General features: G+C 68.2%; 57 protein-coding genes and 2 pseudogenes (1 of these 59 running past the window's edge). 27 read left to right on the top strand and 32 right to left on the bottom strand.

Translation table 11 applies throughout. From position 1 onward, the window contains the following. Positions 1-429, top strand: the 3' end of a protein-coding gene (acnB, locus tag KUG41_RS01735; RefSeq protein ID WP_216900452.1) for a bifunctional aconitate hydratase 2/2-methylisocitrate dehydratase. The gene continues 2,214 nt to the left of window position 1, outside the view; only the last 429 of its 2,643 coding nucleotides appear in the window; the start codon falls outside the window, past its left edge; its stop codon occupies positions 427-429. Between the two features lie 92 nt (positions 430-521). Here the strand turns inward: acnB and KUG41_RS01730 are convergent, their stop codons facing one another. The 13 genes and pseudogenes from KUG41_RS01730 to KUG41_RS01675 form a co-directional block, all read right to left on the bottom strand. Beyond that, positions 522-842: a hypothetical protein gene (locus tag KUG41_RS01730; protein WP_216900450.1), complete on the bottom strand. Its 321-nt coding sequence runs from the start codon at positions 840-842 to the stop codon at positions 522-524. Positions 843-941: 99 nt separating this feature from the next. Then, a complete protein-coding gene (locus KUG41_RS01725) occupies positions 942-1,277 on the bottom strand; it encodes a type II toxin-antitoxin system HicB family antitoxin (protein ID WP_254216735.1) in 336 nt (111 codons plus the stop codon). Positions 1,278-1,282: 5 nt separating this feature from the next. Continuing rightward, positions 1,283-1,537 (bottom strand): type II toxin-antitoxin system HicA family toxin, encoded by a 255-nt coding sequence (locus tag KUG41_RS01720; protein WP_216900446.1) that lies wholly within the window; start codon positions 1,535-1,537, stop codon positions 1,283-1,285. Between the two features lie 144 nt (positions 1,538-1,681). After that, complete coding sequence (locus tag KUG41_RS01715) at positions 1,682-1,990, bottom strand: addiction module antidote protein (protein ID WP_216900444.1); 309 nt, start codon at positions 1,988-1,990, stop codon at positions 1,682-1,684. Positions 1,991-1,999: 9 nt separating this feature from the next. Continuing rightward, on the bottom strand, positions 2,000-2,290 hold the full coding sequence (locus tag KUG41_RS01710) for a type II toxin-antitoxin system RelE/ParE family toxin (RefSeq protein WP_216900442.1): 291 nt from the start codon (positions 2,288-2,290) through the stop codon (positions 2,000-2,002). A 119-nt stretch (positions 2,291-2,409) separates the two neighbouring features. After that, entirely contained in the window at positions 2,410-3,021 is a 612-nt protein-coding gene (locus tag KUG41_RS01705; RefSeq protein ID WP_216900440.1) for a glutathione S-transferase family protein, read from the bottom strand. 144 nt (positions 3,022-3,165) lie between these two features. Beyond that, the gene (locus KUG41_RS16035) at positions 3,166-3,390 is read right to left on the bottom strand and encodes a type II toxin-antitoxin system HicA family toxin (RefSeq protein WP_216900438.1); all 225 of its coding nucleotides are present in this window, start codon (positions 3,388-3,390) and stop codon (positions 3,166-3,168) included. After that, positions 3,387-3,602: a type II toxin-antitoxin system HicB family antitoxin gene (locus tag KUG41_RS16030; RefSeq protein WP_216900436.1), complete on the bottom strand. Its 216-nt coding sequence runs from the start codon at positions 3,600-3,602 to the stop codon at positions 3,387-3,389. Before KUG41_RS16030 ends, KUG41_RS16035 begins: the two co-directional genes overlap by 4 nt. A gap of 246 nt (positions 3,603-3,848) precedes the next feature. Continuing rightward, complete coding sequence (locus tag KUG41_RS01690) at positions 3,849-4,148, bottom strand: tyrosine-type recombinase/integrase (RefSeq protein WP_256438881.1); 300 nt, start codon at positions 4,146-4,148, stop codon at positions 3,849-3,851. Positions 4,149-4,419: 271 nt separating this feature from the next. Continuing rightward, positions 4,420-4,623 (bottom strand): annotated as a pseudogene (locus KUG41_RS01685) (HEPN domain-containing protein); the annotation flags it as partial. Next, positions 4,610-4,879 carry a nucleotidyltransferase domain-containing protein gene (locus KUG41_RS15505; RefSeq protein WP_254216734.1) on the bottom strand — a complete coding sequence of 90 codons (270 nt, stop codon included), beginning with the start codon at positions 4,877-4,879 and terminating at the stop codon, positions 4,610-4,612. The gene KUG41_RS15505 and the pseudogene KUG41_RS01685, both read right to left, overlap by 14 nt. Then, positions 4,879-5,028: a hypothetical protein gene (locus tag KUG41_RS15500; RefSeq protein WP_254216733.1), complete on the bottom strand. Its 150-nt coding sequence runs from the start codon at positions 5,026-5,028 to the stop codon at positions 4,879-4,881. The genes KUG41_RS15505 and KUG41_RS15500 overlap by 1 nt, the downstream gene beginning before the upstream one ends. 53 nt (positions 5,029-5,081) lie before the next feature. Further along, a complete protein-coding gene (locus KUG41_RS01675) occupies positions 5,082-6,173 on the bottom strand; it encodes a calcium/sodium antiporter (protein WP_216900431.1) in 1,092 nt (363 codons plus the stop codon). A 187-nt stretch (positions 6,174-6,360) separates the two neighbouring features. Here KUG41_RS01675 and KUG41_RS01670 point away from each other — a divergent pair, with 187 nt between their 5' ends. Then, the gene (locus tag KUG41_RS01670; protein ID WP_371733996.1) at positions 6,361-7,974 is read left to right on the top strand and encodes a radical SAM protein; all 1,614 of its coding nucleotides are present in this window, start codon (positions 6,361-6,363) and stop codon (positions 7,972-7,974) included. Here KUG41_RS01670 and KUG41_RS01665 read toward each other — a convergent pair. Both KUG41_RS01665 and purU read right to left on the bottom strand, forming a co-directional pair. After that, the gene (locus KUG41_RS01665) at positions 7,901-9,181 is read right to left on the bottom strand and encodes an O-antigen ligase (RefSeq protein WP_216900429.1); all 1,281 of its coding nucleotides are present in this window, start codon (positions 9,179-9,181) and stop codon (positions 7,901-7,903) included. The two genes, KUG41_RS01670 and KUG41_RS01665, sit on opposite strands and share 74 nt — an antisense overlap. Positions 9,182-9,224: 43 nt before the next feature. Then, complete coding sequence (gene purU / locus KUG41_RS01660; RefSeq protein WP_216900427.1) at positions 9,225-10,079, bottom strand: formyltetrahydrofolate deformylase; 855 nt, start codon at positions 10,077-10,079, stop codon at positions 9,225-9,227. 123 nt (positions 10,080-10,202) lie between these two features. Between purU and psbQ the strand changes: the two are divergent. From psbQ to pstS, 3 genes and pseudogenes are all read left to right on the top strand, one after another. Then, positions 10,203-10,658: pseudogene (gene psbQ / locus KUG41_RS01655) on the top strand (photosystem II protein PsbQ); the annotation flags it as partial. Between the two features lie 168 nt (positions 10,659-10,826). Beyond that, a complete protein-coding gene (locus KUG41_RS01650) occupies positions 10,827-11,969 on the top strand; it encodes an FAD-binding oxidoreductase (protein ID WP_216900423.1) in 1,143 nt (380 codons plus the stop codon). A 55-nt stretch (positions 11,970-12,024) separates the two neighbouring features. Continuing rightward, on the top strand, positions 12,025-13,020 hold the full coding sequence (gene pstS, locus KUG41_RS01645) for a phosphate ABC transporter substrate-binding protein PstS (RefSeq protein WP_216900421.1): 996 nt from the start codon (positions 12,025-12,027) through the stop codon (positions 13,018-13,020). 66 nt (positions 13,021-13,086) lie between these two features. On the opposite strand, the gene dnaK is transcribed toward pstS, so the two are convergent. Then, a complete protein-coding gene (dnaK, locus tag KUG41_RS01640) occupies positions 13,087-14,991 on the bottom strand; it encodes a molecular chaperone DnaK (protein WP_216900418.1) in 1,905 nt (634 codons plus the stop codon). Between the two features lie 176 nt (positions 14,992-15,167). Between dnaK and KUG41_RS01635 the strand changes: the two genes are divergently transcribed. The 4 genes from KUG41_RS01635 (at position 15,168) to KUG41_RS01620 (ending at position 17,796) form a co-directional block, all read left to right on the top strand. After that, complete coding sequence (locus KUG41_RS01635; protein ID WP_216900416.1) at positions 15,168-16,112, top strand: shikimate dehydrogenase; 945 nt, start codon at positions 15,168-15,170, stop codon at positions 16,110-16,112. Positions 16,113-16,136: 24 nt separating this feature from the next. Next, entirely contained in the window at positions 16,137-16,604 is a 468-nt protein-coding gene (locus tag KUG41_RS01630) for a Tic20 family protein (RefSeq protein WP_216900414.1), read from the top strand. A 91-nt stretch (positions 16,605-16,695) separates the two neighbouring features. Beyond that, positions 16,696-17,058 (top strand): 30S ribosomal protein S6, encoded by a 363-nt coding sequence (gene rpsF, locus KUG41_RS01625; protein WP_216900412.1) that lies wholly within the window; start codon positions 16,696-16,698, stop codon positions 17,056-17,058. A gap of 57 nt (positions 17,059-17,115) precedes the next feature. Next, positions 17,116-17,796 carry a hypothetical protein gene (locus tag KUG41_RS01620; protein WP_216900410.1) on the top strand — a complete coding sequence of 227 codons (681 nt, stop codon included), beginning with the start codon at positions 17,116-17,118 and terminating at the stop codon, positions 17,794-17,796. Here KUG41_RS01620 and KUG41_RS01615 read toward each other — a convergent pair. Beyond that, positions 17,759-18,991 carry an argininosuccinate synthase gene (locus KUG41_RS01615; protein WP_216900866.1) on the bottom strand — a complete coding sequence of 411 codons (1,233 nt, stop codon included), beginning with the start codon at positions 18,989-18,991 and terminating at the stop codon, positions 17,759-17,761. The genes KUG41_RS01620 and KUG41_RS01615 overlap by 38 nt on opposite strands. An 8-nt stretch (positions 18,992-18,999) precedes the next feature. Further along, on the bottom strand, positions 19,000-19,239 hold the full coding sequence (locus KUG41_RS01610; RefSeq protein WP_216900408.1) for a hypothetical protein: 240 nt from the start codon (positions 19,237-19,239) through the stop codon (positions 19,000-19,002). 67 nt (positions 19,240-19,306) lie between these two features. On the opposite strand from KUG41_RS01610, the gene KUG41_RS01605 reads away from it, so the two are divergent. The 3 genes from KUG41_RS01605 to KUG41_RS01595 are packed head-to-tail and all read left to right on the top strand — an operon-like array spanning position 19,307 to position 20,965. Beyond that, on the top strand, positions 19,307-19,558 hold the full coding sequence (locus KUG41_RS01605) for a DUF3134 domain-containing protein (RefSeq protein WP_216900864.1): 252 nt from the start codon (positions 19,307-19,309) through the stop codon (positions 19,556-19,558). Positions 19,559-19,596: 38 nt separating this feature from the next. Beyond that, complete coding sequence (mraY, locus tag KUG41_RS01600; protein WP_216900406.1) at positions 19,597-20,673, top strand: phospho-N-acetylmuramoyl-pentapeptide-transferase; 1,077 nt, start codon at positions 19,597-19,599, stop codon at positions 20,671-20,673. A 43-nt stretch (positions 20,674-20,716) separates the two neighbouring features. After that, positions 20,717-20,965 (top strand): hypothetical protein, encoded by a 249-nt coding sequence (locus tag KUG41_RS01595; protein ID WP_216900404.1) that lies wholly within the window; start codon positions 20,717-20,719, stop codon positions 20,963-20,965. A gap of 31 nt (positions 20,966-20,996) precedes the next feature. Here the strand turns inward: KUG41_RS01595 and KUG41_RS01590 are convergent, their stop codons facing one another. After that, a complete protein-coding gene (locus KUG41_RS01590) occupies positions 20,997-21,203 on the bottom strand; it encodes a 5'-phosphoribosylglycinamide transformylase (RefSeq protein WP_216900402.1) in 207 nt (68 codons plus the stop codon). Between the two features lie 62 nt (positions 21,204-21,265). On the opposite strand from KUG41_RS01590, the gene purT reads away from it, so the two are divergent. After that, complete coding sequence (purT, locus tag KUG41_RS01585) at positions 21,266-22,495, top strand: formate-dependent phosphoribosylglycinamide formyltransferase (protein WP_216900400.1); 1,230 nt, start codon at positions 21,266-21,268, stop codon at positions 22,493-22,495. Positions 22,496-22,621: 126 nt separating this feature from the next. Then, a complete protein-coding gene (locus KUG41_RS01580) occupies positions 22,622-23,560 on the top strand; it encodes an LCP family protein (protein ID WP_254216732.1) in 939 nt (312 codons plus the stop codon). A 24-nt stretch (positions 23,561-23,584) separates the two neighbouring features. Here KUG41_RS01580 and KUG41_RS01575 read toward each other — a convergent pair whose 3' ends face one another. From KUG41_RS01575 to budA, 7 genes are all read right to left on the bottom strand, one after another. Further along, positions 23,585-24,094 carry a TerB family tellurite resistance protein gene (locus tag KUG41_RS01575; RefSeq protein WP_216900395.1) on the bottom strand — a complete coding sequence of 170 codons (510 nt, stop codon included), beginning with the start codon at positions 24,092-24,094 and terminating at the stop codon, positions 23,585-23,587. Between the two features lie 2 nt (positions 24,095-24,096). Next, positions 24,097-27,123 carry an excinuclease ABC subunit UvrA gene (gene uvrA, locus KUG41_RS01570; protein ID WP_254216731.1) on the bottom strand — a complete coding sequence of 1,009 codons (3,027 nt, stop codon included), beginning with the start codon at positions 27,121-27,123 and terminating at the stop codon, positions 24,097-24,099. Positions 27,124-27,174: 51 nt separating this feature from the next. Further along, positions 27,175-28,110, bottom strand: a complete 936-nt coding sequence (locus KUG41_RS01565; protein WP_216900860.1) for an oxidoreductase — start codon at positions 28,108-28,110, stop codon at positions 27,175-27,177. Between the two features lie 21 nt (positions 28,111-28,131). After that, positions 28,132-28,710, bottom strand: a complete 579-nt coding sequence (locus KUG41_RS01560) for a DUF4334 domain-containing protein (protein WP_216900393.1) — start codon at positions 28,708-28,710, stop codon at positions 28,132-28,134. Between the two features lie 198 nt (positions 28,711-28,908). Next, positions 28,909-29,361: a hypothetical protein gene (locus KUG41_RS01555; protein ID WP_216900391.1), complete on the bottom strand. Its 453-nt coding sequence runs from the start codon at positions 29,359-29,361 to the stop codon at positions 28,909-28,911. A 10-nt stretch (positions 29,362-29,371) separates the two neighbouring features. Then, positions 29,372-29,704 carry a lipopolysaccharide assembly LapA domain-containing protein gene (locus KUG41_RS01550; RefSeq protein ID WP_216900389.1) on the bottom strand — a complete coding sequence of 111 codons (333 nt, stop codon included), beginning with the start codon at positions 29,702-29,704 and terminating at the stop codon, positions 29,372-29,374. Between the two features lie 62 nt (positions 29,705-29,766). Further along, the gene (budA, locus tag KUG41_RS01545; RefSeq protein WP_216900387.1) at positions 29,767-30,606 is read right to left on the bottom strand and encodes an acetolactate decarboxylase; all 840 of its coding nucleotides are present in this window, start codon (positions 30,604-30,606) and stop codon (positions 29,767-29,769) included. A gap of 76 nt (positions 30,607-30,682) precedes the next feature. Between budA and KUG41_RS01540 the strand changes: the two genes are divergently transcribed. Beyond that, entirely contained in the window at positions 30,683-32,080 is a 1,398-nt protein-coding gene (locus KUG41_RS01540) for a glutamate decarboxylase (protein WP_216900385.1), read from the top strand. Here KUG41_RS01540 and KUG41_RS01535 read toward each other — a convergent pair. Then, positions 32,046-34,064 (bottom strand): amylo-alpha-1,6-glucosidase, encoded by a 2,019-nt coding sequence (locus KUG41_RS01535; RefSeq protein WP_216900383.1) that lies wholly within the window; start codon positions 34,062-34,064, stop codon positions 32,046-32,048. The two genes, KUG41_RS01540 and KUG41_RS01535, sit on opposite strands and share 35 nt — an antisense overlap. Before the next feature lie 60 nt (positions 34,065-34,124). Here KUG41_RS01535 and KUG41_RS01530 point away from each other — a divergent pair, with 60 nt between their 5' ends. Then, a complete protein-coding gene (locus tag KUG41_RS01530; protein ID WP_216900381.1) occupies positions 34,125-36,479 on the top strand; it encodes an HAD-IC family P-type ATPase in 2,355 nt (784 codons plus the stop codon). Between the two features lie 33 nt (positions 36,480-36,512). Here the strand turns inward: KUG41_RS01530 and KUG41_RS01525 are convergent, their stop codons facing one another. From KUG41_RS01525 to recN, 3 genes are all read right to left on the bottom strand, one after another. Continuing rightward, complete coding sequence (locus KUG41_RS01525) at positions 36,513-37,544, bottom strand: magnesium transporter CorA family protein (protein ID WP_216900379.1); 1,032 nt, start codon at positions 37,542-37,544, stop codon at positions 36,513-36,515. A gap of 116 nt (positions 37,545-37,660) precedes the next feature. Next, positions 37,661-37,888 carry a hypothetical protein gene (locus KUG41_RS01520; RefSeq protein WP_216900377.1) on the bottom strand — a complete coding sequence of 76 codons (228 nt, stop codon included), beginning with the start codon at positions 37,886-37,888 and terminating at the stop codon, positions 37,661-37,663. A 137-nt stretch (positions 37,889-38,025) separates the two neighbouring features. Continuing rightward, a complete protein-coding gene (gene recN / locus KUG41_RS01515) occupies positions 38,026-39,744 on the bottom strand; it encodes a DNA repair protein RecN (protein ID WP_216900375.1) in 1,719 nt (572 codons plus the stop codon). A 104-nt stretch (positions 39,745-39,848) separates the two neighbouring features. On the opposite strand from recN, the gene KUG41_RS01510 reads away from it, so the two are divergent. From KUG41_RS01510 to KUG41_RS01475, 8 genes are all read left to right on the top strand, one after another. After that, positions 39,849-41,789 carry an AarF/ABC1/UbiB kinase family protein gene (locus KUG41_RS01510; protein ID WP_216900373.1) on the top strand — a complete coding sequence of 647 codons (1,941 nt, stop codon included), beginning with the start codon at positions 39,849-39,851 and terminating at the stop codon, positions 41,787-41,789. Positions 41,790-41,824: 35 nt separating this feature from the next. Continuing rightward, positions 41,825-42,433, top strand: coding sequence for an alpha/beta hydrolase (locus KUG41_RS01505; RefSeq protein WP_216900371.1), 609 nt, complete (start codon positions 41,825-41,827; stop codon positions 42,431-42,433). 94 nt (positions 42,434-42,527) lie between these two features. Further along, entirely contained in the window at positions 42,528-43,586 is a 1,059-nt protein-coding gene (gene thrC / locus KUG41_RS01500; protein WP_216900858.1) for a threonine synthase, read from the top strand. Positions 43,587-43,952: 366 nt separating this feature from the next. Continuing rightward, a complete protein-coding gene (gene dnaN / locus KUG41_RS01495; RefSeq protein ID WP_216900369.1) occupies positions 43,953-45,134 on the top strand; it encodes a DNA polymerase III subunit beta in 1,182 nt (393 codons plus the stop codon). Positions 45,135-45,138: 4 nt separating this feature from the next. Then, the gene (locus KUG41_RS01490) at positions 45,139-45,978 is read left to right on the top strand and encodes an RNA methyltransferase (protein WP_216900367.1); all 840 of its coding nucleotides are present in this window, start codon (positions 45,139-45,141) and stop codon (positions 45,976-45,978) included. 28 nt (positions 45,979-46,006) lie between these two features. Beyond that, a complete protein-coding gene (gene purL, locus KUG41_RS01485; protein WP_216900365.1) occupies positions 46,007-48,382 on the top strand; it encodes a phosphoribosylformylglycinamidine synthase subunit PurL in 2,376 nt (791 codons plus the stop codon). Between the two features lie 37 nt (positions 48,383-48,419). Beyond that, positions 48,420-49,925 (top strand): amidophosphoribosyltransferase, encoded by a 1,506-nt coding sequence (gene purF, locus KUG41_RS01480; RefSeq protein WP_216900363.1) that lies wholly within the window; start codon positions 48,420-48,422, stop codon positions 49,923-49,925. A 16-nt stretch (positions 49,926-49,941) separates the two neighbouring features. Beyond that, a complete protein-coding gene (locus KUG41_RS01475; RefSeq protein WP_216900361.1) occupies positions 49,942-51,024 on the top strand; it encodes a glycosyltransferase family 4 protein in 1,083 nt (360 codons plus the stop codon). Here the strand turns inward: KUG41_RS01475 and KUG41_RS01470 are convergent. Continuing rightward, positions 50,957-51,709 carry a phytochelatin synthase family protein gene (locus KUG41_RS01470; protein ID WP_371734001.1) on the bottom strand — a complete coding sequence of 251 codons (753 nt, stop codon included), beginning with the start codon at positions 51,707-51,709 and terminating at the stop codon, positions 50,957-50,959. The genes KUG41_RS01475 and KUG41_RS01470 overlap by 68 nt on opposite strands. A 165-nt stretch (positions 51,710-51,874) precedes the next feature. Between KUG41_RS01470 and KUG41_RS01465 the strand changes: the two genes are divergently transcribed. After that, a complete protein-coding gene (locus KUG41_RS01465) occupies positions 51,875-52,399 on the top strand; it encodes a type IV pilin-like G/H family protein (RefSeq protein ID WP_216900357.1) in 525 nt (174 codons plus the stop codon). 31 nt (positions 52,400-52,430) lie between these two features. Here the strand turns inward: KUG41_RS01465 and KUG41_RS01460 are convergent, their stop codons facing one another. After that, the gene (locus tag KUG41_RS01460) at positions 52,431-53,324 is read right to left on the bottom strand and encodes a GNAT family N-acetyltransferase (protein WP_216900355.1); all 894 of its coding nucleotides are present in this window, start codon (positions 53,322-53,324) and stop codon (positions 52,431-52,433) included. 85 nt (positions 53,325-53,409) lie between these two features. Here KUG41_RS01460 and KUG41_RS01455 point away from each other — a divergent pair, with 85 nt between their 5' ends. Beyond that, positions 53,410-54,381: an integron integrase gene (locus KUG41_RS01455; RefSeq protein ID WP_216900353.1), complete on the top strand. Its 972-nt coding sequence runs from the start codon at positions 53,410-53,412 to the stop codon at positions 54,379-54,381. Positions 54,382-54,594: 213 nt separating this feature from the next. Beyond that, positions 54,595-55,392, top strand: coding sequence for a hypothetical protein (locus KUG41_RS01450; RefSeq protein WP_216900351.1), 798 nt, complete (start codon positions 54,595-54,597; stop codon positions 55,390-55,392). The last annotated feature ends 260 nt before the right edge of the window (positions 55,393-55,652 follow it).

The raw sequence follows: 55,652 nt of genomic DNA, 5'->3' as shown, positions 1-55,652 counted from the left end.
AGTGCCGCCCGGCTGTGGGTCTGCCCGCCCACCCGCATGGACGACGAGATGCTGCGCTCCGAGGGCTACACCGCCAAGTTCGAGACCGCTGGCGCCCGCATGGAGCTGCCGGGCTGCTCCCTGTGCATGGGCAACCAGGCCCGGGTGGAGGACAACACCACCGTGTTCTCCACCAGCACCCGCAACTTCAACAACCGCCTGGGTAACGGCGCCCAGGTGTACCTGGGCAGCGCCGAACTGGCGGCGGTGTGCGCCCTGCTGGGACGCATTCCAGATCCGGCCGAGTACCTCGAAATCGCAGCGTCGAAGATCGATCCCCTCTCCGATCAGCTCTACCGCTACCTCAACTTCGACCAGATCGATGGCTTCGAGGATGCCGGCCGCGTCGTGAGCGTGGCGGAGGAGCAGAAGGTGCTGGCGGAGGTGTAGGGGGCGTGACTAACGCGGAAATAAGCGGCGCCCTGAAAAGGGCGTCCGGTGGAGGCCGAAGGCCCGAACGAACCTGATTAACTGGTCAGCGTTCAGGGCTGATAGTTTGCAGCTGGCCATATCTCATTAATTTCATCAGCTTGATGTTGAGCCGTAAATCGTTCCCAGACAACTCCGTTCACATCAGTATCCTGCGAGAACTCAGAAGCCACAGGGTCTTCCCAACCCAAGTGTCTTAGAGAGCCCGGCTCACAGGCAGGGTCCTGACGTACGGACATGTTTAAGAACTCCGTTCGCCACAGAGCATATTCGCCGGGAATGAAAGAACAGGGCTGTGCTCCCAGACGAACAGAGTAGTCCGCAATGGTTTGCTCTATATTGGCTGTAGAGATCGCCAAGTGAAGCTTCTTCATTGTTTTCCTTCTGAACTTGACCGCTGCCCCAGAGTGGCAGGCAAGAAGTGTAGAGCGTAAGCGGGGTGTTGGAGACGGCATGTCCACTCAAGGGGCTCGTCAGCCGTTCCTCCATGCCGTGACACTTCTTTGGAGTGCTTCCTGGGCAAGCGTATTGAGACTCTTCCCCTGTGCTTCCGCAGTCATCGCCAATGTCTCGTGCAGCTCAGGCGGGATCCGAAGATTGAACTTGCCTGAGAATTGCTTACGTGGAGTGATTCCTTGCTGCTTGCAGACCTCAAGAAAAACGTCCAATGACTTTTTGAACTCCCGTCGAAGCTCATCAGGGTTTGATCCATAGAAGTCCGCTCCTCCAGAAAGCCCAAGAATTTCCCCGCGGAACTGATCCGTTTCCTCGTCGTACTCAATTTTGGCGTGGTAGCCATCCACATTCATGAGAGTCATGGTGTCACTCCGTGTTCTTCAAGCCATTTGCGGATTGAAGCAACCGCACCCTTGTCGGTATCGGGCGATGGGTGAGGCCTTTGGAAGACCCTGACTTCGCCAACCAGAACGACCGCGACTCGGCTGCCCGCCCTCTCAGTGACATCCCCACCAAGCTCCAGAAACTGGGCTTCAATGTCCCTCCACGGCGAGCTGCCGCTGACGGGTCGGGAGACGATCAGCTCAAGGGTGCGCTGGTGCTTCCGCTTCATCCATGCATGGTACTGCCTCTCGGTACCAGGCGCCACTTCCGGTCAACGCCTTGCTGGATACGGATAACGCTTGCCATCACCTGGCCACGAGGATTTCATGCGATGAAAAGAATCATTTGGAGGTGGCCCAGGTGTATGGCATTGTTAAACAGCCGTCTCCGCCTCAACAGCAGGAGTAGCATGCAGTTGAAGTCCGAGCGCAGAGATAACCTTCAACACGGTTGCCAGTTCAGGATTCCCGCTTGAGGAGAGAGCCTTATAGAGGCTTTCCCGACCCAGTCCAGCTTCACGTGCTATCTGCGACATGCCCTTGGCACGAGCAATATCTCCCAAGGCAGCAGCCACCAGCCTTGGATCTCCATCCTCCAGAGCGGCTTCAAGATAGGCTGCCATGTCTTCACTGTTTGTGAAATGATTGGCTGGGTCCCAGACAGTTGTTTCGGTTTTGGTCATTTGCTCTCCCTAAAGGTTACGGGCAAGATCTTGGGCATGCTGGATGTCTTTCGCTTGAGAGCCTTTGTCGCCACCAGCGAGAAGAACAATAAGCATGTTGCCTTGGCTTATGAAATAGATCCGGTAGCCAGGGCCATAACGAATACGAAGCTCAGAGACACCTTCTCCGACTGGACGGACATCACCTGGATTCCCCAGGGATAAACGCCTGATTCGAATATCGATGCGGGCTTTTGCCGCGCGATCGCGCAGCCCACTGAACCATGCGGCATAGGCAGGAGTCTCCCGAATCTCCAGCATGCCACCATTGTATCCCCAGGGATACGGAGACGCAACCGGTACTCGGCCTGTCCAACGCGCCGATGAGCGGCGCCGAAGCGCGCAGCGCGGAGGCGTCAGCTCCATTGGCTGGCTAGGCGTCACTTCCATTCATCTATTTTTACGTGATTTAATGCAGCGGCAATACGCCTTAGCCAGCTCCTGATCGCTGGATATACTTCGAGGCTAAAGCCCCCCTCGTCGGCTACGTGGGTGTACGCATAGAGAGCTATATCTGCTACTGAGTATTGGCCACCCACAAGATAATCATTACTTTTGAGATGATTTTCAATGACGTTCAGGGCAGCGTAGCCCTGCGATGTCTTGGATTCCAGCTGAGCGTATTCTGGGTCATTCGGCCCAATCTTCCTTATCGAACGCCAGAATCGGACAGTTGCGATATTGGGTTCGTGGCTATATTGCTCGAAGAACATCCACTGAAGTGCCTTTGCCTGGTCAATTGTTTTCTTGGGCCATAATTCACTTCCCTGCGCCAGGAAAAAGAGAATAGCGTTCGACTCTGCAAGATATGTTTGGTCCTGCAATTGGAGTAACGGTATTCGTCCATTGGCGTTCTTGGCAAGAAACTCCGACGTTCTAGTTTCGCTGGCCAAGATATCAACGGGGATGTATTCATACGAGATTCCGAGATTCGCGAGAGCCAGTCGAACTTTGTAGCCGTTGCCAGATGGTGGGTAATCGTAGAGTTTCATCGCGGAAAATCGCTTTGCTGGTTCGCCGCTGGGCTTGGGTGACGCCTAACGCTCAAGATCAGCGGCGGGAAGTAGCCCAATGCTTTAAACAGGTATCTTTGGCCCCGCCCGCTGAATCTTGATGTTGGACAGCCGTTGAGTTCGTCACAGAAGGTCTTGCAATCCAGCTTTTGTAAGCTTGACATCACGAAGGATGCTTGCCAAAAGGCCAGGCCCCAAAGTTTCATTCGAGTGAACGGGAACAACTGTTGTTCTTCCGTCTGAGTGCTTCAGGAAGCGATGGCTACCTTTAACCCTGATTTCCTCAAATCCAATGCGCCTCAGAGCAGCGATCAGGTTCTTTCCTGAAATCGCAGAATATCTCGTCACACTTCTACCGTAACTCTCTGTACTCCTATAAAGTCAAGTGACTCAGGGTCAGTGCCTGCAACCTCAAGGCAAAGCTCAATGGCTTCCTTGATTCGCTCCATCAATTGATCAAGCGATTTGGCTTGAGTATGGCAACCGGGTAGAGCAGGGACTGTCGCCACGAAGAACCCTTCTGAATCCTTCTCGACTACTACATCAAACTGTCTAGACATCTAAGTCACCTCCTCAAGCACTGTAGCTGCTTAGCCACGGATTGGTACAGGAGCACCGCATACAGGTCGGTCCAACTTGTTATTCGGTGGTTTCTGTGAACCACGGGAGGGAGTGCTCGCTTTCCGTGAACCACAATTAAAACCAAGGGGCCAGGAGGAGATGAACCTGTTGTCGCAATGGAGTTTAGCGCCAGCGCCGAAGACTTGGCCATGGTTCACGGGTCCGATAACCACTTGTTGGGTCTGCTACATAATGTCCGCTGGGCTGCAAACTCCAAGCGGTCCTCGGTTGAGCACATGGGTATAGATCATGGTGGTGCTCAGGTCCTGATGGCCCAGGAGTTCCTGAATCGTGCGGATGTCCTGCCCCCGCTCCAGCAGGTGAGTCGCAAAGGAGTGCCGAAATGTATGGCAGCTGGCCGACTTCGTGACGCGCGCCTCGGCCACGGCCCGTTTCACGGCCTTCTGCACCAGGCTCAGATCGAGGTGGTGGCGGCCCTGAGTTCCTGAGGCCCGGTCTTGCCAGCGGTTCTGTTGGGGAAACAACCATTGCCAGCCCCACTCCACTGGTGATTGGGGGACTTACTCCCCAAGGCTTGGGGAAGGCGCACCCTCCATAGCCTCCGCAAGATCCTGGCGATGAAGACGCCGTACCTCCTCCAGATGGGACTGGAGCTTTTCGCCCACTCGCGAAGGCAACACTCTGCTGCCGTCGCCCAACCTGGCCATCGGTCTTGGGGCCGGTTCGGACCGAAAAACTTGGACACGAAGCTCCAGCCAGCGCCGCCAGCCGGGGCTCCAGGGGCTGACCTGCCACAGAGGCCAGGTCGCTCAGTTCGTGCACCCGTGGTGGCCGGCGATCGCTCAGCACGATCCAGGCCTTGAGCAGCTTCTCCACCACCTGCTGGGCGGTGAAGCCCCAGTCCTCCTCCGGATACTCAGGATTGAGCCCGATGCGCAGGGTGCGCAGGTGGCGACGCACGATCGCCAGCAGCAGGGCCGCGTCCTCAGCCGGCGACATAGAGCACCTTCCCCTCGCGGGCCACATCGCCGAACACGTGCCAGCGAGAGCCGCTCAATCGTTCGGCGTCAGCGGCCCCGGCCACCACGAGGTCCACCCTGACGCCGAGGGGCCCGAGAGTCTGGCGAAAGCGTTGCCAGCAGGCGGCTTTCTCGGCGGGGGTGAGCTGGGGCTGGCGCACGATCACCGGCAGATCGAAGTCGGAATCAGCCCGTGCCTCGCCCCGGGCCCGCGAGCCGAACGCCAGCACAGCCATCACATCGGTGTCGGCGCAAAGCCGTGACAGGGCCAGACGACAGGCCCCAGGTCCAGGCCGGGGCCGAGATCCAGCAGCGGCTGCAGCGCCCGTGGCGCGTGCCAGGGGATCGCCGGCGCCTGGAAGGGTGGAGCGGAGGCGGAGGCCATTGTCCAACGCTACCGCTCGTCTCGGTGGGGCGATGAACGGTGGGACCCAAGTCCTACTCGCCGCCGGGGACAGCCAGAAGCCGGCGCTGCTGCCGCCAGCGCAGCACCTGCCAGACCAGGAACACCAGCAGCAGGGGCAGCACCGCCACCAGCACCACGAAGCGGTAGCCGTCCGCGAGGGCGCCGGCTCCGGAGGCGGCCAGCACCTGCTCGGCCAGGTAGAGGCCGTAGAGCCCCATCAGCAGCCAGCCCTCCAGGCGGGTGATCACCCCGTTGGACCAGAAGATCGGCAGGCAGGCCAGGGTGGTGGCCACCATGATCGGCAGGTCGCGGCTGATCATCACCGGATCCACCAGCAGCCCCCGGCCCCCGGAGACCACGCCGCACAGGCCCAGGATCACCACCTGGTTGAGCAGGTTGCTGCCCACCACGTTGCCGATCGCCAGATCGGCCCTGCCCCGGTAGGCGGCCACCAGCGACGTGACCAGCTCGGGCATGGAGGTGCCGGCGGCCACGATCGTCAGGCCGATCACCGTCTGGCTCACGCCCAGGGCCACGGCGGCCGTGGTGGCCCCCTTCACCAGCAGCTGGGAGCCAAGCACCAGCAGCACCAGACCCGCCGCCAGCTTGATACCGGCCACCAGCGGGGTGGCCCGGTCGTCCCCATCCAGTTCATCGTCTTCGGAGGAATCTTCCGAGGCGGTGCGGATCTCCCAGACCAGATTCGCCACCATGGCGAACAGCAGGGCCAGGCCCGCCTGCCAGGTGATCCGCCCGGCGGAGGCCATCCCCCACACGGCCATGGAGATGCCCAGCAGCAGGGGCACGTCGCGGCGCACCAGCCGGCTCTTCACCCGCAGGGGCATGATCGCGGCGCTGGCGCCGAGCACCACCAGGATGTTGAAGATGTTGCTGCCCACCACGTTGCTGACGGCCAGGTCGGCGTCGCCCTGCAGGGTGGAGATCAGGCTCACGAACAGTTCCGGGGCACTGGTGCCCAGGGAAACGACCGTCAGGCCGATCACCAGCTGGGGGATGCCCAGCAGCAGGGAGAGGGCGACGGAGCCGGCCACGAACAGCTCGCCGCCGCCGAACAGCACCAGGATGCCGAGGATGATCTCAACGGAACTCGGCAGCGAGGGCATGGGGCGCCGTGGGAAAGCGCCCGACTCTAGGGATGGATGACGGTTCCACCCAGGGGCCGGCAGGGGCGGCATCGGCGGGCGCCCCGCCTGAGGTGACACGCTGGAACCTTCCGCCCAGCCCCCACCCCTGAACCAGGAAACCCTGCTGTTCCAGCCGGCCCGCCCGGCCGCCGGTGCCCTGCGCACCGTGCTGGCCTTTCCGAGCAGCTACTCGGTGGGCATCACCAGCCTGGGCTTTCAGGTGGTCTGGGCCTCCCTGGCGCGGCGCGACGACCTGGACGTGCGCCGGCTGTTCACCGACCAGGGGGATCCCCCGCACCGCCACTGCGACCTGTTCGGACTCTCGCTCAGCTGGGAGCTGGACGGACCGGTGCTGCTGGACCTGCTGGAGCGCCAGGGGATCCCCCTGTGGAGCCACCAGCGGGGGGAGGACGATCCGATCGTCTTCGGCGGCGGGCCGGTGCTGACCGCCAACCCCGAGCCCCTGGCGCCCTTCTTCGATGTGGTGCTGCTGGGGGACGGCGAGCTGCTGCTGCCCGCCTTCCTCGACGCGCTGGTGGCCGGCCGCGCCCTGCCCCGGGCCGAGCGTCTGCGGGCCCTGGCGCAGGTGCCGGGGGTCTACGTGCCCGGGCTGTACGCCCCCCGCTACGACGCCGATGGGGAGCTGCTGGCGATCGAGCCGATCGAAGCCGGACTGCCACCCACCATCGCCAAGCAGACCTGGCGCGGCCACACCCTGAGCCACTCCACGGTGATCACCCCGGAGGCGGCCTGGCCCTCCATCCACATGGTGGAGGTGGCCCGCAGCTGCCCGGAGCTGTGCCGCTTCTGCCTGGCCAGCTACCTCACCCTGCCCTTCCGCACCGCCTCCCTCGACGACGGCCTGATCCCGGCGGTGGAGACGGGGCTGGCGGTGACCCAGCGGCTGGGCCTGCTGGGGGCCTCGGTGACCCAGCACCCCCAGTTCGCCGACCTGCTGACCTGGCTGGATGCGGACCGCTTCGAGGGCACCCGGGTGAGTGTCAGTTCGGTGCGGGCCGCCACGGTGACCCCCCAGCTGGGGCGGATCCTGGCCCGGCGCGGCAGCAAATCCCTCACGATCGCGATTGAGAGCGGCAGCGAGCGCATGCGCCGGGTGGTGAACAAGAAGCTGGCCGGCGAGGAGATCTTCGCGGCGGCCCGCTACGCGAAGGAGGGCGGCCTCAGCGGCCTGAAGCTCTACGGCATGGCCGGCCTGCCCACGGAGGAGGAGGCCGACATCGAGGCCACCGCCGACCTGCTGGAAGCCCTCAAGAAAGCCACGCCTGGGCTGCGGCTCAGCCTGGGGGTGAGCACCTTCGTGCCCAAGGCCCACACCCCCTTCCAGTGGCAGGGGGTGCGGCCGGAGGCGGAGAAACGCCTGCAGCGGCTGGCCCGGCGGCTCAAACCGAAGGGCATCGAGCTGCGGCCCGAAAGCTACGGCTGGAGCGTGATCCAGGCCCTGCTCTCCCGCAGCGACCGGCGGCTGGCCCCGGTGATCGCCGCGGCCCGCGGCAGCCACGACAGCCAGGGGGGCTGGAAGAAGGCCTACCGGGCCGCGCGGGCCGGCGAGGTGGAGCTCCCCGCCGGCCTGCCCGTCGCCCTGCCGTCACCGCCCCCCTGGGAGGAGGTGGTCCACGCCACCTGGAGCGAGGATCGGGTGCTGCCCTGGGCCCACCTGGAGGGGCCCCTGCCGGCGGCCACCCTGCTCAGGCATCGGCAGGAGGCCCTGGAGGGCGATAGCAGCGCAGACCCGCCAGCAGCACCCAGCCCGCCACATTGATGCGGCTGTCATAGAAGGGAATGTCGGTGGCATGCAGGGCCACCAGCACCAGGGCGGCGGCCCACCAGGCCCGATCGAACAGGGCGCCGCCCGCCATGCCCAGCCGGGCGGCCCGAATCAGAAGCCAGAGCACCAGGCCCACCACCAGCACGGCGACCGGGACGCCGTGGCTCACCGCCAGATCGATCGGCAGGTTGTGGGGATGGCCATGCCAGTGGCCGGTGCGCATCGGGTAGATGACGCTGAAGGCGGCGGCCCCCCAGCCCAGCCAGGGCCGCTCGGCGATCAGGCCCAGGGCCACCTGCCACTGGGCCAGGCGGGTGATGGCCAGGGGGCGTTCGCCGGCGTACTCCAGGTCGATCAGCCGGCCCCAGATCGCCTGGGGCACCAGGGCACGGGCCGGCTCCTGCAGGGCCGCCGGCACCCAGGGCAGGGTGGCCAGGCCGATCACCGCGAGCAACAGCAGCAGCACCGGCAGCAGCCACACCCAGCTGGTGGGACCGGCCACCAGCGGCACGGCCAGCATCAGGGCGCCCCAGGCATTGCGGGAATCGGTCAGGAACACAGCCGTCACCAGGCCGGCGGCGATCACCAGCACCACCCCGCGACGCCGGCGGCCCAGGCCAGCCTCCAGCAGGGCGGCCAGGGTGAGGGGCCAGGCCAGAGCCAGCCAGGCCCCGGCGATGTTGGCGTAGTCGAACAGGCCCGCCAGCCGCTCCGACGGATTGCCCCCGGCCTTGATGTGCCAGATGATCAGCCCTCCCAGCAGCTGGAAGGGTCCGCTCCAGCCCCACCAGAGCTGGCCCAGACCGGTGAGGATCACCGGCACCGTGCCCGCCACCAGGGCCAGGGCCACCCGGCGACGGGCCGCCGGGGTGCTGAGGTAGGGCTGGAAGCCCCAGAAGCCCCAGAAAAAGGGCAGCCAGTTGCCCAGCCCCAGCCAGGCCAGGCTGCCGCTGGAGGCCTGGAAGCAGCCCAGCAGCATCAGCGCCGCCGCAGCCAGCAGCACCCCGTTGGCCCGGTCCGCCAGGGGCGGCCTGCGGCCGCGGCTGCCCAGGATCAGGGCCACCAGCAGGCACAGTCCGGCCAGGAAGGCGCTGCTGGCCAGCAGGAAGGTCCCCACCTGAAAACAGCGCCAGCCAAGGGGCGACGCTTCGGCCGGCCGCTGGGCCCGCAGGCGGTCGTCAAGGGCGGAAAGACGGATCAACGGAGCGGCAGCGGGGGACCGGCGGCAGGTCCCGTTCGACGGGTCAATCAAACACGGCGGTACGCCCGCGGTAGACCATCACCTGACGGCGCAGAAACAGCCGCACCGCCCGGGCCAGGGCCAGCCGTTCGGTGTCGCGGCCCTTGCGGATCAGGTCCTCCACCTCATCGCGGTGGCCCACGTGCACCGTGGCCTGGTCGATGATCGGGCCGCCGTCGAGTTCCTCGGTGACGAAGTGGGCGGTGGCGCCGATCAGCTTGACCCCCCGCTCCCAGGCCCGGTGGTAGGGCTGAGCCCCCTGGAAGGCCGGCAGGAAGGAGTGGTGGATGTTGATCACGGTGGGGAAACGGTCCAGGAAGGCGGGGCTGAGCACCTGCATGTATTTGGCCAGCACCACCAGCTCGATCCCCTCCTCCTCCAGCAGGGCCAGCTGGCCCTCCTCCACCTCCGCTCGGGTGGCCGGCGTGATCGGCAGATGCAGGAACCGGGCACCGAAATCGCTGGCCACCGGAGCCAGATCGGGGTGGTTGGAGACCACCAGGGGCACCTGCATGGGCAGTTCGCCCGAGCGGGTGCGCCAGAGCAGGTCCACCAGGCAGTGGTCCTGACGGCTGACGAAGATCGCCACCCGCGGCACCGCATCGGAGAAATGCACCTGGCCCTCACCGCCGAGGCGCCCCGCCAACGCAGCCACCGCCGGAACGATCGCCTCCCGGGGCAGACCGAAACCGGGGAGCGCCCACTCGATGCGGCTCAGGAAGAGGCCGGCGCCGGCATCGGTGTGGTGATCGGCGTGGAGGATGTTGCCGCCGTTGGCTGCCACCCAGCCCGACAGTTCGCTCACCAACCCGGGCCGATCGGGGCAGATCAGCTGCAGGATGGCGGTGGCTGAACGCATCGGCGGTCCCGGAACGGGTGGGCGGGGTGGCCATGCTGGCGCAGGGGGGCCGGTAAAGTCACGGCGCCAGCCTCGATACAGCACCGTCCCATGGCCGTCGCGTCGATCCCCACCCCCCTCTCCCTGTTGGGTGGCCTGCGCCGCCTCGGCCTGCTCGCCGTGGCGCTGCTGCTGAGCGTTTCCCTGGTGGCCTGCTCCGGTGGCCAGAGCCGCAAGCCGCCCACGATCAGCCCGGAGGACATGACCCTGATCGCCCGGCAGACCGAGGGGTTCCTGGCGGCGAAGGATCGGCTGCCGGAACTGGCGGATCTGGTCAACGAGCGCGACTGGGTCTTCACCCGCAATCTGATCCACGGCCCCATGCAGGATCTGGGCCGCGAGATGCTCTACATCAACCAGCGGCTGCTGCCGGCCGACCGGGCCGAGGCCGCCAAGCGTGCCACCCGACTGAAGACCTCCCTGGCCGACCTCGACGAGGCCGCCCGCCTTCAGGACGGTGACAACCTGCGCAAGACCTACATCAAAGTGGCTACTGGCTTCAGTGCCTACGCGGAGGTGATTCCGGCCGAGGCCGTCGCCATGGCCGAGGCCTTCGCCGCCGAAGCGAAGGTGACCAACCGCGTTCCGCCCGCTCCCTCCACCACCACGCCGGCCCCCCAGCCCCTGGCCACCGCCGAGAGCAGCGACGCCAGCGAATCCCCCGCGTCCTGAGCTGATCCTCACGGTCGCCGCCGGGCGGCTCCACCTTTGAGCAGCCCATCGTCACCCACCCGCTCCGAGACGGTGATCGTGGTGGGGGCAGGCATCGTGGGCCTGGCCTGTGCCTGGTGGCTTCAGCGCCGGGGCCATCAGGTGCTGCTGGTGGATCCGGCGGTGGGCGGCGCCCCGGAGCCGGAGGCCGGGGGACGCAGCGGCAGCCGGTCGGCCCTCGGTGTGCTGATGGCCGACCTGTTCCACCGGGACCGCGGCCGGGCCTGGGAGCTGCGTCAACGCAGCCTGCGGCTCTGGCACCTCTGGCGCACCGAACTGGGCCGGCGGGGGCACGACGTTCCCCATCGCGCCGGGGTGCTGGTGCTGGCGGCGGAGCCCGCCGAGACGGAGCGCCTGGCCCGGCTGGCAGCAGCCAAGCGGGATCTGGGGCTGCCGCTCAGGCTGTGGGACCGGCAACGTCTCGAGCCCCTGCTGCCCAGCCTGCCCCGGCCCTGCCTGGCCGGGCTCCATTCCCCCCGCGACGGCCAGCTCGATCCCGGAGCCGCCCTGGCCGCCCTGGCGGCAGATGGACAGGCGCTCGGGATGGCGATCCGGGCCCAGGCCGCCGCAGCCCTGGAACCCCATCGAACCGGCTGGCGGGTGGCCCTGGCCGGCGGTGGCCACGAGGAGGCGGCCTGGGTAGTGCTGGCGGCGGGCGGCGCCAGCGTCACCCTGCTTGAGAACCTCCAGGGGGCCGGAACCACCGGCGGGCCGCTGGAGCCGGTGCTGGGCCAGGCCCTGGAGCTGGAACTGGCGGCTCCCCTGCCGGCCGCGTGGCCAGGGACGGTGGTGTGGCGGGGCATCAACCTGGTGCCCCGGCCGGACCTGGAGGGAGGGAGGCGACTCTGGCTCGGGGCGACCCTGGAGCCGGGCCTCGGCGCCGATCCCGCCCGACTCGCCGATCTCCGCCACCTGATGGGCGCGGCCCCCGACTGGCTGAGCGGGGCCCGGGTGCTGCAGCGGTGGCAGGGCCTGCGGTTCCGACCGGTCGGCCGGCCGGCCCCCCTGCTGGAGCAGCCGGCGCCGGGGCTCCTGCTGGCCGGCGGCCATTACCGCAACGGCGTGCTGCTGGCGCCGGCCAGCGCCGCCTGGGTGGCCGACAGGATCGAGGCCGGCGGCGACCTGCCGTCCCAGCCTTAACCAGGCCTTTGGAGTCTCGGGTTACCTTCCCGGAGCTGCCCTGTTTCCAGTAGCGATGCCTTCCCAGACCACCCTGATCCGCCGATCCATGGCTGCCGCGATGGCCGTCGGCACCACCGGAGCCCTGTTGGCCGGCTGCGGTGGAGGCGGCAGCGTCACCCTCAACGGCGCCGGCGCCTCCTTCCCGGCGGCCATCTACCAGCGCTGGTTCCAGGATCTCGCCTCCCAGGGCGCCCAGGTCAACTATCAGTCGGTGGGATCGGGCGCCGGCGTGCGCCAGTTTCTGGCCGCCACGGTCGATTTCGGTGCCTCCGACGTGCCGATGAAGGACGACGAGAAGGCCCAGGTGAGCCGCGGAGTGGTTCAGATCCCCATGACCGCCGGCGCCATCGCCGTGGCCTACAACAACCCGGGCTGCGAGCTCAGGCTGAGCCAGACCCAGCTGGCTGACATTTTCTTCGGCAAGATCAGGAATTTCAGTGAGGTCGGCTGCGCTGCCAAACCGATCAAGGTGGTGCACCGCTCCGACGGTTCCGGCACCACCGCCAACTTCACCGCCCACCTGGCCGCCATCAGTCCGGCATGGAAGGCGGGCCCCGGGTCCGGCAAGACGGTGACCTGGCCCACCGGCATCGGTGCCAAGGGCAACGAAGGCGTCGCCGCCCAGCTGGGCCAGCTGGATGGGGGCATCGGCTATGCGGAAGTGGCCTATGTGAAGGGCGACCTCCAGGCCGCCGCGCTCACCAACGGCTCCGGCGAGCTCGTTGCACCGAGCACGGAGAGCGAGACGACGGCGCTGGCGGCGATCGATCTGGGACCGGAACTGACCGGCAGCAACCCCAATCCCACCAAGGGCTACCCGATTGTCACCTTCACCTGGATCCTGCTCTACAAGACGGGCAACGGCGAGAAGCTCGACGGCCTCAAGAAGGTGTTCGACTACACCCTGTCGGACAAGGCCCAGGCCATGGCTCCCGAGCTGGGCTACGTGCCTCTGCCCCCGTCGGTGATGGCGAAGGGTCGGGAGAAGCTGGCCAGCCTGGAGAAGTGATCCCGGCTCCACCCACGCGGCCATAAAAAAAGCCCCCCTTGCGGGGGGCCTGCCTCTGGCAGAGGCTCACTTGCTCTCGGTGAACTCGGCGTCGATGACATCATCGGCGGCCGCGGAGGTGCCGTTGCCATTGCCGCCGGGGGCGGCACCGGCGGGAGCACCTTCAGCACCTGCCTGCTGGTACACGGAGGCACCGGCGGCGTAGAGGGCCTGCTGGAGCTGTTCAAGGCTGGCCTTGATGGCCGGGGTGTCGTCCTTCTCGACGGCCTCCTTGAGGTCCTTCGTGAAGCCCTCCACCTTGGCCTTGTCCTCGGCGCCCACCTTGTCACCCAGTTCGCCGAGCTGTTTCTCGGCCTGGTAGACGAGCGTTTCGGCCTGGTTCTTCAGGTCGATCTTCTCGCGCTTCTCCTTGTCGGCGCTGGCGTTGGCCTCGGCGTCCTTGACCATCTTGTCCACCTCGTTGTCGCTGAGGGTGGAGGCCCCGGTGATGGAGATGCTCTGCTCCTTGCCGCTGCCCTTGTCCTTGGCGGTGACGCTGAGGATGCCGTTGGCGTCGATGTCGAAGGTGACCTCGATCTGGGGCACCCCCCGGGGGGCAGGGGGAATGCCGTCGAGGCGGAAGGTACCCAGCGACTTGTTGTCGGAGGCCATCTCGCGCTCACCCTGGAGCACGTGGATCTCCACGTTGGTCTGGCCGTCTACGGCGGTGGAATACACCTCCGCCTTCTTGGTCGGGATGGTGGTGTTGCGGGTGATCATCTTGGTCATCACGCCGCCGAGGGTTTCCACGCCCAGCGAGAGAGGGGTCACATCCAGCAGCAGGATGTCCTTCACCTCGCCGGCGAGCACACCGCCCTGGATGGCGGCACCCACGGCCACCACTTCGTCGGGGTTGACCGTCTGGTTGGGGGACTTGCCGGTGATCCGCTTGACCAGCTCCAGCACCGCGGGGATGCGGGTGGAGCCACCCACCATGACGATCTCGTCGAGTTCGCTGGTGGAGAGCTTGGCGTCCTTGAGGGCCTGCTCCACCGGCACCCGGCAGCGGTCGATCAGCTTGGAGGCCAGCTCCTCGAACTTCGCCCGGGTGAGGGTGAGGTCGAGGTGCTTGGGGCCTTCGGGTGTGGCCGTGATGAAGGGGAGATTGATCTCCGCCTGGGTGGCACTGGAGAGCTCGATCTTGGCCTTCTCGGCCGCCTCGGTGAGGCGCTGCAGGGCCTGCTTGTCCTGGCGCAGGTCGATGCCCTCATTCGCCTTGAAGCTGTCGGCCAGGTGGTCGACGATCACCTTGTCGAAGTCGTCGCCGCCCAGGTGGGTGTCACCGCTTGTGGAGAGCACCTCGAAGACGCCGTCGCCCACCTCGAGCACGGAGACGTCGAAGGTGCCGCCGCCGAGGTCGAAGACGAGGATGCGCTCGTTGCTCTTGCGATCCAGGCCGTAGGCCAGCGCCGCGGCGGTGGGCTCGTTGATGATCCGCAGCACCTCAAGACCGGCGATCTTGCCGGCATCCTTGGTGGCCTGGCGCTGGGAGTCGTTGAAGTAGGCGGGAACGGTGATCACCGCCTGGGTCACGGTTTCACCCAGATACTTGCCGGCGTCTTCGGCCAGCTTGCGCAGCACCTCGGCCGAGATCTCCTCGGGGGCGAACTGCTTGCTCAGAACCGGGCACTTCACCTTGACGTTCGCGCCGGCCTTCTCGACGCCGTAGCTCACTTCCTTCGATTCCTCGTTGACCTCATCGACCCGGCGGCCGATGAAGCGCTTGACGGAATAGAACGTGTTCTCGGGATTCATGACCGCCTGGCGCTTGGCGATCTGCCCGACCAGCTTGTCCTGGTTCTTCGTGTAGGCGACCACGGAGGGCGTCGTGCGGAAGCCCTCGGCGTTGGCGATCACCGTGGGCTTGCCGCCCTCCATCACGGCGACGCAGCTGTTCGTGGTGCCGAGGTCAATACCGACGACCTTGCCCATGGATAACCACCTCCTTGAGTGGATGAGATGCGGACTGAGGCCATCTTCCGCATCCGGGGCTGACCAGGGCGAGGGGTGGTTCCCGAACAGCTGCCGTACCGGGCAGCCGTCGCAGGCCAGTCGGAGCCTGGGATCCGGGGGGTCTACGGTCGGGCGGCAGCCGCCTCCGCAAGCCCATGGCGACCCCCCCGACAGCGACGGCGATCGGTGGCGGCACCGCCCTGGCCGGGGTGCTGGGGGATCCGGTGCGCCACTCCCTCTCGCCGGCGATGCACAACGCCGCCATCGCCGCCCTGGGTCTCGACTGGGCCTACCTGGCCCTGCCGGTGAAGGCGGCGGACCTGGCCGGGGTGCTGCTGGCCCTCGAGGCCCTCGACTGCCGCGGCCTCAACGTGACCCTGCCCCACAAGCAGGCGGCGGCGGAACTGGCAGGGGAGCTGACGCCCCTGGCGCGCCGTCTGGGGGCAGTGAACACCCTGGTGCGGCGGGAAGGGGGCGGCTGGCTGGGCACCAACACGGACGTGGAGGGGTTCCTGGCGCCGCTGCGCCCAGCAGGCGCGGTCGGCCACAAGGGGCGCCCCTGGAGCGCCCGCGAAGCTCTGGTGCTGGGCTGCGGCGGCAGCGCCCGGGCGGTGGTGGCGGGCCTGGTGGAGCTGGGGCTGGGCCGGATCCGGGTGGCGGGCCGGAACCGGACGACCCTGGCCCACTTCCTGGACATCTGCACCGCCTGGGCCCCCGGCCTGGAGCCCCTGCCCTGGGGACAGGAGCCGGTCGCTGAACCCGGGCCCCTGGCAGCGGCCCTGGCCCGCACCGATCTGGTGGTGAACACCACGCCGGTGGGCATGGCCTCCGGCTCCGACCCCGGGGCTGCCTCCCGTTCCCCCCTGCGGCCCGACCAGCTGGCGGCCCTGCCGCCGGGGGCAACGGTCTACGACCTCATCTACACGCCGAGGCCCACGGCCCTGCTGCGCCTGGCCCGCGAGCGGGGCTGCACCGCCATCGACGGGCTGGAGATGCTGGTGCAGCAGGGGGCCGCCGCCCTGCGGCTCTGGAGCGGGCGCCGCGACGTGCCGGTGGCGGCCATGCGGGTGGCGGCCCTGGCCCGGCTGGAGGGTCATTAGCCTGCGGTCACTGACAGAGCCCCCATGGAAGGTCCTCCGATCTGGCAGCGGCTGCTGGCAGCCCTGGCCTATCTGCTCCCCTTGAGTGACGCCCTGCGCTTCGGCCAGAGCCTGTTCGCCATGTTCCCGCTGCTCCAGTGGTTCGCCCTGCCGGCCCTGCCCCTGGTGGTGCTGGAGCGGGCGGTCCCCTTCGGTGGCCTGGTGCTGTTCCTGCTCCTGTTCCTGCTGGTGGTGCGCAATCCGCGGGTGCCCTATGGGATCCGTTTCAACGTGCTGCAGGCGATCCTGATCGACATCGTGCTGGTGCTACTCACCCTGGCCTTCGACACGGTGCTGGCCCCCCTGGGCGGCGGTTTCGCGCTTCGCACCCTCTCCAACACGATCTTCCTCGGCACTCTGCTGCTGGTGCTGTTCGCTGTGGTCCAGACCCTTAGGGGCAAGGAACCCGACATCCCCACCGTGTCGGAAGCGGTGCGGATGCAGCTCTACTGAGCGGCCCTGCGGGGTCGGCCCCAGTGCTGCGATAGGTTGCTGGATCCGTCGCTGGCGGGCCCGGTGCCCCTCAGCCCCTCCACAGGCGACCATGACGCAGCCCTATTACGAGACCATGTACATCCTCCGGCCGGATATTCCGGAGGAGGAGGTCGAGACCCACGTCGCCAAGTACCGCGATCTCGTCACCGAATCCGGCGCCGAGGTGCTCGACACCCAGATGCGTGGCAAGCGCCGCCTGGCCTACCCGATCGCCAAGCACCGGGAGGGCATCTACGTGCAGCTGAACCACAGCGGTGACGGCCAGCAGGTGGCGGTCCTGGAGCGGGCCATGCGCCTGTCCGAGGACGTGATCCGCTACCTCACCGTGATTCAGGACGGCCCCATGCCTCCGCCCCGTGGCACCCCCGGGGCTTCCGTGGACGTCGCCCCGACCGAAGCGGCAACGGCCTGAGCCGGGTTGTAGCCCCCTGATCACTGGGCGTAGAGTCCACCGAACGGGTGCTAAGGGATGACTGAGAGGGACAAGGAGGATGCCTTCTCCGGTAGGGAGGATCCCTCGCGTGCCGTGCCGGCACAGCCAGCCTTCAGCACGAACCGCTGGCCATCGAACCAGCCCGAGCCGCCGAGCGTGCTGACGCCCGGCCAGCCGGTGGCTCCGCGGCCCGCCCCTCCACCGGCCAGCTTCAGCTTCGGCGATCCCACTCCAGCCCTTGCCGAGCCGGTACCGGAGCCGCCCTCTCCGGCCCCAGCCGCCGAGCCTGCCGCCCCATACGTCGCGCCACCGCCGGACGCTCCCCGGCCAGCGCCCACTAGCCTGGCCATCACCACCACCGGGCCGGACCCGCAGCAACTGGAGATGGAGCTGGCCGCCGCCCGCGACGAGCTCAAGGCGCTGCACGAAATGCTCGAAGATCTGCCGGAGATCTTCGAGCGCAAGTTTCAGCAGCGCCTCACCACGGTGATGGAACACCAGAAGCATCTGTTGGCCGATAATCAGGCCCTGCGCGATCGGCTTTACAGCCTCAGCCCCGGCGATGCCGACGGCCCCGGCTCAGGCCGGGGCCAGCCCCGGCTGCTGCCCACGGTGGAGCGCAAAAAGGGCTGGGGTCAGGCGCTGAAGCGTGCCCTGAGGCTGGAGGGTCCTCAGCAGTTCAGTCGCCACGACGACGGGCGGCCCATAACCGCGTAGGCATCCCCCACACGTAGATGAAGCCCTCGGCGGCCCGGTGATCGAACAGGTCCTCGGCGCCGTAGGTGGCCATGTCGGGCACGTAGAGGCTGTCCATGGCGCTGCTGCGCCCCACCACCATCGCACTGCCCTTCTGGAGCCGGATCCGCACCAGGCCGTTCACCGTGGCCTGGGTGCGGTCGAGGAAGCCGTCGAGGGCCTCCTTGAGCGGTCCGAACCAGAGGCCCTGGTACACCAGATCCGCCCAGCTCATCTCGATCTGGCGCTTGTAGCGGAGCACATCGGCGGCCAGGGTGAGGCTCTCCAGCTCCTGGTGGGCCCGGATCAGCAGCAGCAGTCCGGGGGTCTCGTAGATCTCCCGGCTCTTGATGCCCACCACCCGGTTCTCGATCATGTCGAGCCGGCCGAAACCATGGGCCCCGGCCAGGTCGTTGGCCCGCCGGATCAGGGCCACCGGATCCAGCCGCTCGCCGTCGATGGCCACCGGGTTGCCCTGCTCGAAGGCGATCTCCACCACCTGCCCTTCGGCCGGGGCGTCGGCCACCGAGCGGGTCATGGCGAAGACCTCCTCAGGCGGCTCCACCATCGGATCCTCCAGGGGGCCGGCCTCGATGCTGCGGCCCAGCAGGTTGAGATCGATCGAATAGGGCGACCTCTTGCTCACCGGCGCCGGGATCGAACAGCGCTCGCCGTAGGCGATGGTTTCCTCCCGGCTCATGCCCCACTCCCGCGCCGGAGCCAGCACCTTGAGACCGGGCGCGAGGGCGCCGATGGCCACATCGAAGCGCACCTGGTCGTTGCCCTTGCCGGTGCAGCCATGGGCCACCGCATCGGCCCCCACCTCCCGGGCCACCTCCACCAGCCGGCGGGCGATCAGGGGGCGGGCAAGAGCGGTGGAGAGAGGGTAGCGGCCCTCGTAGAGGGCATTGGCCCGGATGGCGGGGAAGGCGAACTCGCGGATGAACGGGTCGATCAGATCGTCCACCAGGGAGCGGCTGGCGCCGGCCGCGAGTGCCTTGAGCCGGATCGGCTCGAGTTCGTCACCCTGACCGAGATCGGCGGCGAAGGTGATCACCTCCTTCACCCCCCATTCCCGGATGAGGTAGGGAATGCAGACGCTGGTGTCGACTCCACCGGAGTAGGCGAGCACCACCCTTTCGGCGCGCGGCGCACCGCCTGCCCCCTGCCGCCCCATCTCCGCCATCAGTGCCGCTCCTGCGCTGTTGCGTCCGATTCTCCCCCCTGGGGGTCCTCAGGCAGGCGCCAGCGGGCCAGCAGCACCAGGGCCATCAGCAGGGGCGGTCCCAGCACCAGGGCGGCCACGACGGCCGGCACGATCGGCAGGGGAAGGGGCCAGCGCATCCCAGCCGCAGCCAGCAGGGCACTGAGGACCAGGGCCAGGGACCAGAGGCGGCCCACATCCTGGACCTTCGAACGGGGCATGGCAGGAGGGGCCTGGGGCCCGGGCGGTAGGGTGGTGGATCGGTCCTTGACGACCCAGCCTGACGGCATGAGCATTCTCGACACCATCAACCCCTCCCTCACCCGCTACCGGCGCAACGAGCCAGCACCGGTGCTGCCGCTGCGGGATGAGCCTGACCTGCTGAGCCTGCTGGAGGCCAGCGGCCGCCTGGTGGCCGATGAGGAAACCGCCAGCACCGATGTGAGCACGGTGGAAGAGGAGGAACTCTCGGCTCTGATGGGCGAGAAGGAGGACTACAACCAGGCTGACGATCAGTCCGAGGAGAACTGGGAAGACTGACGATCTTCCGCCACAGGCCTCCCCTTCCGGCACCACCGATGGCATCCCGCGACGGCCGGACCCCGGCGGCCCTGCTCGCCCTGATCCTGCTGGCCGCCTGCCTGGCGTGCGACACGCTGGTGGCCAATTCCATGCTCACCCTGCCGCTGGTGACGGCCGCGGCGGTGAGCACAGTGGTGGCTGCCCTCGGGGTGCCGCGGCTGCGGGCGCTCAAGCTGGGCCAGGTGATCCGCCAGGAAGGTCCCCAGGCCCACCACAGCAAGGCCGGCACCCCCACCATGGGCGGCCTGCTGGTGGTGCCGGTGGGGGTGCTCGTGGGAGGCCTGATCAGCCCGGAGGATCCCCGCCCCCTGGCGGTGGCGGCGGCCACCCTGGCCTACATGGCCATCGGCGCCGTCGACGACTGGCGCAGCCTCACCCGCCGCACCAACACCGGCCTGAGTCCCCGGGGCAAGCTCCTGCTCCAGGCCCTGGTGGCGGTCGGGTTCCTGGCCTGGGCCCATCAGGGCGGCTGGCTGGGGGGCGGTGTGCCCGGAGATCTGGGCCTGCCCTTCGGCCGGGTGCTGACCCTGGGGCTGCTCATCTGGCCCCTGGCCCTGTTCGTGTTCCTGGCGGAGAGCAACGCCACCAACCTCACCGATGGCCTCGACGGCCTGGCCGCCGGCTGCGGCGCGGTGGTGTTCACCGGCATGGGGCTGCAGCTGATCCTGCGGGGCCACGGGGGCGATCCGGTGCTGGCCTCCTTCTGCACCGCCATGGCGGGCTGCTGGCTGGGATTCCTGAGCCAGAACCGGCATCCAGCCCGGGTGTTCATGGGCGACACCGGATCCCTGGCCATGGGGGCGGCCCTGTCGTCGGTGGCCCTCCTGAGCGACAGCCTCTGGCCCCTGCTGCTGATGGGCGGGGTGTTCCTGGCCGAATCCCTCTCGGTGATCCTCCAGGTGGCGGTGTTCAAGGCCACCAAGGGGGCCGACGGCCAGGGGCGCCGGCTGTTCCGGATGGCGCCGCTGCACCACCATTTCGAACTGGGGGGACTCCCCGAGCAACGGGTGGTGCTCAGCTTCTGGGGTGTCAGCCTGATACTGGTGCTGGTGGGACTGGTGCTGCTGCCCTGAGTCGCCGCCCCGCGCCGCCGAACGCTCCTTCGCACCCCGGGCCATGGCCTATTTCACCTGGAAGGAAACGGGACTGACCGCCGACTGCGCCAGTCTCGACGCCATGGCGGCGCGGTTCGAGGAAGCCGCCGCCCTGATGCGGCGCATGGCCGGCGAGGGCTTCCGGGTGGAGCGCCATCCGGAAGGACAGCGCATCACCCACCCCGATCCGGCGGTGTTCGAGGCCTACGGGTTCGTGAGCGAGGAATCGGCCGAAAGCCAGCTCACCCTGCTGGACGGGCCCGGGGTCTGACGCTGGCCGGGGTCGGGCCGAGGGGCGTCGATCAGCGGCGCATGTAGCCCACCAGCCACACCAGAACGAAGGCCAGGGAGGACACGCCCAGATAGATCAGAGTCCACTTCTGGAAGCCGGCCACATCCCAGCCGAAGGGCAGCAGCCCTTCGGCTGCATCCCCGACAGTGCTGAAGGCCAGGGGCCCGGGGGGCAGGGCCGTGAAGGCGGATGGAATGGAGTGAAGAGCCGGTGACATCGCGGCAGGTTAGGGGAAGGGACGGGCGCCGCGGCAGGATCTCCGCATCCGAATCCCCCGCCATGACAGCCGGCCCGACTCCGTTCCCGCGCACCGTGATGCTGCTGGGCAGCGGTGAACTGGGCAAGGAGGTGGCCATCGCCGCCCAGCGGCTCGGCTGCCGCGTGATCGCCGTCGACCGCTACGCCGGCGCCCCCGCCATGGCGGTGGCCCAGGCCAGCGAAGTGATCGCCATGACCGACGCCGACGCCCTGCGGGAGGTGGTGCGGCGCCACCGGCCGGACGTGGTGATCCCGGAAATCGAAGCCCTGGCCGTGGATGCCCTGGCCGGGCTGGAAGGCGAGGGCATCACCGTGATTCCCACGGCCCGGGCCACGGCGGTGACCATGAACCGGGACCGCATCCGCGACCTGGCCGCCACCGGGCTGGGGCTGCGCACGGCCCGCTTCGCTTATGCCGAAAGCGCCGCGGAGCTGGCGGCCGCGGCGGCCCCCCTGGGCTGGCCCGTGGTGGTGAAACCGGTGATGAGTTCCTCGGGCAAGGGCCAGAGCGTGGTGCGGGGACCGGAGCAGATCGAGGCCGCCTGGGCGGCGGCCATGGCCGGGGCCCGGGGCGCGGGGGAGCGGGTGATCGTGGAGGAATTCCTGCGCTTCTCCCTGGAGATCACCCTGCTGACGGTGCGCCAGTGGCAGGGCCCCACCCTCTTCTGTCCGCCGATCGGCCACATCCAGGAACGGGGCGACTACCAGTGCAGCTGGCAGCCGGCCCGGCTGGGAACGGATCAGCTGGCGGCCGCCCAGGCGATGGCGAAGGCCGTCACCGACGACCTGGGCGGAGCGGGTCTGTTCGGGGTGGAGTTCTTCCTCTGCGGCGAGCCCGGCGCCGAGGAGGTGGTGTTCTCCGAGCTTTCGCCCAGGCCCCACGACACGGGCCTGGTGACCCTGGTGGGCCAGAACCTGAGCGAGTTCGAGCTGCATCTGCGGGCCGTGCTGGGCCTGCCGATCCCGGAGATCCGCAGTCTGGGGCCGGCGGCCTCCAGGGTGATCCTGGCCGGGCCGGAGGCGGTGGGGGCGGCGGACGGGGAGAAGCCAGGCAGCGGCGAAGCACCCAGCTTCCTGGGGCTGGAGCGGGCCCTGGCGGTGCCCGACACCCAGGTGCTGCTGTTCGGCAAGCCCGACGTCCGACCGTGGCGGCGCATGGGGGTGGCCCTGGCCCGCGGCGACGACGAGGCCGAAGCCCGCAGCCGGGCCGATGGGGCCGCCGCGGCCGTGCAGGTGCGGACCAGCCGATAAACCGTCGTCACCACTGGTTTTTCAGCAGCCTGAGCTTTAAGGTGCGAGCCTGCGGGTAGCACCATGACCAAGGCCCATTCGCCCTCGAGGCCTTCCCCTTCCCCGAACACCCGGAAACGGAAGGAGATGGGCGCGGTGGCGCTGCCTGAGCCGACCTCGCACCGGGCCGATCCGAAGCATCGCCCCCCTTCCCAGAAAAAGGCCCGGCGTCTGCCCCTGCTGACCTTCGGGCTGGGGCTGGCCGTGGGGGCGGCGGTGGCCGGCCCCCTGCCGGGGCTGATCGCCCCGTTCCTGGCGGGTCTGATTCCGGCGCCCCGCAGCATCGGGGCGGTGCTCAACCCTCTCTCGATCGAGAATCGCCGCATCCTGGTGCTGGGCCGCGACGCGATCGGCGACAACACCGACGTGATGTTCACCGTCCAGCTCGACGGCGACATCACCCACATCACCCAGGTGCCCCGGGACACCTACATCGAATCGGAGCAGCTTGGGGTGGTGAAGGCCAACGCCCTGTTCGCCCTCGGCGGCATCGAAACCACCAAGCAGGAGGTGGGCCAGCTGCTCGCGACACCCGTCGACCGCTACCTGAAGGTGAACCTCGACGGGGTGAGCAAGCTGGCCGAAGCCCTCGGCGGCGTGGAGGTGGACGTGCCCAAGCGCATGTACTACGTCGACAATGCCCAGGGCCTGTACATCAACCTCTACCCCGGCAGGCAGCTGCTCAAGGGCGAGGATCTGGAGGGCTTCCTGCGTTTCCGCCACGACGAGCGGGGCGATCTGGGGCGGATGGAACGGCAACGGCTGGTGATGGCCGAGGTGTTCCGCAAGCTGGCCCAGCCGGCCACGATCACCAAGCTGCCTGCCCTGCTGGAGATCGCCGGCAACGACATGGTCACCGATCTCTCTCCGATCGAGATGACCCAGCTGATGTCAGCCCTCGGCAAGACGAAGCTGAGCACCCAGCGGGTGCCGGGCCGCCTCTACTGGCACAACGACCTGAGCTACTGGATGCCCGACTCCAACCAGGCCCACGCCAGCGGCAGCGGCGAGGTGGCTTTTCCCTGAGCCCGCCGGCCGGCTCGCGGGGATTCAGGCGGGGCCGGGGCGGTCGTCCGGATCTCTCCAGCCGGCGGTGAGCTCTTCCAGGAGCTGGGCCAGACCGTGCTTCCTGGGCAGGTCGGCTTCCGCCGCCCACTCGATCTCCCGGATCCTCCCGTCGTCGAGACCCAGCAGCTCCACCAGGCGGCGGTAGGCCACCCGTTCCTGGGAATTGATGCTGGACTCCTCAGGGGAGCGCCGACCCACCCGCACCATCATGTAGCTGAGCTTGAGGGCCAGCTCCCGGTCATCGCCGGAGCCGAGCTGCCCCACCAGATCAGCCAGGGCGGCAACGGGCAGCCGCTCCGCCAGGACTCCCTCCAGCGCCGCCTCCCCGAGGGGCGCGAGGGTGTCGCCGTGCACATGGCGTGCCACCAGCTCGGCCAGCAGCTTCCGCTCGCCGCCGGAGCACTCACCGTCGGCCCAGGCCACGGTGCAGACGATGCGGAGCAGAGCGGCCTGCTCCTGGGAGAGGGCTGCGGCGGGGATGGGCTCAGCCATGGTCAGGCGGCAATGGGGATGGGGGGATGCTGCTCCAGCACGTGGCGCAGATAGCGGCCGGTGTGGCTGGCGGTGATCTCGGCCACGGCCTCGGGAGTGCCGATGGCCACGATCTCGCCCCCCTTGTCGCCGCCCTCCGGCCCCAGGTCGATCAGCCAGTCGGCGCAGCGGATCACGTCGAGGTTGTGCTCGATCACCAGGATCGAGTTGCCCTTGTCGACGAGACGCTGCATCACGTCCATCAGCTTGTGGACGTCGTAGAAGCTGAGGCCCGTGGTGGGTTCGTCGATCAGGTAGAGGGTCTTGCCGGTGGCGCGCCGGGAGAGCTCGGTGGCCAGCTTCACCCGCTGAGCCTCACCTCCGGAGAGGGTGGGGGCGGGCTGGCCGAGCTTGATGTAGCCGAGCCCCACGTCCACCAGGGTGCTGAGCCGGTCGCCGGCCTGGGGGATGGCGGAGAACACCTCGGCGGCCTGCTCCACCGTCATCTCCAGCACGTCGGCGATGGTGTGGCCCCGGAAGGTGACCTGGAGAGTCTCCCGGTTGTAGCGGGCCCCTTTGCACACATCGCACTGGACATAGACGTCGGGGAGGAAGTTCATCTCGATCACGTTCACCCCCTGGCCGCTGCAGGCCTCACAGCGCCCGCCCTTGACGTTGAAGCTGAACTGGCCCACCTGGTAGCCGCGGGCCTTGGCCTCCACCGTGGCGGCGAAGACCTGGCGGATCGGGTCGAAGGCGCCGGTGTAGGTGGCCGGGTTGGAGCGGGGGGTGCGGCCGATCGGCGACTGGTCGATGACGATCACCTTGTCGATCGCCTTGATGCCCCGCAGCTCGTCGAGGCCGGCGGGGAAGGGCACCTTGAGGCCGAGGCGGTTCTCCAGGGCCGGGTGCAGCAGCTCGTTGACCAGGGTGCTCTTGCCGCTGCCGCTGACGCCGGTGACGCACACCAGCCGCCCCAGGGGGACCTCCACGTCGATGCCCTGGAGGTTGTTGCGGGTGCAGTTGACCAGGGTGAGCCGGCGGCTGCCGGCATCGCGGCGCTCCGCCGGCGTGGGGATGGAGCGGCGACCGCTGAGGTAGGCGCCGGTGAGGGAGTCCTCGGCACTGAGCAGGTCGTCGAGGGAGCCCTCAGCGACGATGTGGCCGCCGTGGACGCCGGCGCCGGGGCCGATGTCCACCAGGTAATCGGCGGCACGGATCGTGTCCTCGTCGTGCTCGACCACGATCAGGGTGTTGCCCAGGTCGCGCAGCTTGGTGAGGGTGGCCAGCAGACGGTCGTTGTCGCGCTGGTGCAGGCCGATGCTGGGTTCGTCGAGCACATAGAGCACACCGGTGAGGCCGGCGCCGATCTGGGTGGCCAGGCGGATGCGCTGGGCCTCGCCGCCCGAAAGGGTCATGGCGGGACGATCGAGGCTGAGGTAGTCGAGGCCCACGTCGAGCAGGAAGCGCAGCCGCATGCGGATCTCACGCAGCACCAGATCACCGATCTGGATCTGGCGGCTGTTGAGCAGCGGCTCGGACCCTTCGCTGGCACCGACCCCCATCAGGGCCTCGATGCGCTCCAGGGTGTCGGCCACGCTCACGGAGGTGAGCTCATGGATGGCGTAGGGCCCCACCCGCACCGCCAGGGCCTCGGGCCGCAGGCGCAGGCCATGGCAGCTTTCACAGGGCACCAGCTCCAGGTACTTCTCCAGCTTCTGGCGCATCGATTCGCCGCTGGCGTCACGCAGCTGGCGCTCCAGGATCGGCAGGATCCCCTCGAAGGGCCGCACGTAGCCCTCGCTCTTGCGATAGCGGCTGTCGGCCTTGATGGCGATCGGTTCCTGACTGCCCTGCAGCAGCACCTTGCGCTGGTCGTCGCTCAGCTGGTTCCAGGGGGTCTTGAGCTCGAAACCGAAAGCCTCGCCGACGCTGAACAGCAGGGAGAAGTAGTAGCTGTTCTCCTTGTCGCTCCAGGGGGCGATGGCTGCATAGACCGGCAGGGAGGGATCGGGCACCACCCGTTCCACGGTGAAGCGGCGCAGGTGGCCGATCCCGTGGCAGTCGGCGCAGGCGCCATAGGGGCTGTTGAAGGAGAACAGCCGCGGCGAGAGCTCCTCCATCACGGCTCCGTGGACGGGGCAGGCGAAGTTCTCGGAATAGAGGCGCTCCCGCTCCACCCCCTCCGGCAGCTCCTCACCGCTCTTGGGAACCACCTCCACCAGGGCCAGGCCCTCGCCGCGCTTGAGGGCGGTGCGCAGGGAATCGGTGAGCCGCTCGTTGATGCCCTCCCGCGCCACCAGCCGGTCGACCACCACCTCGATGTGGTGGGCATGGTTCTTGTCGAGCTCGATGTTGTCGGCCAGCTCGCGCACCTCGCCGTTGATGCGCACCCGGGCAAAACCCTCGGCCACCAGGCCGGCCAGCAGCTTCACGTGGGTGCCCTTCTTGCCGCGCACCACCGGGGCCAGCAGCTGGTAGCGGGTGCCCTCCGGCAGGGTGAGGATCTGGTCCACCATCTCGTCGATGGACTGGGGCCGGATCGAGCGGCTGCACTGGGGGCAGTGGGGTTCGCCGGCGCGGCCGAACAGCAGGCGCAGGTAATCCTGGATCTCGGTGACCGTGCCGACGGTCGAGCGGGGGTTGTGGCTGGTCGACTTCTGGTCGATCGAGATGGCCGGCGAGAGGCCCTCGATCGCATCCACATCCGGCTTGTCCACCTGGCCGAGGAACTGGCGGGCGTAGGCGGAGAGGCTCTCCACGTAGCGGCGCTGGCCCTCGGCGAAGATCGTGTCGAAGGCAAGGGAGCTCTTGCCGCTGCCGCTCACGCCGGTGAACACCACCATGCGATTGCGCGGGATGGTGAGATCGACGTTGCGCAGATTGTGCTGACGGGCGCCGCGCACCCGGATCACATCCTCGAGGCTGCCGCCTGTGAGGGTGCGCAGGGCGGAGTCCGCAGCGGGCGGGGCCGTCTCCCCTGACGTCCGGGAGGTGCCGTTGCCAGGAGCCGCGCTCTTGCTGGTGGATCCGGCGCGGGCACGGGGCATGGGGAGTGGTCGGCAGCCGATGAGTCTACGGGGGATGGTCCTGGGACAGGCTCACGCCAGGGCGGGCTGGGGTGAGGCCGCAGCGCAGAGGGCCTCGCTCACCTCCCAGAGGCGGCGGCACTGGCCGGCATCGAGGGCCGCCGGGGCGATGCGCACCTCGGTGGGCCAGCCCCGCAGGCCGCCCCACTGGTCGGGGCCGTAGTGGCCGCCGGGCCGGGCCTCCGGGGCGGTGGCGGCGAACAGCTGGGGCAGGGCCCCCATGGCGGCGCTCTGGAACAGGGGATCCATGAGCCGGTAGGCGAGGGGCTCGATCCAGGAACCGGTGGCGGCGATCGAGGCGGGCTGCAGGTTGGTGCGGGCGAAGCCGGGGTGGGCGGCCAGGGAGAGCGTGCCGCTGCCCTGAGCCGCCAGGCGCCGCTGCAGCTCAAGGGCGAACATCACGTTGGCCAGCTTGCTCTGGCCGTAGGCCCGCCAGCGGTCGTAGCGGCGCTCGCCCTGGAGGTCGTCGAAGGCGATGCGGCCGAAGTACTGGGCTCCGGAAGTGACCGTGACCACCCGGGCACCGGGCCGGTCGCGCAGCAGGGGCAGCAGGGCGAGGGTGAGGGCAAAGTGGCCCAGGTGGTTGGTGCCGAACTGGAGCTCGAAGCCGTTGCGGGTGAGCATGCGGGGCGGCGCCATCACCCCGGCGTTGTTGATCAGCAGATCGAGGCGCCCGTAGCGCTCAGTCACCGCCTTGGCTGCCGCCGCCACGCTGGCCAGGTCGGCCAGATCGAGAGGCAGCACGTCGAGGGCGCCGGTGGAGGCCGCGGCGGTGAGCAGCTCCTCGCGGGCTTTCTCCGCCTTGGCGCGGGAGCGACAGGCGAGCAGCACCGTGGCCCCTCTGGCCGCAAGGGCCCGGGATGTCTCCAGGCCCAGGCCGCTGTTGGCACCGGTCACCAGGGCGATCCGGCCGGACTGGTCAGGAATGGCGTCAGCGGTCCAGCGCATGGCGGGGAAAGGCATCGGCATTTAAATCGTAACGGAATGTGACGGAGCCCGATTCTCCTCCGAAGCTCCCCCCGGCCCCTCCCGCCGCAGCAGGAAGAAGAAGGGCTGCTCCATGCCGCGCAGATCCATCAGCCCCAGCACGGTGTCCTCATCCAGCTTGCGGAACACGTCCTGGATGGGGAGGTGGTCGTAGACCATCGCGGCGCTGGGCGTGCCGCGGCAGCTGATGATCCGCAGCCGGGCCCGGGGGTGGACCGTGGCGAGCAGGGGCAGCAGCAGCTGGAACAGGCGGCCGGCGAGCGCCGATCTCGGCAGGGGCACCCGGCCGATCAGACCCAGGGCTGGCCCGACGGCCTTCGGGTCTACGCAGACCCGGCCGCCACCCGGGCCGGTGAACACCAGCGGATGGACCGCCTCGGCACTGTCGAAGCGCTTGCCGTGCCAGTGGAACGCCTCCAGGACGCCGTCGAGGGGGTGGCCGGTGGGAACGCTCTCCCCCTTCCAGGCACCGAGCAGGAAGGGAATGTCGACAGGGGGGAGGGCGTCGAACTGGGCGAGGGCTTCGCTGGTGGAGGCCTGCTCCAGGGACAGGCGGCTCATCCTCTGGTCACCATGTTCGGATCTGGCGTCAGCTGGCATGGTTCAAGGCGCCAAGGCTTGGTGGGCTTCCCGCAGAAAGATCCGGCTGAACGGCAGGCTTGCGGTAGGGGCCTCAGGGAGAGGGCTGCGTTGATGTGTTTCCGATCGGCCGCTCGCGCTCAAGGACAAGCCTCCCCTCTCCGACTGACCTGACCAGGCTCACCAATTCTGGGGTCTGGGCACGCGGGTGCAGGTTGTTGTCGATGTTTTGCCTCCACCCAGAAGTGGATGGTCCGATTTTGTGATTTCCGTATTTTTTGACAGATCATCAATCCAGCAAAAGGGATAGCCGGCCACCGTGGCCTTTGATGTGATGATATCTCTGAAGCGGTTGACAGGTTTCCTTGACAAACCAAGCACTGATTTCGTAACGCTGAAATCAGCTGCAGGGTCGATGGCCGTGATGTTGGTCGTTTTGGATCCCTCCGACCCAACCGTGCAGCTCAGGTCGATCGGTGCTGCCGAAGCAGCGGGTGCAATGCCGAACACAACCGTTGCAGCGGCCAGAGCGGTCAGCTCAAAAAAACCTTTTGATTCGTGAGGCTCGCTCGATCCAACTTTCCCAAGTGTCAACGTCAGATTTCTTGGATCCCATCGATTTTCCCAATCCACGTGCTTCGCTTCACAGCGGCGGCACATCCTGGGGAAAGGCGGCGCCGCCGGCCAGCCCGGGCGCGGGCTCCGCCAGCTGGCGCTGCAGGCGCTCCAGTTCCTCGGCCTGCTCGGTCACGGTGCGGCGGGTCTGGGCGAGGCGGCCCATGCGCCGGATCATCGGCGGCACCGACAGCAGCAGGCCCGCCACCACCCCCAGGAAGAAGCTGAACAGCAGCACCAGCGCCATCGACTGGCTGGCCTGCCAGGAGAAGAAACTGATCGACACGACGGTGGCGTTCTGGAGCGCGAACACCATGGCCACCATGGCCAACAGCAGTGCCAGCACGGTGAACACCCTCATGGCCTGGTCCTGGGTGGGCGGATACCGCCTCCATCATGGACCGCGCCGCCAGGGCGGCCCGCTCAGCCCTGCTTCTCGGCCTGCTCCAGCGCCTGGCGCATGTCGGAGGAGAGGTCGGCCTGCAGGAAGGCGGGGGTTTCCGGAATCGCCATGCGGAAGTCGGCCAGGGGCTGGAGGGCCGCCTTCAGGTTCCGGCCGGAGCAGGCCAGCAGGTGGCCGCCGCCGCGGCGGTCGGCCGAGAGGAAATGCAGGTGCCAGCCCACCACGTTGACGGTCTGGAGATAGGTCGGGGTCCAGAAGCCCACCAGCACCCCCTCCACCTGCTCGAAGGCAAACAGGGTCTGACCGGCGGCCGCCTCCACCAGGGTGGCGGGCCCCTCGGTGGGGCTGTCGGCCCGCCCCACGGTGCGGGTGCGCACCGCCTCGAAACGTCCCTCGATCCGCACCGCGAAGAATTCGTTGTCGCTGCCGCGCTCCAGGTCCAGCTGGGCCTGCAGATCGGCCAGGCTGGCCACAGCTTCCAGGGTCACTTGGCGCTGGGGCAGGAAGTGGGTGATCACCGCGAACGGCACCTGGGCGTCCGCCGGAGCCAGCGCCGGTCCGTCCTCGCCCACCCGGTAAGTGGCGCCGTCCAGCACCACCATCTCGCCATCAAGGCCGGCAAAGGTGCCGAGGCCGAAATCGCCGTGCCGGCTCAGCTCGGCCACGGTGATCGCTTCCCCTGTCACCCCCTGCACCAGGGCACCGGTGGTGGAGATCTGGAACAGGGTGGCGTGGTCCACCTGCAGGGCATCGGCCAGGGCCGCCATGACGATGTGATCGAGCGTTTCCCCCGTCCGGGCCCGGCGTGCCTCCAGGGCGTCCTGAAGTGAGCGGGAGATGGCGCAGCGGAGCTCTGGCATGGGCGGGGGCGAACGGGCGGCGCGGGCCCAGCCTCGCTCCTAGCCTCAACCCCAGTGGTATCCGCCGTTCCGATCGATGAGCCTGCACGAACGACCGGCCACCCGCCATTCCCTGGAGGACGACATCTATTCGTCCTCCGATCTCTCCCGCACCCTGCCGAAAGCCCATTTCCCTCAAGGGGAAAGCAATCCCCGCGCCGTGTTCGCCGCCCTGCGCGACGAGCTGATGCTGGATGGCAATTCCCGCCAGAACCTGGCCACCTTCTGCCAGACCTGGGTGGAGGAGGAGGTGCACAACCTGATGGATCTGTGCATTGACAAGAACATCGAGGACAAGGACGAATACCCCCAGACCGCCGAGATCGAGGCCCGCTGCATCAACCTGCTGGCCGACCTCTGGCAGGCCCCCTCCACCGATCAGGCCATCGGCGCCTCCACCACCGGCTCCAGCGAAGCCGCCATGCTCGGCGGCCTGGCGATGAAACGCCGCTGGGAGGCCCGACGCCGGCAGCAGGGCCTGCCGATCGACAAACCCAATCTGGTGACGGGGCCGGTGCAGATCTGCTGGCACAAGTTCACCCGCTACTGGGACATCGAGCACCGCGAGATCCCGATGGAAGCGGATCGGCTGCTCCTCACCCCCGAAACGGCCCTCGCCTTGTGCGATGAGAACACCATCGGCGTGGTGCCCACCCTGGGGGTCACCTTCACCGGCCAGTACGAGCCGGTGCAGCAGCTCGCTGCGGCCCTCGATGACCTTCAGGCCTCCACCGGCCTGGACATCCCCATCCATGTGGATGCGGCCAGCGGCGGCTTCCTGGCGCCCTTCTGCGCCCCCGATCTGGTCTGGGATTTCCGCCTGCCCCGGGTGCGCTCGATCAACGCCTCCGGCCACAAGTTCGGCCTGGCGCCCCTGGGGGTGGGCTGGGTGCTGTGGCGTCAGGCTTCCGATCTGCCGGAGGAAATGGTGTTCTGGGTGAATTACCTGGGCGGCAACATGCGCGATCTCACCCTCAACTTCTCCCGGCCGGGAGGACAGGTGGTGTGTCAGTACTACAACTTCCTGCGCCTGGGCCGGGAGGGCTACCGCAAGGTGCATGACGCCTGCTACGCCACGGCCCGGTACCTGGCCGAAGCGATCGGCCGGCTGGGGCCGTTCGAGATCCTCTACGGCGGCGACGATCAGTCGGGCATTCCAGCGATCTGCTGGACGCTCCGGGAGGACAGCGCCGTGAATTTCAACCTCTTCAGCCTGGCCGATCGCCTGCGGGTGCGGGGCTGGCAGGTGCCGGCCTACACCCTGCCAGCCCACTGCCAGCACCTCACCGTGCAGCGCATCCTGGTGCGCCACGGCGTCAGCCGCGACCTGGCCGATCTGCTGCTGGACAACATCCGGCAGGCCCTGGACTTCTTCGAACAGCACCCCGACCACGCCGTGCTCACGGGCGAGGAGGCCTCTGGCTTCCACCACTGATCACCGTCCAGGCCTCCAGCACCTGGGCCACCGACCAGGCCTGGGCAGGGCAGCCCCGTGGCGTGTGGGGGGCATCACCGTCGAAGATCTCGCTGATGCTGCCCAGCCCGGCTGCGCCCAGGTGAAGGGCCATGGGCTCCAGGAATGACAGCGCCTGCAGCCGATCGCCATGCAGCCGGTAATGGGCCCGGGCGAAGGGCCCCAGCCACCAGGCCCACACCGTTCCCTGGTGGTAGGCCCCATCCCGCCGCCACACGTCGCCGCCGTAATCCCCTCGGTAGGCCGGATCAGCCGGATCCAGGGTGCGCAGCCCGTGGCGGGTGAGCAGCCGCTGGCCGCAGAGCTCCAGCACGCAGGCGGCCTGCTCCTCGCCCAACAGGGGCTCCGGCAGCGACAGAGCCAGCAGCTGGTTGGGCCGCAGGCTGGCATCGGGGCGGCCCGAGGGCCCGTCGATGACATCGAAACAGCAGCCCCGCCGCGGGTTCCAGAAACGCTGAAAGCCCGCCGCGGCCCGATCGGCCAGGGCCCGCCAGCGGCTGGGATCAGCCCCCGTCAGCCTGGCGAAGCCCGCCATGGAGCGCAGGGCGTTCACCCACAGGGCATTCACCTCCACCGCCTTGCCGTGGCGGGGGGTGATGGCCCGATCCGCCGGCTTGGCATCCATCCAGGTGAGCTGGGTTTCCCCCGCCCCGGCGCACAGCAGCCCATCGGCTGGGTCCATGCGGATCCCGAACCAGGTGCCGGCCAGGTGCTGGCCCAGGATCCCCTCCAGCAGGGGATACAGCTCCCGGACCAGGGCGTCGCTGCCGCTGGCGGCCCTGTGCTCCGCCAGCGCCTGGAAGAACCAGAGCGTGGCGTCCACCGTGTTGTAGGAGCCCTGATCCAGGGGCTGATCGGCCCGATCGGGGAAGCTGTTGGGCACCAGCCCGTGGCTGACGCAGGCCGCAAACGTGCGCAGGATCCGCTCGGCCCGGTCGCAACGGCCCGTCACCAGAGTGAGCCCGGCCAGGCTGATGAAGGTGTCGCGGCCCCAGTCGTTGAACCAGGGGTAGCCGGCGATCAGCGAAGCCCCCGCGATCGCAGCCGTCTGCGGCCGTTCCACCAGGAAGGCATCGGCGGCGAGCACCAGCTGACGGATCCAGGCGGGCGCCAGCGGCGCCAGCTCGGGCTGGGCGGCCTGCCAGCAGCGCAGCAGCTCGCCTTCGTGGTCCCGGCGCTCCGCCAGGGCCCGCTCCCCATCGAGGGGCGGCGTTTCCTCCGTGCTGGCCACGACGGTGACGGAGGGGTTTTGATCGCTGAGGGTGACGCGGAGCGTGGCCACCCGCAGGTGCTCGGCCATGCTCGCCAGCCCCCGCTGGGCCTCGGCCGTCAGGGGCCCCACCTCGGCCCAGGCCGGCGGATCCTCCAGCCACCAATGGCCCCGGTCGCTGCCGACGACGAACGGCTCCCCCTGCTCCGGCCGCACCCGCAGACCCCGAGCCAGCGGCTCCAGGGCCAGCACCGGCCGCCCGCCACCGTGGTGGGAGCGGTGCTGCACAAAGGCGGTCAGCGTGAGCTCGAGGGGGCCGGCGCCGCGCACCAGCCGGTGACTCACATAGGTGCTGTTGGCCCCCGGGACCATCCACACCCGTTTCTCCACCAGGGCGTCGGCCACAGCGAAGCGCCAGCAGGGAACGGTGCCCTCCAGGGCGAACGCCTCGATCTGGCGGTGGCCAAGGGCCGTCATGCTGCCGTCGGCCCCCAGCACCGACGCCTCCAGCTGGCTCACCAGCAGGGTGCGCTCCACCGGCGGATTCAGGGCCGCGATCAGCAGGCCGTGATAGCTCCGGCTCGGTGCCCCGGACACCGTGCCCATGGCATAGCCGCCCAGGCCGTTGCTGACCAGCCACTCGCGCTCCTGGGCCAGCCGGAGATCGCCGCAGATCTCGCTGCCGAAGCTCACCACGGCCGGCTCAGGCGGGGGGGACGTTGCGCTTGGTGTCATCGACATCCTGGTGGTGGCGAACGGCTCAGGTTGAGGAGAGGAATCAACGACCGCGCCCCGATGAGCTTTCTGGAGCCCACCAACCTGCTGCTGCTGGCCTGCGCCGTGATCTACGGCCTGATCGGCGAGTGGGTCGATGGCGGGATCCTGCTGGTGTTCGTGGTGGGCATCAGCCTGCTCGATGCCGTCCAGCAGCAGCGCAGCAACCGCGCCCTGGCCGAGCTGGCCCGCCTCTCAGCGCCCCGCGCCCATGTGCGCCGCGATGGCCAGGAGCTGGAACTGCCGGCCGATCAGGTGCGCCTGGGCGATCTGCTGCGCCTCGAGGAAGGCGATCGGGTGGCGGCCGATGCCGCACTCAGCGAGGCGGTGGGGTTGTGGCTGGATGAGTCCCTGCTCACCGGTGAATCCCTGCCAGTCGAGCGTTCCACACCTGGGGAGCGGATCCTGGCGGGTTCGCTGGTGGCCAGTGGCCGCGGCTGGGCCGAGGTGGTGGCCATCGCCGAAGCCACCGAACTGGGCCAGCTCGGCAGGAGCCTCGCCACCGTGAAACCGCCGCCGACCCGCCTGCAGCGCCAGACCCGTCACCTCACCTCCCGCCTCACCGTGATGGCGCTGGGGCTGTGCGCGGCGCTGGCCGTGATCCAGGGAGGAATGAGCGGCAACTGGCCCCAGGCCCTGCTCGCCGCCCTGGCCCTGGCCCTGGCGGTGCTGCCCAACGAGATTCCCGTGGTGCTGGCCCTGTTCCTGGCCCTCGGTGCCCTGCGCCTGGCCCGGATCGGCGTGCTGGCCCGCTGGCCGGCGGCGGTGGAGAGCCTCGGCAGCGCCACCGTGCTCGCCGTCGACAAGACCGGCACCCTCACCGAAAACCGCATGGCGGTGCAGCAACTGCTCACCTGGCCGGAGCTGGAGAGATGGCAGGCAGGGGAGACCCTCGAAGAACCCTTTCATCCGGTGGTTGAGATGGCGGTGCTGGCCAGCCGCGGCGATCCGGTGGATGCGATGGAGCTGGCGATCCAGCGCCTGGCCGCCGACCATCTCGATGGCACCGAGCACCTCCATCCCGACTGGCCCCTGGAGCGCGAGTACCCGCTGCAGAGCGACCTGCTGGTGTTCTCCCGCCTCTGGCGCGACACGGGCGGCGGTTTGCAGCTGGCGGCCAAGGGAGCCCCGGAGGCGATCGCCGATCTGTGCCACCTGGAGGCGGAGCTGAGCGCCGCGCTGCTCGCCGCCGCCGATGGCCTCGCCGCCAGGGGGCTGCGGGTGCTGGCAGTGGCGCGCGGGCTCAAAGGCGTGCCGCTGCACACGGGGCCACCGCTCGCCAGCGGCGGCACTCTGCCGGAACACGTGCACGGCTACCTTTTCGAGCCGGTGGGCTTTGTGGCCCTGGCAGACCCGCTGCGGGCGGATGTGCCGGCAGCGATCGCCACAGCACGAGCGGCAGGTGTCCGCGTGGTGATGATCACTGGAGACAGCCCGGTGACGGCCCGCTCGATCGCCGATCAGGCCGGCCTGCCGGCGGGTCCGGTCCTCTCCGGCCACGAGCTGGAAGCCATCGAACCGCAGGCGCTGGCGGCCTCCATTTCTGAGGTGTCGGTGTTCGCCCGGGTGATGCCCCAGCAGAAGCTGCAGCTGGTGCGCGCCCTGCAGGCCTCCGGCGAAGTGGTGGCGATGACCGGCGATGGCGTCAATGACGCCCCGGCCCTCAAGGCCGCCGACATCGGCGTGGCGATGGGCAAGCGCGGCAGCGCCGTGGCCCGGGAATCCGCCGATCTGGTGCTGCTCGAGGACACTTTCAGCGATCTGGTGCAGGCCCTGGAACTGGGCCGGCGCGTCGATGCCAACCTGCACCGGGCGCTGGGCTACACGCTGGCGATCCACCTGCCGATCGCGGCGCTCGGGCTGGTGCCGCTGCTGCTGCCTGGCCAGGCCCTGATCCTGCTGCCGGTGCACATCGCCCTGCTGCACCTGGTGATCGATCCGGCCTGCACGGTGGTGTTCGAGGCGCTTCCGGCCTCGCCAGGCCTGATGCGGCAGCCGCCCCGCCCTCCGGAGGCTCCCCTGTTCGGTCCCGACACCTGGCGCCATTCGCTCACCCAGGGAGCGGTGGTGATGGTGGCCGCCCTGGTGCTGGCCTTCTGGCCCGACACGGACGCCGAATCACGCCGCAGCCTGGTGTTTTCGCTGCTGTTGCTCAGCGGCGGTGGGCTGGTGTGGCTGAACGGTGATCCCCACAGCCCCATCACCGCCGCCGGTGCCGGCATCGGCCTGGGGCTGTGGCTGCTGCTGATGGCCATTCCAGGGTTGCAGCAGGTCCTGACTCTGGCCCCCCTGCAGCCGGCCCAGATCCTCACGCTGATGATCACCACGGCGGTGGCCCTGCTGCTGGCCGGCCTACTCAACCGCCAACTCACCTGAACCTTGAGGGGGGGGGGTATTGAGGTGCTCATTTCAAAGAGGCCTATGGCGCCTGGAGCCGGTTCGCTTCCGATCCAGCCGGCTGAGGAAGAAATAACTGGCGAAACCCACAAAGATCATGCCGAGCATGAATGCTGGATAGGAAATCCGCCAGTTCCTGGGGCCAGTGATCATCGACCATTCGGACATCCCACCGATGCCGGCGAGCAGCGTCATGGGCATAAAGATCGTGGTGATCAGTGTCAAACGTCTGACGGTAATATTGGTTTCATTGGCAGCTCTTGCCATCTCATTATTCAACATTGAAAGATACATTTCCATCAAACTGGTAACGATGTCTCGATACGACTCAGTCAGCTCAAAGAATCTGACCAGGTGATCGTAAATGTCACGATAATGATAGATTGACTCTTCTGATATGAATGGACAGTCTCTTCGACATATCTTGCTGAGAATTTCACGTTCGTGAAACAGGCTCTTTCGCAGTCCTAATAAATAACGTCGAAACCGAATCAATTCGGCAGGCTTGAAGCTGGCCGGGTCCGAGATCAGGGCTCCTTCCACATCATCCAACTCATCTTCAAGTGCCTCAATAGCAACAAACTTCTGATCAACGACGAAATCCAGAATCAAGTACATGACCTGGGAGGGACCCTGTCTTGCCGCTTCTAGATTCTTCTCAACAATTCGCTGAATTCCCTCCAGATAGGGTCGCTTCCGTGAATTAATGTGACTGATACTGACCAAAAAGTTCTCACCGATGAACAAGTTAATTTCGCCAACCTCCAAGACACCATGATCATATTCAAAGGCATTAAAAAGAATAAATGTATTCCCTGGAAAGTCTTCCATCTTGGGAATCTGATTCTCGTCAAGGCAATCCTCGATCGAAAGAGAATTAAGACCGAGCAACCCCACCAGTCCTGTCAACTCCTCTTTTGTTGCCTTGCTGTAGTGCAACCAGGCGAAACCACTCACTTCTGCTGCTGCCACAGCCGCCTCTGCCGTCCCAACGCGCTTCGGGGGGCCGTTGTTGCCGATCTGATAAAAGCAGGAGCCGGGCACGCGTCAACCTGATCGTATGTCACCCTCAAGCGTAGGGAGGATATGCCGTCAATTCACAATCTCTTGGACCGATTCTCTTATCACGACCCTGAACCAACAAGTTCCGGCCTTCCGGGTCAGTTGTTCTGGAGGGTGGCGGATGCATCCTCGCCCTCCTCCTGGCCGACAAGCTGGTGATCGACCAGGCGCAACTTCTGCATCACCATCTGCAGATCGAAGGCTGTGAGTTTTCCGTCCGGGCCCCACTTCAGGCAGGTGCGACCCAGGCAACCGTCGGCAGCCGAGAGGTCGGCAGCGGCACCGGCGGTGGCATCGACGAGAGGATCGTTGGTGCTGAAGGCCATGGCCCCTCGATGATTTCTCTGCGTCCAGCTTCTTTCCTGCGGCGCCCCTGGGGTGGGCCCGATCGATCCGGATCCCCGCCCATCAGCGCCGGTTTCCCGATCTGGCATCGCGTCTCCACAGTTCAACCGTGGGGCCCTCAGGCCACCCGCTCGAGCTTGTCGGGGTCGATCGCGGCTCCTGAACTCAGCAGGCTGGCCGCGTAGCTGTGGGCCTCGCCGCTGTCGCCGCCGGCCAGGTCCGCCAGCTCGGCCTGGCGTTCGCGAGTGTCCCGCAGGTGGGACACTCGTGTGTGGGTGAGGCCCGCCTCCACGCTCTTGCTGACGCGGAAGTGGTGCTGGGCCGCCGCCGCCACCAGGGGCTGGTGGGTGACGCAGAAGACCTGGCGTCGTTCCGCCAGCCGCCGCAACAACTGGGCCATGGCGCCGCTCACCCTGCCGCTCACCCCGGCGTCGATCTCGTCGAACAGCAGGGTGACATGGGGATCAGCCGCGGCCAGGCAGGTTTTCAGCGCCAGCAGGAAGCGGCTCATCTCGCCGCCTGAGGCCACCTCCGCCAGGGGAGCCGGCGACTGGCCCGGGTTGGCCGAGAACAGGAACTGCACCGCATCCGCCCCCTCCTCACCGGGTTCCGCCGCAGCGAGCGCCACGGCGAAACGCACATTGGCCAGGCCCATGGGCCGCAGGGCCGCCATCAGCTCCTCCTCCAGCGTGCCGGCGGCGGCGGTGCGAGCCAGGGTGAGCAGGGAATTGGCCCGATCGCGGGCCTGACGGGCGGCGGCTTCTGCCGCCTGAAGAGAGGCCATGGCAGTCCCGGAGCCCGACTCCCCCAGCTGCTCCCGCAGCCGGTCGCGCAGGGTGATCAGCGCTGCGAGGTCGTGGCCATGGCGGCGCTCCAGCGCCTTGAGCTGGGCCATGCGTTCCTGCAGGGCCGCCAGGCTCTCCGGGTCGCTCTCCAGCAGCGATCCGTAGCGATCCAGATCCCTGGACAGGTCGTGCAGCCGGGCCATGGCATCGGCGCAGGCCCCGTGCAGCTCCACCACGCTGCCGTCCAGGCCGGCCATGGTCTGGAGCTCCTGGTCGCAGGCCGCCAGGTGATCCAGCACCGACGGTGCCCCCTCGACGCCCTCCATCAGCCGGCTGATCAGGACCATCACCCCCTCCTGCAGCCGCACCCCGTGGGCCAGCCGGTCCTGCTCGGCCTGCAGCCGTTGCCGTTCCTGGGGATCCTCGAGACCGGCGGCCTCCAGATCGGCCAGCAGCTCCTCCTGACGGCCCCGTTCGCGGGCGAAACTCTCCTGCTCAGCCAGGGCCTGCTCCACAGCCTGGGCCGCCCCTTTCCAGTGTCGCCAGGCAGCACGGCTGGCCTCGAGGGCCGACGTGACATCGTCTCCGGCGAAACGATCCAGCCAGCGCCGCTGCTGCCCGGGCCGACCCAGCTGCTGGGTCTGGCCCTGCACCGTGAGATCCAGCAGCAGGGGCCGCAGCTCCAGCACCTGGGCGCGGCTCACCACCACCCCGTTGAGCCGGTGGCGGCTCGTGAGGCGCCCCTCCTGCAGCCGCCAGTCGCGGCTGAGCAACAGTTCCCCCTCCTCAGCCTCCAGCTCCTGCCGCTCCAGCCACTTGAGCAAGGGCGGCACCAGGCTGAAGCTGGCCTCGATCCGGCCCCGCTCGCTGCCGCGGCGCAGCAGCCGGGCCCCCTGGCTGCCCTGGGCACCACCGAGGAGGGCATCGAGGGCATCCAGCAGGATCGACTTGCCGGCGCCGGTCTCGCCGGTGAGCACGGTGAAGCCGGCCGAGAACGCCAGTTCCAGGCGCTCGATCAGGGCGATGTTCTCGAGGCGCAGACCCGTGAGCACCCAGGCCTCCGGCGAGCGATCGGTACGTGGCCCGACCGTAGCGGCTGTGACTTTCGTTTAGAAGGGGGTTCCGCCTGCCGGCGCTGCGGCGGTGCTCCCCAGCCATGGTCTCCTCCCCCCCAGCCCCTGCGTTGACTCCCAAGCGCCAGAACCCCGGCGTCGAGATGGGCGACTTCCTCGAGGCCGCGGGCCTGCTCAGCTACGACCCGGCCGCCATCACCCGCATCTACGCCGGCCATCCGACGCGCCTGGCCCGGAGGGTCTGGCAGACCCTGGTCCCGATCAGCCTGTATCTCCTCGGCGTGAGCTTCGACTGGTTCACCGGCCAGCTGGCCACACCGGTCCGGGCCCGCGAACGGGCCCGGGAATGCGCCGAACTGCTCGTCGCCCTCGGCCCCGCCTTCATCAAGGCGGGCCAGGCTCTCTCCACCCGCCCGGACATCATTCCCCCCGTGCTGCTGGAGGAACTGGCCCAGTTGCAGGACCAGCTGCCCGGCTTCGACAGCTCCCTGGCCATGGCCTGCATCGAGGAGGACCTGGGAGCCCCGATCGACACGATCTTCACCTCCCTGGAGAAGGAGCCCATCTCCGCCGCCTCCCTCGGCCAGGTGCACCGCGGCCTGCTGAAGAGCGGCGAACGCGTGGCGGTGAAGGTGCAACGGCCCGGCCTGCGAGAGCAGATCACCCTCGATCTCTACATCGTCCGCAACATCGCCGGCTGGCTCAACCGGAACGTGGGCGTGATCAAGAGCGATCTGGTGGGGCTCATCGATGAGCTCGGCAAGCGGGTGTTCGAGGAGATGGATTACATCAACGAGGCCACCAACGCCGAGACCTTCGCCCGCCTGCACAGCCACAACCCCCGCATCGCCGTGCCGGCGATCCATCGGCGGGCCACCAGCCGCCGGGTGCTGACGATGGAGTGGATCGACGGCGTCAAGCTCACCAACCTGGAAGCGGTGCGCGCCCTCGGCATCGACCCGAACGAGATGGTGGAGGTCGGAGTGAACTGCAGCCTGCAGCAGCTGCTGGAGCATGGGTTCTTCCACGCCGATCCCCACCCCGGCAACCTGCTGGCCCTTCCAGACGGCCGCCTGGCCTATCTGGATTTCGGCATGATGAGCGAGGTGACACGGGAGGCGCGCACGGGCCTGATCCAGGCGGTGGTGCACCTGGTCAACCGCGACTTCGGCGCCCTCTCGAAGGATTTCGTGCAGCTGGGCTTCCTGGGGGAGGAAGTGAACCTGGAGCCGATCGTGCCGGCCTTCGAGAACGTCTTCGGGCAGGCCCTGGAGATGGGGGTGAGCCGGATGGATTTCAAGGCGGTCACCGACGACCTCTCCGGGGTGATGTACCGCTTCCCTTTCCAGGTGCCCCCCTATTACGCCCTGATCATCCGCTCCCTGGTGACTCTTGAGGGGATCGCCCTGAGCGTCGACCCGGATTTCAAGATTCTCGGCGCCGCCTACCCCTACTTCGCCCGCCGGCTGATGGAAGACCCCGACCCGGAGCTGCGCCGCAGCCTGCGGGAGATGCTCTACGACGGCGACGAGTTCCGCTGGCAGCGGCTGGAGAGCCTGGTGGCCAGCGCCTCCCTGCAGGAGCAGCTGGACCTGGACGGCCTGCTGGATCAGGTGCTGGATTTCCTCTTCTCCCCCAACGGCGGTCTGCTGCGCCAGCAACTGGTGGACGCCCTGGTGCTGCAGATGGATTCCCTGGCCTGGAACACCACTCTGCGGATCGGCCGGCGCCTGCCGACCCGCCTCCTGCCCCCGGGGCTGCGGGGCCGGCCGGCCGGCCAGGAGTCTCCGCCGCTGCTGGATCTGGAACCCATCCAGCAGCTGGTGGCCATCCTGCGGGACCTGCCGGGCTTCGAACCTTCCCTGTTGCTCAGGCGCCTGCCCCGGGTGCTGGGAGAGCCGGATCTGCGGCGCATGGGCCTGCAGGTGGCCAGGGGCCTGGCCGAAAGGGGCGTGGTGCACCTGCTGCGCGACGTGCTGGTGGCCCCGGAGGTGCGCCTGGCCGCAGGGGTGTCAGGGGCCTGAGGTCCTTAGAGTCGCCACATTCAAGGGAGACATCCGTGAACAAGCGGCGAAGGCTCGTTGCCGCTGCCCTGGGCCTGGGCCTGTGCTGGTCCTCGCCGGCGGCGTACGCCACCCAGAACCTGGTCTTCACCAGCGGGGCCTTCCGTCGCTCGATACCGGTCGCCGATCTGGAGCACCTGGCCACCACCGGCGAGGCCAGGGGTCTGCTGGGTGACGTGATCAGCCTCAGCCGTCAGAACCCGAAGGAGGTCAGCAGATTGCTGAACGAATCGGTGCGGCTGCCGCTCGTGCTGATGAGCCGGCTGCTCAACACCCGCATCGGCGAGGCGATCCTGGCGCGGCTGGCCCGGATCCTGTTTCCCCTCAAGGCCCCCGAGGTGGGTGTGCCGGCTCTGCGCTCGGCCATGGTGATCGGCACGTATCAGAACAAGGGCGCCCTCTCGGTGATCTCCTTCCTGAAGGCTTACCCCACCCGGGAGCTGGAGGTGAGCATCCCGGCCCTGATGGGATTGCTCTCCAAGGCCTCCTCGATCGGCGAGCTGGTGCGCTTCTTCTCCGAATCCCCCCTCGACGGCCTGCGGGGGAATGATGCGCAGGCGGCACCGGAACCGGCCCAGCCGGTCCCGACCGCCCCCGCCCCCTGACGCCCCGGACCGGAGACCTACATTGACGTCAGCCTCGCCGCTGTCCCCTGTGCCCCTGCTTCGAGCCCTGCGGCGTCTGGGCCGGCAGCCCACCATGCAGGACTGGCCGGGACTGATCGAGGCCTACCGCGCCTGGCTGCCCGTCACCGACGCCACCCCGGTGATCACCCTGCGGGAGGGAGCCACCCCCCTGATCCCGGCCCCGGTGATCGCTGAACGGGTGGGCCGGGGAGTCAAGGTGTTTCTCAAGTACGACGGTCTCAACCCCACCGGTTCCTTCAAGGACCGGGGCATGACCATGGCCGTCAGCAAGGCCAAGGAGGCGGGCTCCGAGGCCGTGATCTGCGCCAGCACCGGCAACACCTCAGCGGCGGCGGCGGCCTATGCCCGACGGGGCGGCATGCGCGCCTTCGTGCTGATTCCCGACGGCTACGTGGCCCAGGGGAAGCTGGCCCAGGCCCTGCTCTACGGCGCCGAGGTGCTGGCAGTCCAGGGCAACTTCGACCGGGCCCTGGCGATCGTGCGCGACGTGGCCGAGCGTTACCCGGTCACCCTGGTCAATTCCCTCAACCCCTACAGGCTCCAGGGCCAGAAAACAGCCGCCTTCGAAGTGGTGGATGCCCTCGGCGAGGCCCCCGACTGGCTGTGCATCCCGGTGGGCAACGCCGGCAACATCAGCGCCTACTGGATGGGCTTCAAGGAATACCGCCAGGCCGGCCACAGCAGCGTGCTGCCCCGGATGATGGGCTTCCAGGCCGCCGGTGCCGCCCCGCTGGTGCTGGGCCACACAGTGGAGCAGCCCGACACCATCGCCACGGCGATCCGCATCGGCAACCCGGTGAACCGGGACAACGCCCTCAACGCGCGAAAGGAAAGCAACGGCGACTTCATGGCCGTCACCGACGCGGAGATCATCGAGGCCTACAAGCTCCTGGGCCAGGGGGAAGGGGTGTTCTGTGAACCGGCCAGCGCGGCGTCGGTGGCGGGGCTGATCAAGCGGCGGGAGGAGGTGCCGGCCGGTGCCACGGTGGTCTGCGTGCTCACCGGCAACGGCCTCAAGGACCCCACCACGGCGATCGAGAACAACGACGCCCACTTCCACACCGGCATCGCCCCGGAAACGGACACCGTGGCGAAGGTGATGGGCTTCTGACGGTCGCGGAAGCGTCTGGGGAAATCCTGGGGCATTCCTCCCTCACGGCCTGGAGAGAACGGGGAGCGGGAAGCCCCCCATCGGGCCGCCGGTTTCCCCAGGCCCGGGAATCAGGGGAAAACCACTCCAAAGCGTGTCGTTCCGCCGCCATTTCCCCAACGGATCGTCCCACGAATGCCTGTGGTGGCAAGGGAAGTCGATCTCTTTACCCGTTTTCCCCCGCCCCTATGACGACGGGCTGTTTTCTTCCTTCAACAAACCCTTTTGATCCTCTGAACAGTCGGGAGACCCGCCCGTTGCGCTTTACCCCGCCCTGTGAAACCGTGGGGCCTCCCGATCGCCGCCTCGGCATCCCCGGCACCTGCCATGAAGCTGGTCTGCTCCCAGGCTGAACTCAGCGCCAGTCTCCAGCTCGTCAGCCGTGCGGTGGCCAGCCGGCCCACCCATCCGGTTCTGGCCAACGTGCTGCTCACCGCCGATGCGGGCACCGGCCGACTCAGCCTCACCGGCTTCGACCTCAGCCTCGGCATCCAGACCAGCGTGCCGGCCGCCGTCGAGACCAGCGGCGCGATCACCCTGCCGGCGAAGATGTTCGGCGAGATCGTGGCTCGCCTGGCCACCGACAGCCCCATCAGCCTCAGCTGTCCGGAGGGGGAGGAGCAGGTGGAGCTCACCAATCTCTCGGGCAGTTACCGCATGCGCGGCATGCCCGCCGACGACTTCCCCGACCTGCCCCTGAGCCAGAGCGGCACGCCGATCCGTTTCCATGCCGATGCCCTGGTCAAGGGGCTGCGGGCCACGCTGTTCGCCAGCAGCCCGGACGAGAACAAGCAGCTCCTCACCGGCGTGCACCTGCGCCTGGACGGCGAGGGTCTGGAGTGCGCCGCCACCGATGGCCACCGTCTGGCCGTGCAGCGCCTCTCCCACGCGGTGGAATCCGGGTCCACCCCCGATGGGGAGGCCGGTGAAGCCGAAGGGGATGGCTTGGATGGCTTTTCCGTCACGGTGCCGGCCCGGTCCCTGCGGGAGCTGGAGCGGATCCTCTCCAGCCGCGCTTCCCAGGAGCCGCTGAGCCTGTTCTGCGAGCGGGGCCAGGTGGTGGTTCTCTCCGCCGATCAGGTGCTGACCAGCCGCAGCCTCGACGGCACCTACCCCAACTACCGGCAGCTGATCCCCCCCTCCTTCAGCCGGCGCCTGGTGCTCGACCGCCGGGCCTTCATCGCTGCCCTCGAGCGGGTGGCGGTGCTGGCCGACCAGCACAACAACGTGGTCAAGATCAGCGCCGACCCCGCCCCCGGCACGGTGACCATCCGGGCCGACGCCCAGGACGTGGGCAGCGGCTCGGAATCCCTGGCGGCTGTCATCGAGGGGGAGACCATCGAGATCGCCTTCAATGTCCGTTATCTGCTCGACGGCCTCAAGGCCATGGCCTCCGACCGGGTGGTGCTGCAGTGCAACGCCCCCACCACCCCGGCCGTGATCGCCCCGGTGGAGGCGGATGACCCCTTCACCTACCTGGTGATGCCCGTGCAGATCCGCAGCAGCTGAGGTCGTGAGCCTTCCCGAGCAGCTGCTGCTGAGCGATCTGCTGCGGCGGCAGGTGCGCTGCGATCAGGGCCTCGAACGGGGCGCCGGGGTGCTGGCCTGGATGCACCCGCCGGTCCACCGACTGCTGGGCTGGGCCAGCCGCCCTTCGGCCTTCGCCCAGCGGCGGCTGGTCTGGCGGCTCGACCAGCTGCGGGGACTCGGCGAGCAGGAGGTGTTCGTCAAGGGGGAGCCGGCCGAAACCGACGCGACCACCCTCGAACGCCTGCCCACCCTGATCGACGCGGCCCTGACCGGGACCGACGACATCCCCCTGGGGGTGGTGGCCGATGCGGCGGTGGAGCTGCGCAGCGGCCGCATCCTCCACTACCTGGTGGCCCGCAGCGATCCGCGGCTGCCGGGCAGCAGCCGCTGGCGGCTCAGCCCCGAGCGGATCGTCGACCAGCAGCCCGGACGGGTGTTCACCGCCCTGAAGGGACTGGACGATCTGCCGGTGGCCCGCTCCAGTGTGCGGCAGCAGTTTCTGCGCCGCTCCCGCCGCTGGAGGGAGCAGGTGCAGCAGGTGGGCGGCCGCGTCGAGGAGCGGCTGGAGGGCTGGCTTGAGGAACCTCCCTGGCCGGAGGCGTTCCAGGACGAGGCCCCCTGGCTCGAGCGGGACCGGGACCCGGACCGGGAAGACCGCCGGGGCCGTTACGAGCCGCAGGAGGAGGGGCCCGATCCGCTCGAGGACTGGCCCGAGGAGGACATCGGTGAGCCACCGCAGGAGCCCCCACCGGAGCCGCAGGCCCCCCGCCGCGACCGCTACCGGGGCCGGGAGCCCCACGACCAGGACGACCCCTGGATCTGATACTGGGGGGCCGTTGCCGCGCCTTCCGGTGGTTTCTGCCCCGACCCCGTCGTTCTCGGTACCCGAGGCCCTGCGCAAGGAGGGCCTGAGCCAGGGCGATTACGACGAGATCGTGCGCCGTCTCGGCCGGGCCCCCAACCGGGCCGAGCTGGGCATGTTCGGCGTGATGTGGTCGGAGCACTGCTGCTACCGCAACTCCAGGCCCCTGCTGCGGAATTTCCCCATCACCGGAGCCCGGATCCTGGTGGGGCCCGGCGAGAACGCCGGCGTGGTGGATCTCGGTGAGGGCCAGCGCCTCGCCTTCAAGATCGAGAGCCACAACCACCCCTCCGCCGTGGAGCCCTTCCAGGGGGCCGCCACCGGGGTGGGGGGCATCCTGCGGGACATCTTCACCATGGGGGCCCGCCCCATCGCCCTGCTCAACGCCCTGCGCTTCGGTCCCCTGGAGGACCAGCGCAACGTGGGTCTGATGGAGGGGGTGGTGGCCGGCATCGCCCACTACGGCAACTGCGTGGGCGTGCCCACCGTCGGCGGTGAGGTGGCCTTCGATCCCAGCTACGGCGGCAATCCCCTCGTGAATGCCATGGCCCTGGGCCTGATGGAGACCGACGACATCGTCTGCTCCGGGGCGGTGGGGGTGGGCAATCCGGTGGTCTATGTGGGCAGCACCACCGGCCGGGACGGCATGGGAGGGGCGAGCTTCGCCAGCGCCGAGCTCACCGAGGCCTCCCTCGACGACCGGCCCGCGGTCCAGGTGGGGGATCCGTTTCTGGAGAAAGGACTGATCGAGGCCTGCCTGGAGGCCTTCCAGAGCGGTGACGTGCTGGCGGCTCAGGACATGGGCGCCGCCGGCCTCACCTGCAGCTGCTCGGAGATGGCGGCCAAGGGCGGTCTGGGGATCGAACTCGACCTGGACCGGGTGCCTGCCCGGGAATCAGGGATGAGCGCTTACGAATTTCTGCTGTCGGAATCCCAGGAGCGGATGCTGTTCGTGGTGGCGGCGGGCCGGGAGGAGCCCCTGATGGCCCGCTTCCGCCGCTGGGGCCTGCAGGCGGCGGTGGTGGGCCGGGTGCTGCAGGAGAACGTGGTGCGGGTGCTGCAGCACGGCCAGGTGGCGGCCGAGGTGCCCGCCAGTGCCCTGGCGGACGACACGCCTGTGAACCACCACGAGCTGCTGGCCGAGCCGCCGGCCGCCATCCGCGAGCACTGGAACTGGAGCGAAGACCAGCTGCCGCCTGCCGATGGGGCGGGCCTGGCCCTGGCGGCGGGGGTGCTGGGCTGGGGCGAGGTGCTGCTGCGCCTGCTGGATGACCCCACCATCGCCAGCAAGCGCTGGGTCTACCGCCAGTACGACCACCAGGTGCAGGCCAACACGGTGGTGCTGCCCGGTGGTGCCGACGCGGCGGTGATCCGGCTGCGGCCCCAGCAGGGGGCGGGGGCCATGGCGGCGGCGACCCGTGGCGTGGCGGCGGTGGTCGACTGCCCCAACCGCTGGGTGGCCCTGGATCCTGAGCGCGGCGCCATGGCGGCGGTGGCCGAAGCGGCCCGCAACCTCTCCTGCACCGGCGCCGAACCTCTGGCGGTCACCGACAACCTCAACTTTCCCTCCCCCGACACCCCCACCGGCTACTGGCAGCTGGCCATGGCCTGCCGGGGCCTGTCGGAGGGCTGCAGCGCCCTGGCCACGCCGGTCACCGGCGGCAACGTCTCCCTCTACAACGAGACCCGTCTGCCGGACGGCCGCATGCAGCCGATCCATCCCACCCCGGTGGTGGGCATGGTGGGGCTGGTGCACGATCTGGCCCATGTCACCGGTCTGGCCTGGCGGGCACCCGGGGATGGGGTGTGGCTGCTGGGGGTGCCCCTGGAGGAGAACGGCGACGAGCGGCTGGGGCTGGCGGGCAGCAGCTACCTGGAGGTGGTCCACGGCTGGCTCACGGGCCGGCCGCCCCGGGTGGATCTGGCCCTGGAAGGGCGGGTGCAGGGGTTCCTGCGCCAGGCCATTGCCGCCGGCCTGGTGCGCTCCGCCCACGACCTCTCCGATGGCGGTCTGGCGGTGGCGCTGGCCGAAGCCTGCATCGCCTCCGGCCTTGGGGCCCATCTGGAGCTCCCTGCCGGCGCCGGCCGCCCCGACCGGCTGCTGTTCGCCGAGGGCGGCGCCCGGCTGCTGGTGAGCGTGGCGCCCGCACAGGAGGCGGCCTGGCGCCAGGCCCTGGAGGCGGCGGCGGCCGCCGGCGAACCGCTGCCGGCCCAGCTCCTGGGCACCGTGGTGGCGGATTCCCGTCTCAGCGTGAGCCGGGCCGGTCAGTCCCTGCTGGCCCTGGAGCTGGAGCAACTCCGCCACACCTACGAGCAGGCGATCCCCGGCCGGTTGCGGAAAGCCGCGCCCCCACCGGACAGGTAATGGGCGAGGATGACCTTCTTCCATGGTGTGATGCCCCGTGCCCCTCGCTGACACCTGCGATGAGCCCGGCGTCCTGAGCACCGCCAGCATCGATCACGACCGCCCCGACAAGCCCGAGGAGGCCTGCGGCGTCTTCGCGGTGCTGGCCCCGGGCCAGGCGGTGGCCAACCTCACCTATTTCGGGCTCTATGCCCTCCAGCACCGGGGGCAGGAGTCGGCCGGCATCGCCGTCTTCGACGACGCCAAGGTGCGCCTTCACAAGGACATGGGCCTGGTCAGCCAGGTGTTCGATCAGGACGTGCTGGAGCGCATGCCCGGCCAGCTGGCCATCGGCCACAACCGTTATTCCACCACCGGCAGCAGCAAGGTCTGCAACGCCCAGCCGGTGGTGCTGATGACCCGCCTGGGGCCGCTGGCGCTGGCCCACAACGGCAACCTGGTCAACGCCACGGAGCTGCGCGCCTCCCTGGATCACCTGGCCGGCGAGTTCACCTCCACCACCGATTCGGAGCTGATCGCCTTCGCCCTGCAGGAGGCGGTGGATTCCGGCCTGGGCTGGAACGCGGCGATCCGCACCGCCGCGGCCCGCTGCCGCGGCGCCTTCAGCCTGGTGATCGGCACCCCGGACGGCCTCTTCGCCCTGCGCGATGGCCACGGCATCCGGCCCCTGGTGTTCGGCCTGCTGGGCGAACCGGAGCAGGGCCAATGGGTGGCCAGCAGCGAGAGCTGCGGCCTCGACATCATCGGCGCCAGCTTCGTCGATGACGTCCAGCCCGGTGAACTGATCCACTTCCGCCAGGCCGATCCGATTCCTGAACGCCAGCGCTGGAGCGAACAGCCGGAGAAGCTGTGCGTGTTCGAGATGATCTACTTCGCGCGCCCCGACAGCCGCTTCTTCGGTGAATCCCTCTACAGCTACCGGGTGCGCATCGGCGAGGTGCTGGCCCGTGAGACCCCCGTGGAAGCCGACATCGTCATCGGCGTGCCCGACTCGGGCATCCCGGCAGCGATCGGCTATTCCCACACCAGCGGCATCCCCTTCGCCGACGGCCTGATCAAGAACCGCTATGTGGGCCGCACCTTCATCCAGCCCACCCAGGCGATGCGGGAGGCGGGCATCCGGGTGAAGCTCAACCCCCTGCCCGATGTGCTCTCCGGCAAGCGGGTGGTGGTGATCGACGATTCGATCGTGCGCGGCACCACCAGCCGCAAGCTGGTGGCCGCCCTGCGGGATGCGGGGGCCACCGAGGTGCACATGCGGATCAGCTCCCCACCGGTGACCCATCCCTGCTTCTACGGCATCGACACCGACACCCAGGACCACCTGATCGCCGCCCGCCTCACCCTCGAGGAGATCGAGCGCCATCTGGGCGTGGATTCCCTCGCCTACCTCAGCAAGGCGGGCATGGTGGAAGCGGCCCATGCCGAGTCCAGCCACTTCTGCACCGCCTGTTTCGACGGCGTGTACCCGATCGAGATGGACGAGGAGGTGCGCTCCAGCAAGCTGATGCTCGAGCCCACCGGCCTGGCGGCCCGGGTGTAGGCCCCGGGGCCTGCCCATGCGCATCGCCTTTCTGGATTCCTGGCTGCAGGACGTGGCCGAGGGCAGTGGCACCGCGGCGGCCATCGGCGGGCTGGCGACGGCCCTGGCGGCCCGGGGCCACCAGGTGGAGCGGCTGGTGCCCCAGGGGGCCTGGCCCCGCAACCTGCTGCTGCGTCGCCTCTGGTTCAACCTCAGCCTGCCCCGGCGCCTGGCCACCGCCGAGGGCCGCTACGACCTAGTGGTGGGCTTCGACATCGACGGTTTCCGCGTCGCGCACCGCTGTCCGGTGCCCTACGTGTGCTGCATCAAGGGGGTGCTGGCCGAGGAGGCCCGGTGCGAGCGCGGCTGGCCGCGGCTGATGCTCTGGGGCCTGTCGCGGCTGGAGCGGCTCAACGCCCGCCGGGCCCCGCGGGTGTTGTCCACCAGCCGCTACTGCTGCGAGCGGATCGAGGCCCTCTACGGGGTGCCGGCCGAGCGGCTGCGGCTGGTGCCGGAGGGCATCGACCCCTCCCTGTGGACCGGCGGCGCCGACGACGGGGCCCGGGAGCCCCACACCGTGCTGTGTGTGGCCCGCCAGTACCCCCGCAAGCGGGTGACCGATCTGATCAGCGCCTTCCGCCAGGTGGTGGATCGCCTCCCCAGCGCCCGGCTGGTGGTGATCGGTGATGGGCCGGAGCACGGGGCCCTGCAGGCGCTGGTGGAGCGGCTGCAGCTGGGGGCTGCGGTGCGGCTGCTGGGGGCCCTGGCCGACGACGGGGAGGTGCGGGCCTGGTACCGCCGCAGCGCCATCTTCTGTCTGCCGTCGATCCAGGAGGGCTTCGGCATCGTCTTTCTTGAGGCCATGGCCAGCGGCCTGCCGGTGGTCAGCACCACCGCCACCGCCATCCCCGAGGTGGTGCCCGATGGCCGGGCCGGGCTGCTGGTGCCGCCCCGGGATCCGGCGGCCCTGGCGGGTGCTCTTCACAAACTGCTCAGCGACCCCGATCTTCAGGCCCGCTGCCGGGCCTTCGGCCGTGAGCACGTGCAGCCCTTCAGCTGGGACCGGGTGGCGGAGCGGTTCCTGGCGGCGGTGCCGGCGACGGGGCCTTCCGGATCGTGACCAGGCCGCGGCTGCGGCCCGAGGTGGTGTCGGTGGTGCGCATGGCCTGCCAGAGATCGGCGGCGGGCACCCACACCGAGGGGTAGCGGTAGCGGGCCACGTCCAGGATCAGCACCCGGTCGCTGGGGGCGTGGTAGGCCGCCAGGGGTGAGATGTGGCCGCCGCCGGCCTGGCCCAGGGAGCGGCGGGCGTAGTTCACCAGCAGCCGGTCGCCCCCCTCGGCCAGGTTGCGGCGCAGCAGCGCGCGGAAGGCCTCCAGGTTCAGCCGGTCGCCGTGGATCCGCTGCACCACCAGCCCATGGCTGGTCAGCAGGCCGGCCAGTTCCTCCAGGGTCATGCCCTGACGCCGCACCAGCTCCGGGCTGATCACCCGCCGGGCGGCCTCCGCCTCGAAAAAATTCTCCTGGGTCCAGAAGCGGTAGGAGCCGTAGCCGTCCGCCGCCGGGGCCGGTACCCCCAGGCTGTTGAGCACCATCACGGCACTGGCCACCCCGCAGTAGGCCAGGTTCGCCTGGGTGAGGAACTGCTCGGCAAGGGGCCCGTAGTCGGCCCGGGCAGTGCTCTGGATCAGGAGGCTCTGGCCGGGAGGGCCGCTCAGGGGGATGGCGTTGACCGGGGCCACTGGAGCGGCGACCAGGGGCGGCAGCACCAGGGGGGGCGCCAGGACGAGGGCCGCCAACGCCACCAGAGCGGCCACGGGGGCCGGCCGTGGGCGAGCCGGGGAACGGGGGGTGGGAGGGCGGCCAGGCGATGCGGCCATGGCTGAGGCAGGCCTCGAAGATGCCGGAGAGTCTGATGCCCATCGAACCCGGCTGCGGATGCGAGGCTGGGCCCAGTCCAGCCACTCCCCATGACGGTCTGTCCGACGCTGCGATCGGCTCTTCTCCCAGCGGCGCTCCTGGCGGGCCTCTCGCTCATCCCCGGCACGGCCGCTGCTGCCCGTGACGAGGTCAGCCGCGAGCAGACCGCCGCCCTCAACGCGGTGGCGAAGATGGCCGAGGCCCAGCGCACCTACTACCAGAAATACGGGCGCTTCCGCGCCACCGTTCCCGACATTCAGCGGGATTTCGGCATCGTCATGCCCGCCAGCTACAACTACGCCGTGCGGACCACCCGGCAGGCGGCCTACAGCTACGTGATTCCGGCCCGGTCGCCCAAGGTCGGCACCCTGAACGCCTACGTCGGAGCCACCTTCCTCACCCCGAATCAGACGCCGAAGATCACCACGATCATCTGCCAGAACACCCAGACCGGCCAGATCAGGCCCGCTGACCCCCAGCTCGTCGTCGGCAGCCTGGTGCCGAACCCGACGGGACGGATTGTCCGGTGCGGCAACGTCTCCCTGGAAGTGAAGGCGTCCGTCGTCAACGAGTGAGGTTCAAGCCGGCGTATGGGCTGGCGGGCGATCAGCCCAGCTCCAGGCAGGCCAGGCCGTAGACCTCCTCCAGCGACGCCGCCGGCGCTCGACCCCGGTACATGCGCAGGGTGCGGGAGACGGGCACGAAACCCAGCGGCTCCAGCACTTGGGCCGCCTGGCTATTGGTGCCGGGGGCATCAATCAGCACCGTGCCGGGATGGCGCTGGAGCAGGCCCTCCAGCAGGGCCCGGACGGCGGCGGGACTGTCGGCCACCAGAGGGCCAAGGCGCCAGCCGTCGCCGTCGGGCAGGAGGCACGGGCGCACCCGGCCGAAGCCCCGGCAGGCGCCCTCTTGATCCACCAGGGCCAGCACCGTTCCCGCCGGATGCCGCAGCCATGGGCGGAGGAAGTGGGGCCGGGGCGAGGGTTCCCGCTCGGCATCGAAGCGCTGCACGGCCGCCGCCGGGATGGCCCTGCCCTCCAGCAGGCAGAAGGTGGACCCGGCCGGCGCCGGTGGCGGGGCTGGGGGAGCCGGGCCGCCGGCGGTCTCCGGCCGCTGCCAGCGGGTGGTGGTGGAAGCGGGTTCGAAGCCCCAGCCGGCGTAGTCGGCGATCCGATCGGGGGCGGCCTCCAGGCCGATGCAGGGCACGTCGGCCAGGTGGGCCAGCGCCTGCTGCCACAGCTGCCGGCCGTAGCCCCTGCCCCGCTGGGAGGGCACCACCAGGAACAGGCCGATGAAACCGTAGGCGGCGTTGTAGCGCACGCCGGCGATGCACCCCACCGGCTCCCGGCCGAGCCAGCCCACCCATAACCCCTGGCGGTCGGTCTGGCGGTAGATGGCCACATCGCCCACCCCCGGCGCGAAGCCCTCCTGCCGGGCCCAGCCGGTCACGGTGGGGATGTCGGCGTTCTGCAGGCGGCGGATGGTGAGGGAGGAAGGCATCGGGTTCTGCTGTGGCGGCTCACGCCATCGCCGAGGACAGGCTGCAGCGGGGAAGGCTGAGGAGACCCCTCCTACAAGCGAGGCCATGCCCGACGCCAGCCACGCCCCCGGCCTGATCCAGCGCTACCGCGAGGAGCTGCAGGTGCGCCATTACGCCCGCCGCACGGTGAACACCTACGAGCAGTGGCTGCGGCGATTCCTGCGGTTTCACGGCCTGCGACACCCTCGGACCATGGGAAGCACCGAAGTGAATGCCTTTCTGAGTTACCTGGCCGTGGAGCGGAAGGTGAGCGCCTCCACCCAGAACCAGGCGCTGGCGGCGCTGCTGTTTCTGTACAGGGAGCTGCTGGGGCACGACCTGGCGCTGGAGGATCTGGTGCGGGCGCGGACCAGGCGGCGGCTGCCGGTGGCGCTGACGCCCCAGGAGGTGAGGGCGGTGCTGGAGCGGCTGGCCGGCGTGGAGGGACTGGTGGCCGGGTTGCTCTACGGGAGTGGCCTGCGGCTGATGGAAGCCCTCCGGCTGAGGGTGCATGATCTCGACTTCCACCGGCATGAGCTGACGGTGCGCGACGGCAAGGGCGGCAAGGATCGCCGCACCCTGCTTCCCAACGGTGTGGGCCAGGGGTTGCAGGCACACCTGGTTGCGGTGCGGGAGGTGCATCGTCAGGATCTTGCCGAGGGCTGCGGCCGGGTGTCGCTGCCCCATGCGCTGGCAAGGAAGTACCCCAACGCTGCCGCGGAATGGGGCTGGCAGTGGGTGTTTCCGCAGCGGCAACGCTGGCGCGATCCAGCCAGCGGAGAGCAGGGACGGCACCATCTCGATCCCAGCCTGATCCAGAAGGCTGTGCGGCGGGCGGTGCTGGCGGCGGGGATCAACAAGCCGGCGACACCGCACACCTTCCGCCATTCGTTTGCCACCCACCTGCTGGAGCGGGGCCAGGACATCCGCACGATCCAGGAACTGCTGGGGCATCAGGATGTGCAGACAACCATGATCTACACCCATGTCCTGAACTGCGGGCCCCTGGGCGTCAGCAGTCCGGCCGACTTGCTGTAGCCTACCCAACAGTCTTATACGGGTCCGCCTAAGTCTTGGCACCTGTGAATGGATTAGACCGGCATTGCTTGTCAGGCCGTGGATCAAGGTCTTCTACACCCATGCCTTAACTGGCTTAAGCTGCTGTGGCTCGCGGTAGGACAGGTTTTAAAGGGTCCGTCCAATTAGCGTTAGATTTACTCCATGAATTAGCATCAACACCTCAGAATAATCATGCGTGAAGACAAGAATGTTGCTATCGCTCTACCAGGTGAGTGGGCTTTGCAAAAGGTCTTTGGACCGGTTCTGTCCGAAGTAGGCGAGGACATAAAGAAGGTTTACGCCAAAGGACGTGACAGGCTAATCGCCACGGCCTATCGGAAGATTTCCGATGAGAATGATGGAAAGCAAGCAAATAGAAGGGTTACACGTGACGTGATGTGGAATGGTGCCTTCACAGATGACGAGGTATGTGCTGAATATTTCGGAGGTCTGCTTGCATCCTCACGATCCATTGATGGCAAGGATGATGATGTAATTCAATTTGTAGACGTCGTAAAATCACTCTCCTCCAGACAGCTCAGACTTCACTATATTCTCTACCACTGCCTGAATCTTCAATTTGGAGCTGAAGAGCAGCCAATCAATGTTGGGCAAAGTAGCGAGCTCAACAGAAAATCACTTTGGCTTGCCTCCCGTGAGCTTGTTGATCGTCTTGATCTGCGGATTGAAACCGACTTAAACATCCTGCTTAGACAAGGTCTGCTCTTTGAGTATAAGACGGATAACCACCAGCTTGACTCGGAGACGGCATTGCCATACACGATGATCAAGCCGACAGTATTTGGAATACTACTTTATTCAGCCGCTCATAACAAGCTGAGTGAGTGGAGGAGATTTAGCTCCGTAGCTTTTGGTGACTTTCCAGGCATTGACCTGCCAGTACTATATTCTGTAAGTCTCGAAGGCCTGATCACCATGATTCGGACTGACCTGTCGAAATCTAATGAAGCTTCCAAGGGCGAAATCTAACACCAAGATGCAGCGGACGGGACACTGGAATCTTGTGTTCAACTATGCATCTACTGCCCGCCGCTGATCTTGAGCGTTAGGCCTATCAGGTGGTTGCCACGTCTCAGCCGGAGAACTCAGCTATTATGGGACTCATGAGCACCCTTGAAGAGATTGAGGCTGAAGTTCAGAAGCTGCCGCCGGCCAAGCGGGCCGAGTTCCGGGCTTGGTTCCAGTCGTTCGACGCAACGGACTGGGACCAGCAGATGGAGGATGATGTG

It is taken from the genome of Synechococcus sp. CCY 9618 (assembly GCF_019038415.1).
Taxonomy (GTDB): Bacteria; Cyanobacteriota; Cyanobacteriia; order PCC-6307; family Cyanobiaceae; genus Cyanobium.
Note: the sequence above shows the minus strand (reverse complement) of the source record. Positions and strands in the feature narration are given on the sequence as shown.

Coding starts and splice junctions, on each gene's coding strand:
- KUG41_RS01730 (WP_216900450.1), bottom strand. CDS start 842: ATGAAGAAGCTTCACTTGGCGATCTCTACAGCCAATATAGAGCAAACC.
- KUG41_RS01725 (WP_254216735.1), bottom strand. CDS start 1,277: ATGAATGTGGATGGCTACCACGCCAAAATTGAGTACGACGAGGAAACG.
- KUG41_RS01720 (WP_216900446.1), bottom strand. CDS start 1,537: ATGAAGCGGAAGCACCAGCGCACCCTTGAGCTGATCGTCTCCCGACCC.
- KUG41_RS01715 (WP_216900444.1), bottom strand. CDS start 1,990: ATGACCAAAACCGAAACAACTGTCTGGGACCCAGCCAATCATTTCACA.
- KUG41_RS01710 (WP_216900442.1), bottom strand. CDS start 2,290: ATGCTGGAGATTCGGGAGACTCCTGCCTATGCCGCATGGTTCAGTGGG.
- KUG41_RS01705 (WP_216900440.1), bottom strand. CDS start 3,021: ATGAAACTCTACGATTACCCACCATCTGGCAACGGCTACAAAGTTCGA.
- KUG41_RS16030 (WP_216900436.1), bottom strand. CDS start 3,602: ATGTCTAGACAGTTTGATGTAGTAGTCGAGAAGGATTCAGAAGGGTTC.
- KUG41_RS15505 (WP_254216734.1), bottom strand. CDS start 4,879: ATGGCTGTGCTGGCGTTCGGCTCGCGGGCCCGGGGCGAGGCACGGGCT.
- KUG41_RS15500 (WP_254216733.1), bottom strand. CDS start 5,028: ATGGCCTCCGCCTCCGCTCCACCCTTCCAGGCGCCGGCGATCCCCTGG.
- KUG41_RS01675 (WP_216900431.1), bottom strand. CDS start 6,173: ATGCCCTCGCTGCCGAGTTCCGTTGAGATCATCCTCGGCATCCTGGTG.
- purU (WP_216900427.1), bottom strand. CDS start 10,079: ATGCGTTCAGCCACCGCCATCCTGCAGCTGATCTGCCCCGATCGGCCC.
- pstS (WP_216900421.1), top strand. CDS start 12,025: ATGCCTTCCCAGACCACCCTGATCCGCCGATCCATGGCTGCCGCGATG.
- dnaK (WP_216900418.1), bottom strand. CDS start 14,991: ATGGGCAAGGTCGTCGGTATTGACCTCGGCACCACGAACAGCTGCGTC.
- KUG41_RS01635 (WP_216900416.1), top strand. CDS start 15,168: ATGGCGACCCCCCCGACAGCGACGGCGATCGGTGGCGGCACCGCCCTG.
- KUG41_RS01630 (WP_216900414.1), top strand. CDS start 16,137: ATGGAAGGTCCTCCGATCTGGCAGCGGCTGCTGGCAGCCCTGGCCTAT.
- rpsF (WP_216900412.1), top strand. CDS start 16,696: ATGACGCAGCCCTATTACGAGACCATGTACATCCTCCGGCCGGATATT.
- KUG41_RS01620 (WP_216900410.1), top strand. CDS start 17,116: ATGACTGAGAGGGACAAGGAGGATGCCTTCTCCGGTAGGGAGGATCCC.
- KUG41_RS01615 (WP_216900866.1), bottom strand. CDS start 18,991: ATGGGGCGGCAGGGGGCAGGCGGTGCGCCGCGCGCCGAAAGGGTGGTG.
- KUG41_RS01610 (WP_216900408.1), bottom strand. CDS start 19,239: ATGCCCCGTTCGAAGGTCCAGGATGTGGGCCGCCTCTGGTCCCTGGCC.
- KUG41_RS01605 (WP_216900864.1), top strand. CDS start 19,307: ATGAGCATTCTCGACACCATCAACCCCTCCCTCACCCGCTACCGGCGC.
- mraY (WP_216900406.1), top strand. CDS start 19,597: ATGGCATCCCGCGACGGCCGGACCCCGGCGGCCCTGCTCGCCCTGATC.
- KUG41_RS01595 (WP_216900404.1), top strand. CDS start 20,717: ATGGCCTATTTCACCTGGAAGGAAACGGGACTGACCGCCGACTGCGCC.
- KUG41_RS01590 (WP_216900402.1), bottom strand. CDS start 21,203: ATGTCACCGGCTCTTCACTCCATTCCATCCGCCTTCACGGCCCTGCCC.
- purT (WP_216900400.1), top strand. CDS start 21,266: ATGACAGCCGGCCCGACTCCGTTCCCGCGCACCGTGATGCTGCTGGGC.
- KUG41_RS01580 (WP_254216732.1), top strand. CDS start 22,622: ATGGGCGCGGTGGCGCTGCCTGAGCCGACCTCGCACCGGGCCGATCCG.
- KUG41_RS01575 (WP_216900395.1), bottom strand. CDS start 24,094: ATGGCTGAGCCCATCCCCGCCGCAGCCCTCTCCCAGGAGCAGGCCGCT.
- uvrA (WP_254216731.1), bottom strand. CDS start 27,123: ATGCCCCGTGCCCGCGCCGGATCCACCAGCAAGAGCGCGGCTCCTGGC.
- KUG41_RS01565 (WP_216900860.1), bottom strand. CDS start 28,110: ATGCGCTGGACCGCTGACGCCATTCCTGACCAGTCCGGCCGGATCGCC.
- KUG41_RS01560 (WP_216900393.1), bottom strand. CDS start 28,710: ATGAGCCGCCTGTCCCTGGAGCAGGCCTCCACCAGCGAAGCCCTCGCC.
- KUG41_RS01550 (WP_216900389.1), bottom strand. CDS start 29,704: ATGAGGGTGTTCACCGTGCTGGCACTGCTGTTGGCCATGGTGGCCATG.
- budA (WP_216900387.1), bottom strand. CDS start 30,606: ATGCCAGAGCTCCGCTGCGCCATCTCCCGCTCACTTCAGGACGCCCTG.
- KUG41_RS01540 (WP_216900385.1), top strand. CDS start 30,683: ATGAGCCTGCACGAACGACCGGCCACCCGCCATTCCCTGGAGGACGAC.
- KUG41_RS01535 (WP_216900383.1), bottom strand. CDS start 34,064: ATGACACCAAGCGCAACGTCCCCCCCGCCTGAGCCGGCCGTGGTGAGC.
- KUG41_RS01530 (WP_216900381.1), top strand. CDS start 34,125: ATGAGCTTTCTGGAGCCCACCAACCTGCTGCTGCTGGCCTGCGCCGTG.
- KUG41_RS01520 (WP_216900377.1), bottom strand. CDS start 37,888: ATGGCCTTCAGCACCAACGATCCTCTCGTCGATGCCACCGCCGGTGCC.
- KUG41_RS01510 (WP_216900373.1), top strand. CDS start 39,849: ATGGTCTCCTCCCCCCCAGCCCCTGCGTTGACTCCCAAGCGCCAGAAC.
- thrC (WP_216900858.1), top strand. CDS start 42,528: ATGCAGGACTGGCCGGGACTGATCGAGGCCTACCGCGCCTGGCTGCCC.
- dnaN (WP_216900369.1), top strand. CDS start 43,953: ATGAAGCTGGTCTGCTCCCAGGCTGAACTCAGCGCCAGTCTCCAGCTC.
- KUG41_RS01475 (WP_216900361.1), top strand. CDS start 49,942: ATGCGCATCGCCTTTCTGGATTCCTGGCTGCAGGACGTGGCCGAGGGC.
- KUG41_RS01465 (WP_216900357.1), top strand. CDS start 51,875: ATGACGGTCTGTCCGACGCTGCGATCGGCTCTTCTCCCAGCGGCGCTC.
- KUG41_RS01460 (WP_216900355.1), bottom strand. CDS start 53,324: ATGCCTTCCTCCCTCACCATCCGCCGCCTGCAGAACGCCGACATCCCC.
- KUG41_RS01455 (WP_216900353.1), top strand. CDS start 53,410: ATGCCCGACGCCAGCCACGCCCCCGGCCTGATCCAGCGCTACCGCGAG.
- KUG41_RS01450 (WP_216900351.1), top strand. CDS start 54,595: ATGCGTGAAGACAAGAATGTTGCTATCGCTCTACCAGGTGAGTGGGCT.